51 protein-coding genes and 1 CRISPR repeat array (2 of these 52 running past the window's edge) are annotated in these 57,671 nt (G+C 37.6%); of the genes, 41 read left to right on the top strand and 10 right to left on the bottom strand.

What is annotated here, in order from left to right; translation table 11 throughout:
* The 4 genes in view from cydC to BN6559_RS08270 are tightly spaced (at most 4 nt apart) and all read right to left on the bottom strand, a layout consistent with a single transcriptional unit that may run on beyond the window.
* A protein-coding gene (gene cydC, locus BN6559_RS08285; RefSeq protein WP_110954279.1) for a thiol reductant ABC exporter subunit CydC crosses the window boundary here: on the bottom strand, nucleotides 1–771 show its beginning. Its footprint begins 957 nt before the window's first position; only the first 771 of its 1,728 coding nucleotides appear in the window; the start codon lies at nucleotides 769–771; its stop codon lies beyond the left edge, outside the window.
* The gene (gene cydD, locus BN6559_RS08280; RefSeq protein WP_110954278.1) at nucleotides 768–2,498 is read right to left on the bottom strand and encodes a thiol reductant ABC exporter subunit CydD; all 1,731 of its coding nucleotides are present in this window, start codon (nucleotides 2,496–2,498) and stop codon (nucleotides 768–770) included. Before cydD ends, cydC begins: the two co-directional genes overlap by 4 nt.
* Nucleotides 2,499–2,502: 4 nt before the next feature.
* Nucleotides 2,503–3,510, bottom strand: coding sequence for a cytochrome d ubiquinol oxidase subunit II (gene cydB / locus BN6559_RS08275; RefSeq protein WP_110954277.1), 1,008 nt, complete (start codon nucleotides 3,508–3,510; stop codon nucleotides 2,503–2,505).
* The gene (locus BN6559_RS08270) at nucleotides 3,510–4,874 is read right to left on the bottom strand and encodes a cytochrome ubiquinol oxidase subunit I (RefSeq protein ID WP_110954276.1); all 1,365 of its coding nucleotides are present in this window, start codon (nucleotides 4,872–4,874) and stop codon (nucleotides 3,510–3,512) included. The genes cydB and BN6559_RS08270 overlap by 1 nt, the downstream gene beginning before the upstream one ends.
* A gap of 259 nt (nucleotides 4,875–5,133) precedes the next feature.
* Between BN6559_RS08270 and BN6559_RS08265 the strand changes: the two genes are divergently transcribed.
* Both BN6559_RS08265 and BN6559_RS08260 read left to right on the top strand, forming a co-directional pair.
* A complete protein-coding gene (locus tag BN6559_RS08265; protein ID WP_110954275.1) occupies nucleotides 5,134–7,932 on the top strand; it encodes a bifunctional diguanylate cyclase/phosphodiesterase in 2,799 nt (932 codons plus the stop codon).
* 149 nt (nucleotides 7,933–8,081) lie between these two features.
* Complete coding sequence (locus BN6559_RS08260) at nucleotides 8,082–9,026, top strand: hypothetical protein (protein ID WP_110954274.1); 945 nt, start codon at nucleotides 8,082–8,084, stop codon at nucleotides 9,024–9,026.
* A 243-nt stretch (nucleotides 9,027–9,269) separates the two neighbouring features.
* Here BN6559_RS08260 and BN6559_RS08255 read toward each other — a convergent pair whose 3' ends face one another.
* Together BN6559_RS08255 and BN6559_RS08250 are read right to left on the bottom strand one after the other, a co-directional pair.
* On the bottom strand, nucleotides 9,270–10,508 hold the full coding sequence (locus BN6559_RS08255; RefSeq protein ID WP_110952991.1) for an IS256 family transposase: 1,239 nt from the start codon (nucleotides 10,506–10,508) through the stop codon (nucleotides 9,270–9,272).
* A gap of 607 nt (nucleotides 10,509–11,115) precedes the next feature.
* Complete coding sequence (locus tag BN6559_RS08250; protein WP_110954273.1) at nucleotides 11,116–11,904, bottom strand: glycosyltransferase family 2 protein; 789 nt, start codon at nucleotides 11,902–11,904, stop codon at nucleotides 11,116–11,118.
* Between the two features lie 156 nt (nucleotides 11,905–12,060).
* On the opposite strand from BN6559_RS08250, the gene yabG reads away from it, so the two are divergent.
* From yabG to BN6559_RS08225, 5 genes are all read left to right on the top strand, one after another.
* Nucleotides 12,061–12,933 carry a sporulation peptidase YabG gene (gene yabG, locus BN6559_RS08245; RefSeq protein ID WP_199883855.1) on the top strand — a complete coding sequence of 291 codons (873 nt, stop codon included), beginning with the start codon at nucleotides 12,061–12,063 and terminating at the stop codon, nucleotides 12,931–12,933.
* A 95-nt stretch (nucleotides 12,934–13,028) separates the two neighbouring features.
* Nucleotides 13,029–13,517 carry a CAP domain-containing protein gene (locus BN6559_RS08240; protein WP_110954271.1) on the top strand — a complete coding sequence of 163 codons (489 nt, stop codon included), beginning with the start codon at nucleotides 13,029–13,031 and terminating at the stop codon, nucleotides 13,515–13,517.
* Between the two features lie 158 nt (nucleotides 13,518–13,675).
* Nucleotides 13,676–14,500 (top strand): DUF3794 domain-containing protein, encoded by an 825-nt coding sequence (locus tag BN6559_RS08235; RefSeq protein WP_199883854.1) that lies wholly within the window; start codon nucleotides 13,676–13,678, stop codon nucleotides 14,498–14,500.
* 27 nt (nucleotides 14,501–14,527) lie between these two features.
* Nucleotides 14,528–15,475 (top strand): SH3 domain-containing protein, encoded by a 948-nt coding sequence (locus tag BN6559_RS08230; protein ID WP_110954270.1) that lies wholly within the window; start codon nucleotides 14,528–14,530, stop codon nucleotides 15,473–15,475.
* Nucleotides 15,476–15,608: 133 nt separating this feature from the next.
* Nucleotides 15,609–16,391 carry a HipA family kinase gene (locus BN6559_RS08225; RefSeq protein ID WP_110954269.1) on the top strand — a complete coding sequence of 261 codons (783 nt, stop codon included), beginning with the start codon at nucleotides 15,609–15,611 and terminating at the stop codon, nucleotides 16,389–16,391.
* On the opposite strand, the gene BN6559_RS08220 is transcribed toward BN6559_RS08225, so the two are convergent.
* Nucleotides 16,362–16,739 carry a L,D-transpeptidase gene (locus BN6559_RS08220; RefSeq protein WP_110954268.1) on the bottom strand — a complete coding sequence of 126 codons (378 nt, stop codon included), beginning with the start codon at nucleotides 16,737–16,739 and terminating at the stop codon, nucleotides 16,362–16,364. The two genes, BN6559_RS08225 and BN6559_RS08220, sit on opposite strands and share 30 nt — an antisense overlap.
* A gap of 272 nt (nucleotides 16,740–17,011) precedes the next feature.
* Between BN6559_RS08220 and BN6559_RS08215 the strand changes: the two genes are divergently transcribed.
* The 15 genes from BN6559_RS08215 to BN6559_RS08145 all read left to right on the top strand — a co-directional run bounded on the left by BN6559_RS08215 (nucleotide 17,012) and on the right by BN6559_RS08145 (nucleotide 32,918).
* Nucleotides 17,012–17,824 carry a cyanophycinase gene (locus tag BN6559_RS08215; RefSeq protein WP_110954267.1) on the top strand — a complete coding sequence of 271 codons (813 nt, stop codon included), beginning with the start codon at nucleotides 17,012–17,014 and terminating at the stop codon, nucleotides 17,822–17,824.
* Between the two features lie 8 nt (nucleotides 17,825–17,832).
* Nucleotides 17,833–20,514, top strand: coding sequence for a cyanophycin synthetase (gene cphA / locus BN6559_RS08210; RefSeq protein WP_110954266.1), 2,682 nt, complete (start codon nucleotides 17,833–17,835; stop codon nucleotides 20,512–20,514).
* An 85-nt stretch (nucleotides 20,515–20,599) separates the two neighbouring features.
* Nucleotides 20,600–21,067, top strand: coding sequence for a chemotaxis protein CheW (locus BN6559_RS08205; protein ID WP_110954265.1), 468 nt, complete (start codon nucleotides 20,600–20,602; stop codon nucleotides 21,065–21,067).
* Nucleotides 21,067–21,930, top strand: coding sequence for a 4-(cytidine 5'-diphospho)-2-C-methyl-D-erythritol kinase (gene ispE / locus BN6559_RS08200; RefSeq protein WP_110954264.1), 864 nt, complete (start codon nucleotides 21,067–21,069; stop codon nucleotides 21,928–21,930). Before BN6559_RS08205 ends, ispE begins: the two co-directional genes overlap by 1 nt.
* Before the next feature lie 9 nt (nucleotides 21,931–21,939).
* Nucleotides 21,940–22,629 (top strand): GntR family transcriptional regulator, encoded by a 690-nt coding sequence (locus BN6559_RS08195; protein ID WP_110954263.1) that lies wholly within the window; start codon nucleotides 21,940–21,942, stop codon nucleotides 22,627–22,629.
* A 28-nt stretch (nucleotides 22,630–22,657) separates the two neighbouring features.
* The gene (locus BN6559_RS08190; RefSeq protein WP_110954262.1) at nucleotides 22,658–23,407 is read left to right on the top strand and encodes an NTP transferase domain-containing protein; all 750 of its coding nucleotides are present in this window, start codon (nucleotides 22,658–22,660) and stop codon (nucleotides 23,405–23,407) included.
* Nucleotides 23,408–23,745: 338 nt separating this feature from the next.
* A complete protein-coding gene (gene glmU / locus BN6559_RS08185) occupies nucleotides 23,746–25,113 on the top strand; it encodes a bifunctional UDP-N-acetylglucosamine diphosphorylase/glucosamine-1-phosphate N-acetyltransferase GlmU (protein ID WP_110954261.1) in 1,368 nt (455 codons plus the stop codon).
* Between the two features lie 84 nt (nucleotides 25,114–25,197).
* Complete coding sequence (locus BN6559_RS08180) at nucleotides 25,198–26,151, top strand: ribose-phosphate diphosphokinase (protein ID WP_110954260.1); 954 nt, start codon at nucleotides 25,198–25,200, stop codon at nucleotides 26,149–26,151.
* 97 nt (nucleotides 26,152–26,248) lie between these two features.
* Nucleotides 26,249–26,818, top strand: coding sequence for an aminoacyl-tRNA hydrolase (gene pth / locus BN6559_RS08175; protein WP_110954259.1), 570 nt, complete (start codon nucleotides 26,249–26,251; stop codon nucleotides 26,816–26,818).
* 12 nt (nucleotides 26,819–26,830) lie between these two features.
* Nucleotides 26,831–28,063 (top strand): radical SAM protein, encoded by a 1,233-nt coding sequence (locus tag BN6559_RS08170; RefSeq protein WP_199883853.1) that lies wholly within the window; start codon nucleotides 26,831–26,833, stop codon nucleotides 28,061–28,063.
* A 365-nt stretch (nucleotides 28,064–28,428) separates the two neighbouring features.
* Nucleotides 28,429–29,124, top strand: coding sequence for a cysteate racemase (cuyB, locus tag BN6559_RS08165; protein ID WP_199883852.1), 696 nt, complete (start codon nucleotides 28,429–28,431; stop codon nucleotides 29,122–29,124).
* Nucleotides 29,125–29,254: 130 nt separating this feature from the next.
* Nucleotides 29,255–30,103, top strand: a complete 849-nt coding sequence (locus tag BN6559_RS08160; protein ID WP_110954257.1) for a MurR/RpiR family transcriptional regulator — start codon at nucleotides 29,255–29,257, stop codon at nucleotides 30,101–30,103.
* Between the two features lie 449 nt (nucleotides 30,104–30,552).
* A complete protein-coding gene (locus BN6559_RS08155; RefSeq protein ID WP_199883851.1) occupies nucleotides 30,553–30,813 on the top strand; it encodes a GlsB/YeaQ/YmgE family stress response membrane protein in 261 nt (86 codons plus the stop codon).
* A 360-nt stretch (nucleotides 30,814–31,173) separates the two neighbouring features.
* Nucleotides 31,174–31,851, top strand: coding sequence for a molybdate ABC transporter permease subunit (gene modB / locus BN6559_RS08150; RefSeq protein ID WP_110954256.1), 678 nt, complete (start codon nucleotides 31,174–31,176; stop codon nucleotides 31,849–31,851).
* A gap of 11 nt (nucleotides 31,852–31,862) precedes the next feature.
* Nucleotides 31,863–32,918, top strand: coding sequence for a sulfate/molybdate ABC transporter ATP-binding protein (locus BN6559_RS08145; protein WP_110954255.1), 1,056 nt, complete (start codon nucleotides 31,863–31,865; stop codon nucleotides 32,916–32,918).
* 673 nt (nucleotides 32,919–33,591) lie between these two features.
* Here the strand turns inward: BN6559_RS08145 and fdhD are convergent.
* Nucleotides 33,592–34,395 (bottom strand): formate dehydrogenase accessory sulfurtransferase FdhD, encoded by an 804-nt coding sequence (gene fdhD, locus BN6559_RS08140; protein ID WP_110954254.1) that lies wholly within the window; start codon nucleotides 34,393–34,395, stop codon nucleotides 33,592–33,594.
* Nucleotides 34,396–34,864: 469 nt separating this feature from the next.
* On the opposite strand from fdhD, the gene fdnG reads away from it, so the two are divergent.
* The 12 genes from fdnG to BN6559_RS08085 all read left to right on the top strand — a co-directional run bounded on the left by fdnG (nucleotide 34,865) and on the right by BN6559_RS08085 (nucleotide 49,636).
* Entirely contained in the window at nucleotides 34,865–37,867 is a 3,003-nt protein-coding gene (fdnG, locus tag BN6559_RS08135) for a formate dehydrogenase-N subunit alpha (protein WP_110954253.1), read from the top strand.
* A gap of 15 nt (nucleotides 37,868–37,882) precedes the next feature.
* A complete protein-coding gene (locus tag BN6559_RS08130; RefSeq protein ID WP_110954252.1) occupies nucleotides 37,883–38,737 on the top strand; it encodes a formate dehydrogenase accessory protein FdhE in 855 nt (284 codons plus the stop codon).
* 33 nt (nucleotides 38,738–38,770) lie between these two features.
* A complete protein-coding gene (locus tag BN6559_RS08125; RefSeq protein WP_110954251.1) occupies nucleotides 38,771–39,592 on the top strand; it encodes a 4Fe-4S dicluster domain-containing protein in 822 nt (273 codons plus the stop codon).
* A complete protein-coding gene (locus BN6559_RS08120) occupies nucleotides 39,582–40,301 on the top strand; it encodes a formate dehydrogenase subunit gamma (RefSeq protein WP_110954250.1) in 720 nt (239 codons plus the stop codon). The genes BN6559_RS08125 and BN6559_RS08120 overlap by 11 nt, the downstream gene beginning before the upstream one ends.
* Before the next feature lie 308 nt (nucleotides 40,302–40,609).
* The gene (locus BN6559_RS08115; protein WP_110956329.1) at nucleotides 40,610–41,554 is read left to right on the top strand and encodes a tripartite tricarboxylate transporter substrate binding protein; all 945 of its coding nucleotides are present in this window, start codon (nucleotides 40,610–40,612) and stop codon (nucleotides 41,552–41,554) included.
* A 218-nt stretch (nucleotides 41,555–41,772) separates the two neighbouring features.
* Nucleotides 41,773–42,717 (top strand): tripartite tricarboxylate transporter substrate binding protein, encoded by a 945-nt coding sequence (locus BN6559_RS08110; RefSeq protein ID WP_110956328.1) that lies wholly within the window; start codon nucleotides 41,773–41,775, stop codon nucleotides 42,715–42,717.
* 186 nt (nucleotides 42,718–42,903) lie between these two features.
* Nucleotides 42,904–43,920 (top strand): NADPH dehydrogenase NamA, encoded by a 1,017-nt coding sequence (namA, locus tag BN6559_RS08105; protein WP_110954249.1) that lies wholly within the window; start codon nucleotides 42,904–42,906, stop codon nucleotides 43,918–43,920.
* 306 nt (nucleotides 43,921–44,226) lie between these two features.
* Nucleotides 44,227–46,077: direct repeats of the CRISPR family, unit length 31 nt; unit sequence ACTTCGAATTGACTCATAATGAAATGTAAAT.
* Between the two features lie 830 nt (nucleotides 46,078–46,907).
* Entirely contained in the window at nucleotides 46,908–47,387 is a 480-nt protein-coding gene (locus BN6559_RS08100; RefSeq protein WP_110954248.1) for a phage tail protein, read from the top strand.
* Nucleotides 47,388–47,406: 19 nt separating this feature from the next.
* Nucleotides 47,407–48,216 (top strand): phage tail protein, encoded by an 810-nt coding sequence (locus BN6559_RS08095; RefSeq protein ID WP_110954247.1) that lies wholly within the window; start codon nucleotides 47,407–47,409, stop codon nucleotides 48,214–48,216.
* A 19-nt stretch (nucleotides 48,217–48,235) separates the two neighbouring features.
* Nucleotides 48,236–48,829, top strand: a complete 594-nt coding sequence (locus BN6559_RS08090; protein ID WP_110954246.1) for a phage tail protein — start codon at nucleotides 48,236–48,238, stop codon at nucleotides 48,827–48,829.
* Between the two features lie 319 nt (nucleotides 48,830–49,148).
* Nucleotides 49,149–49,283 (top strand): hypothetical protein, encoded by a 135-nt coding sequence (locus BN6559_RS19660; protein ID WP_267886706.1) that lies wholly within the window; start codon nucleotides 49,149–49,151, stop codon nucleotides 49,281–49,283.
* A 35-nt stretch (nucleotides 49,284–49,318) separates the two neighbouring features.
* A complete protein-coding gene (locus tag BN6559_RS08085; protein WP_324609429.1) occupies nucleotides 49,319–49,636 on the top strand; it encodes a type II toxin-antitoxin system death-on-curing family toxin in 318 nt (105 codons plus the stop codon).
* A 241-nt stretch (nucleotides 49,637–49,877) separates the two neighbouring features.
* On the opposite strand, the gene BN6559_RS08080 is transcribed toward BN6559_RS08085, so the two are convergent.
* Together BN6559_RS08080 and BN6559_RS08075 are read right to left on the bottom strand one after the other, a co-directional pair.
* Nucleotides 49,878–50,609 carry a Fic family protein gene (locus BN6559_RS08080; protein ID WP_110954245.1) on the bottom strand — a complete coding sequence of 244 codons (732 nt, stop codon included), beginning with the start codon at nucleotides 50,607–50,609 and terminating at the stop codon, nucleotides 49,878–49,880.
* 386 nt (nucleotides 50,610–50,995) lie between these two features.
* Nucleotides 50,996–51,223 (bottom strand): helix-turn-helix domain-containing protein, encoded by a 228-nt coding sequence (locus BN6559_RS08075; RefSeq protein ID WP_110954244.1) that lies wholly within the window; start codon nucleotides 51,221–51,223, stop codon nucleotides 50,996–50,998.
* A gap of 200 nt (nucleotides 51,224–51,423) precedes the next feature.
* On the opposite strand from BN6559_RS08075, the gene BN6559_RS08070 reads away from it, so the two are divergent.
* The 7 genes from BN6559_RS08070 to cas3 all read left to right on the top strand — a co-directional run.
* Nucleotides 51,424–51,816, top strand: a complete 393-nt coding sequence (locus BN6559_RS08070; protein ID WP_110954243.1) for a hypothetical protein — start codon at nucleotides 51,424–51,426, stop codon at nucleotides 51,814–51,816.
* Nucleotides 51,817–52,027: 211 nt separating this feature from the next.
* Nucleotides 52,028–53,032: a virulence RhuM family protein gene (locus tag BN6559_RS08065; protein WP_110954242.1), complete on the top strand. Its 1,005-nt coding sequence runs from the start codon at nucleotides 52,028–52,030 to the stop codon at nucleotides 53,030–53,032.
* A 110-nt stretch (nucleotides 53,033–53,142) separates the two neighbouring features.
* Complete coding sequence (gene cas6, locus BN6559_RS08060; RefSeq protein WP_234407910.1) at nucleotides 53,143–53,862, top strand: CRISPR-associated endoribonuclease Cas6; 720 nt, start codon at nucleotides 53,143–53,145, stop codon at nucleotides 53,860–53,862.
* A 12-nt stretch (nucleotides 53,863–53,874) separates the two neighbouring features.
* Entirely contained in the window at nucleotides 53,875–55,563 is a 1,689-nt protein-coding gene (gene cas8a1, locus BN6559_RS08055; RefSeq protein ID WP_110954240.1) for a type I-B CRISPR-associated protein Cas8b1/Cst1, read from the top strand.
* A gap of 2 nt (nucleotides 55,564–55,565) precedes the next feature.
* The gene (cas7i, locus tag BN6559_RS08050; protein ID WP_110954239.1) at nucleotides 55,566–56,435 is read left to right on the top strand and encodes a type I-B CRISPR-associated protein Cas7/Cst2/DevR; all 870 of its coding nucleotides are present in this window, start codon (nucleotides 55,566–55,568) and stop codon (nucleotides 56,433–56,435) included.
* Nucleotides 56,428–57,141, top strand: coding sequence for a CRISPR-associated protein Cas5 (cas5, locus tag BN6559_RS08045; protein ID WP_199883846.1), 714 nt, complete (start codon nucleotides 56,428–56,430; stop codon nucleotides 57,139–57,141). Before cas7i ends, cas5 begins: the two co-directional genes overlap by 8 nt.
* Nucleotides 57,142–57,203: 62 nt before the next feature.
* Nucleotides 57,204–57,671, top strand: the 5' portion of a protein-coding gene (gene cas3 / locus BN6559_RS08040; protein WP_199883845.1) for a CRISPR-associated helicase Cas3'. It continues 1,791 nt past the right edge of the window; 468 of the gene's 2,259 nt are visible here — the first part of the coding sequence; it begins with the start codon at nucleotides 57,204–57,206; the stop codon falls past the right edge of the window.

Genomic DNA, 57,671 nt, shown 5'->3' with positions numbered 1-57,671 from the left:
ACACCAAATCGTAAAATTTGCGATGAAATTTGCACTGGCGTCAGCACATGAATTTATGCGGAATACTTTATTTTGCTGTTGATCAACTACTTCTAAGTTGTTTGCAATTTTTCGCATTGCAATTGTTTTGTAATTAAATGCGATGAGTTCTGTAATGCCGATTAATAGATCAATGCAGTTTGATTTAAATTGCATTTGCGCTTTTAACAATATGGCAGAATGTCTCTTGTTAAAATAGTAAATGATCATCGGCACTGCAATGCCGATGGTAAGAAAAGCAATCGATAATAAGAGCGCTAAGGTTGGAATATAAAAGCAGAGTATGCCGCCGAGAGCTGCAAGAATTGTGAATGCAATAATTGGTGGTGCAAGTACCCTTAAATAAAAGTCTTTGAGTGTGTCGATATGATGAATCAGCAGACTAAAAATTTCGCCACTTTGCCATTCATTCAGCTTTGCTGGAGCAAGTGGTTCTATTTTTTGATAACACCAGACACGAAGTTTGGTCAGAATCTGAAAAGTTGCATCGTGAGACACATATCGTTCTGTATAGCGAAATATTGCGCGGGAAATACCGAAAAAACGTACGCCGACAATCGCTAAAGAGAGTTCATAAATAAATGGATGCAAGGCCGCGCTGGCGATAAGATAAGCGGCAGCAGCCATCAAAGAAATTGAACTGGCAACACTGCACCAGGCGAGGAGTAAAGCAAGCAGCATCGTTGGTAGAACAGGGCGAACAAGTTTTATGAGTTTAAAGAAAATAGTCATAGTTCACCTCGATATGCCATTAATAGAGTAAAGTATGCGCCGCGTTGCTGGAGGAGCTCATCATGGCTGCCAATTTCAAGTACCTGTCCATGTTGCATAACAATAATTTTATCTGCTGTTTCAACAGAACGTAAACGATGAGCAATGATGAGTACAGTTTTTTCTTTTGTAAGTTTATGGAGTGCAGTTGTAACATCGGCTTCTGTATTGACATCTAAGCCAGATGTTGCTTCGTCTAAAAGTATAAGTGGTGCATTTTGCAGAAAAGCTCTTGCAATTGCGATACGTCGCATTTGACCACCACTTAATTGATGACCACCCTCACCAAGCATTGTTTGATATCCTAGAGGTAACTGCTGAATGAAATCATGTGCCATTGCAGCTTTTGCTGCTGCTTCAATCTCCTGAAACGTTGCATCGGTATTTGCCATTGCAATATTTTCAGCGACTGTTTGTGCAAAGATATGTGGTGCTTGTGGAACGTAAGCGATATTTTTTAACCACGCAGTTTGTTCGATACTGGATAAATCAGTGTGATTGATTAAAATTTTTCCGCTTTGTGGCTGAATAAAATTTAACAGCAGGTGAAATAATGTCGTTTTACCAGCACCGCTGGCACCAACAATCGCAACATGCTCTCCTGGAGCAATCGCAAAATTTATCTCATTTAGAACAGGTTGATTGGCTAGATAAGAGAAGGAAACATTTTCAAATGCAATGCCAAGCTTGGATGTTTTATGAAACGAGACCTTCTGATCTTTTGCAGTAGATTTGTGCACAGGATTTTTTAGGACTTGATAGATGTGATCTGCGGCAGTGGTTCCAGCCATAGATGCATGAAATGCTGTACCGAGTTGACGCAATGGAAGATAAAATTCTGGGGCAATTAATAAAAGAAAGAAAGCAGTGGAGAACGTGATGTTATCATTTAGTAGACGTAAGCCAACTGTAACTGCGACTAAAGCTACACTCAAAGTTGCAACCAATTCTAAAATAAGTGCAGACAAAAAGGCAATACGAAGCACTTTTAAAGTAATATCACGAAATTCATTGCTCAAAGTCTCAATTTTTTTTATTTGAGCAATGCTTTGATTTAATATTTTAAGTGTAGTTAATCCTTCAATCACATCAAGAAAATAAGCACTGATGTTTGATAATGTCTGCCATTGTTTTTTATTTTCTTTGTCGGCGCGTTTACCGATGAGGATCATGAAAATTGGAATGAGTGGAGCGGTAAAGAGGAGAATCAGAGCAGTTTTATAGTCAATTGGCAAAATGATCATAAGAATTAGAAGCGGTAAAATTGCAGTGCTGATGATTTGCGGTAAAAATTTAGTAAAATAGTCATCTAAATGGTCGATACCTTCTGTCAGCAGGTTTATGAGTTCGCCGACTTGTTCTCTGGCTAAGGTGATGGGACCAAGGGCAAGCAAATGGTGCAGTAAGCGTGTACGTAAATCATGTTTTATTTGTTGGGCAATTGTATGGGCAGTATTTTCTGTGAGCCATAAAACAATTGATTTTACAGACATAACGAAAAGTAGTATCGCGAGAGGCGATACTACTTCTGATAGAAGAAGTTTTTCTAAAAAAACACCATGAATAATTTTGGTCAGTTCATAAGCTGTTAGCACGATGCAAATTGCATTGATGATACTTAAGCCAATAATTTTAAAAAAACGATGTCGATATACTTTTGCTTCAGTGAGTAAGCGTTTATCCAGCATGCAATTAATACTCCAAGTCTTTAGCCGTAACCCTCTTGCGGAATACCCAGTAAGTCCACCCTTGATAGATCAGGACTACAGGAACCAAACATAATGCTGCAACGGTCATAATTTGCAATGTATAAGTAGAAGAAGCAGCGTTATAAATTGTTAAACTCCAATTTGGATTTAAACTGGAAACCATTAAGCGAGGGAATAATCCAGCGAAGAATGCAATCGTAGTTAAAACAATTGCTAATGAACTCATTATAAAGCCAAATCCATATTTTTTCAACCAGGCAAAAATGTAGCCGGCTACAAATGTAATCGCTGCTAAGATTAAGCTGCTTGCAGCAAGGACACTGGAAAATAAAGTTGTATTTGTATAGGTTAAAATCATACAGATGACAAAAACGACAGCTGCAATCAACCCATTTTTAAGTGCGAGACCGCGGACTCTTTCAATCATACTCGTGCTTTCAATTTTCAAAGCAAGGAACATTGCACCGTGAAAAATAAAAACAAATAAGAAAGCCAATCCGCCAACAATTGTATACGGTGTTAATAAATCAAAGAAAGTTCCAATATAAATCATCTTCTCGTTGATTGCAATTCCTTGTATCAAGTTGGTTACCGCAACACCCCAAAGAAGTGCCGGGATTCCGCTGCTGATGCAAAGGGTCCAATCCCAAGTACTGCGCCATATCGGGTTTTCATCTTTGCTGCGGAATTCAAAGGTAACGCCGCGTGCGATCAATGCGAGCAGCATGAGAAATAAAGCGATATAAAAACTGCTGAACATTGTGGCATAAACGTGAGGAAATGCTGCGAATAATGCACCGCCGGCTGTAATCATCCAGACTTCATTGCCATCCCAAACCGGCCCAATCGTATTGATGATGATGCGACGCTCGGTATCGTTTTTACCTAAGAATGGTAGGAGTACACCTACACCGTAGTCGAATCCTTCTAAGAAGAAAAAACCGATGAAAAGAACGGTAATTAGAATAAACCAAAGTATATTTAAATCCATTATGCCCGACCACCTTTCATCGATTGTAATGGGGTCTCAGGACCTTTTTTGATGAATTTAACGGATACATAAATCGCAACGTAAGCAAGGATTGTATAAATCAGAGTAAAGCCAATTAATGAAATCCACACTTCCGTTGTTGTAATATTTGGTGATATAGCGGTACTTACTTTTTGCAGACCTACGACGATCCAAGGCTGTCTGCCGCCTTCCGTAACATACCAGCCGGTAGAGTTTGCTATGTATGGCAATGGCAGTGCAAATAACAATGCTTTTAATGCGAGTGCATACCCACTAGATTTATTTGTAAAAATGTAGAAAGCATTGATGATTGCAATCCCAATCATGATTACTCCGGCGAGAACCATGATACGGAAGCTCCAGAATAAACCGGGTACATCAGGGATGTAATCACCAGGGCCAAATTGTTGTTCATTTGTTTTTTGTAGATCGGTTAATCCTTTAATTTCTCCATCGAATTGGTTGTAAACCATAAAAGAGAGCATGCCGGGAACCGCGATCTGTGAAGAATTTTTTTGTTTTTCTTGATCAATTTGTGTATAAAGTGTAAACGGAGCGGGATTTTCAGTTTTCCACAAAGCCTCAATAGAAGCTAATTTCATTGGTTGTGTATGGATGAGTGATTGGGCTTGAAGATGACCGCTGCCCATGACAGCGAATAAGCCGATAATTGTCCATACTAAACCGATTTTCATTGTACTCGTAAATGATTCCACGTGCGTTTTCCGGAGTAAATGATAGGCACTGATCGAAACTACGAAAAAACCAGCAGTTACGATGCCGGATAAAACAGTATGAGAAAATTGGCCAGCTACGTATGGATTGGTGAGAAGTGCAGTAAAATCAAGCATTTCTGCGCGTCCATTACGGATTGTATAGCCAACGGGATGTTGCATAAATGAATTTGCAACTAGAATCCAAAAGGCAGAAAGGTTGCTGGCAAAAGCAACAAGCCAGATACAAGCCAAATGAATTTTTTTAGAAAGCCGATCCCAGCCGAAAATCCATAGTCCTAAAAAAGTAGATTCGATAAAAAATGCAGTTAAAGCTTCTAAAGCAAGAGGGGCGCCAAAAATATCACCCATGAATCTAGAATATTCCGACCAGTTCATACCAAAGTGAAATTCTTGGACAATGCCTGTAACGACACCCATTGCAAAGTTGACTAAAAAAAGCTTGCCCCAAAATTTTGTCATCTGTTTATACTGTTCTTTTCCTGTTTTCACATATAAGGTTTCTAGTATAGCTATAAATAATGACAGTCCCAAAGTCAAGGGAATAAATAAAAAGTGATAAATTGTTGTGATTGCAAATTGCCATCTGGATAATAAAATAGCATCCATCTTTAATTCTCCTCTCTGAATATAAATACACTCAATCTATATAAAGTATAAAACTTCCAATGGATTCATGTCAACAATAATTTATATTAAAGGAGAAATATTATTTAAAATAAAATAAATATAAACAGAAATAAAAAATGAAGATATTTAAAATATAAAATTTAAAAAATTTTTCTCCTATAGTATAATAAAAAATAATGAAAATTTATTGTAGTATATGTTTAAATAACTCATATGATGGTGAAAGTTGGAGCGTTTTATGGAACATGAATGGTTTTTAACAATCGCAGAAGAGCTTCCTTGCGGAGTTGCTAAGTTTCGTTATAATAATAAATTTCAGTTATTGACGGCAAATCGAATTTTTTTTGAAATGATGGGATATACGCAGGCCGAATACCATAATTTGTTTGAAATGTATTTTGGTATCAGTGTGAATCAAGAAGAAGTTAAGCCCATACAAACTTTAATGAAAGAACAACTTTCGAAGGGTGATAAGATAAAATTTAAATATCGTCATATCATGCCGGATCAAAGTATAAAGTGGATCGTGCTTCATGCAAAAAAAATATGTCAAACAAAGGATGGAATCATCTTTCAAGGAATTTTTACGGATCTTAACGATGATAAAAAAGTACAAACGATTGCAGAGTTTGGAACAAAACAGTTAAATCGACATGCTAAGATAGATTCTTTTACAGGCTTTTATAATAAATCAGCAATGCAAGAAATTATTCAAGAGTATCTGGAAACGACTGGGAAAAACTTAAGGCATGCTTGTATGTTGATTGATATTGATAATTTTAAGCAGATCAATGATGAGGTAGGTCATTTATTTGGTGATGCAGTACTGCTCGATTTATCAACAGAGTTAAAAAAAGAATTTATCGATACAGAAATCATTGGACGGGTTGGCGGGGATGATTTTCTTATTTTTTTTAAAGACATTCAGTCGATGCAACAGATAGAAGAAAAAGCGAAGATGGTGGGCAATATTTTTCGGCACGTGTATTCAGGAGAGAATCAGTTGCAGCGTATTTTTTGTAATATTGGTATCGCGTTTTTCCCGGAGCATGGAACCGATTATCAAAAACTCTTTGCAAATGCCAATAAAGCTTTAAATGAAGCAAAGTCTTTAAAACAAAATGCCTTTAAATTTTACGACGAGAAAATAGAACATTCAGTTTATTCCAATCAATATAACTCGGTGGATTCGCTTTCTGATACTGCAGCTTACAGTAACAAATTGGTGGATTATAATAAGAAAAGTTATATGTTGGGACTCATTAATATTTTTGAAATATTATTTGAAACTAAGGATCTTCGCAGCGGCATTAATATGGTATTGAGTATGATTGGCAAACATTTCAATGTAAGCAGAGTTTATATTTTTGAAAATGATCCGTGGGATGCCAGCATGAATCTCACTTATGAATGGTGTAATAAAAGTGTAGAATCACGGATTAAAAAGCATGATAAAATTCGCTTTTACGGTATTGCAAAAGAGCGATTGTTTTATATTGAAGACTTGCGTGTTATAGAGGAAAGATACAGTTTATCAGATGTCCAGAGGTTAAAAACATATTGGAAAGCTTGCGGGATCAAAGCACTTTTACAGTATGGGTTTTCAGAAAATGATGATTTCAAAGGATTTATTGGGTTTGATGAATGCCGAAGAGTGAGAAAATGGACACAGGAAGAAATAGATTCTCTGATGATCGTAGCAAAATTTATTGCATCTTATTTGGTAAAGATGCGTGCGCAAGAAGAAATAGAAAAACTTGCTTATACTGATGCATTGACAGGTATGTGGAATTTAAATAAATTTAAGTTAAATGCTGCGAAAATTATTGATAAAATAAATCATGATAAGGCAGATTCCTATGTAATGATTTGTTTTGATATAAAAAAATTCCGGTATATCAATGATATGTTTGGATTTGAAGTCGGTGATGAAATTTTAAAGTATATTGCCAATCAATTAAAAGAAATGGCTACGCCGGATCGGATGTTTACTAGGGCCGAGGCAGATAAATTTTTAATTTTGACGCGATATATTAATAAAGAAACTTTGATTCAATGGCTAAAATCTTTACACCGCAAAATACAATATTATACGAGTACGAAAACAGGTTGCTATAAGTTGGTGTTTAGCTGTGGCGTTTATCTTTTAAAAGCAGATGGCAGCTCGATTCATACAGTTATAGATCGGGCGGATCTAGCGAGAAGAAAAACGAGAGAGGGGCATGAAACGAGTTTAGTTTTTTACAATGATCGGTTTTTGCAGACTTTACTACGAGAAAAAGCACTCGAAGATATGGCAGAGGAGGCATTGACGAAGCGAGAATTTATTGTGTATTATCAGCCTAAAATTGAATTGGCAACGGGAAAAATAAGAGGTGCGGAGGCTCTAGTTCGTTGGATCAGTCCGACAAAAGGATTTATGTCGCCGGGAGAGTTTATTCCGGTGTTTGAGAAAAATGGTTTTATTGCAAAATTAGATTTTTATGTATTTGAAACAGTCTACGCAAGTTTAAGGAAATGGCTGGATCAAAGGCGTGAAATCGTGCCAATTTCAGTGAATTTATCCAGGGTGTATTTGACTGATCCGACCTTTATAACGGTATTGGTTCAATTAGCTAAGCGATATCATGTTCCGACAAGATACATAGAATTAGAACTTACAGAAAGCGTGTTTACAGAAAAGATTTCTGATATTATAAATTTGATGAAAAAGCTTAGAAATTTTGGTTTTTCTATATCCATTGATGATTTCGGCAGCGGGTATTCTTCCTTAAAGTTATTGAGAGATTTGCCCGTAGATTATTTGAAGTTGGACAAGGAATTTTTGGATAATGGAGCAGAAAATATACGAGAAAAAATTATTATTCAACATGTAATTCAAATGGCGAAAATGTTAGGAATGAAAGTGGTTTCAGAAGGTGTAGAAACGGCAAAACAAGCAGCCTTTCTTAAAGCATGCTCCTGTGATCTCGCCCAAGGATACCTTTACGCCAAGCCTATGCCGATCGACGCGTTTGAAAAACTAATGTGGAAATAAAATGGTGATCATATATGTCTATAAAATAATAAATTATGAAGAGGTAATCGTGTATAAGATTACCTCTTTTGTAATTTATTGTTGAAAAATAAAATTTACAGGGATATACTAAAAATAGATACCTATTTCCAGTTCAAGGAGGAAAAGAAATGCAAAGAATTGTGAGACAGAATACGGATGTAAATGTGAACAAAATATTGTTTGTAAATTCGATAAACAGCCAGAAAGTGGGACAAAATCAGGTACAAAATAATAATTTAGGCAGTGATTTGGAGGAAAATCCCGCTTATATGTTGCAATTAATGAATGAAAAAGAAAATATGTTGATGAAACGATTTGTTGGAGATAGCGAGAACATTGATGAATCGATTGATCAGAATGAATTTGTTGCCTATAAGGCCGATAAAGATCCATCAATCCGTAAAGTATTAGATGACATTGCAGCCCAAGAATTTTTTGGCGGAAATATAGAAAGCTCGATTCATGTTATGCTGGAACCCTTTAATGGGCATCAGGATGCTTGGCGTAATTTTGGCGGAGCAGCACAAGAACTTAATATATGTTTAAATAACTATTCGAAAATTTTTGGCACAGATAATAATTATTATAAAGAGTTATTGGAAAAGTTAGATAAGATGGATTCCGAAGGTACAAATAGTATTGTTAATTATATCAAAAATGTGGTTACTCAATCCGCTCATGGGGAATATCTTGATACTGATCCATCTACTGAACAAATGAAAAATGCTACTAAAGCTTTTGATGAGTATTTTGGAGATTTGACTTTAAGCGATGCGAAAAAAAAATCCAGACAAATGGGCGAAAGTTTCATTACAGCGCTAGGAGAATTGTCGAGAGATAAAATTTTGAGAATTCAATTAGAGAGTAAGTCCCTAGAAGAACTTATTAATAAATTTATGGAAGAATTTCATTCAGAAGGTGAAACTGTGAAGACTTCATTCATGGATGTCACTGAGCTAGTAAATGAAAATATGATGCAGGATGATAAAATGAAAAGTTGTGCGCAAAAAGAAGAGATAAAAAACATTCAAGACACAATGGTAGGTAGAAGTATCGTCAATGTGGTGATATAGAATAGACTTAGATCATAATATATTGGTATTCGAAATTAATAACTACTTAAATAAAGCGTATGCATATTTGGATTTTCAACGTAAACTTGATGATTTGGGTGTAAAGGAGAATAAGAGCACTTCGACAAGTTATGGTGGATTTCGCGGGACTGTTTGGGAAGTTTTGATTCCGCCGAGTCTGGATCCTAAGAAGAGCCGAGATCCCTTGAGTTTTGGGAGTGTCAAGAATTTTGTGTAACAAGATTAAAAGTGTTGTTCATATTTTTGAAAAATCGGCTGAATCCTAGTATCAATTGAAAGTTGGTTTCGAACCATAGACCAATTGAGAACTGGGCGATCATGCCATTTTTTATAAAGTTCTGTAACTCGTAAATACAATACTTTCAGTATGGCGTTTTCATTTGGAAACGCTCCTTTTTTTGTCACTTTTCGGAAACTTGAATTCACGCTTTCTATGGCATTTGTTGTGTACATAATCTTTCGCACTGCACTACCGTAATTAAAAAGCTGCTCTATATGTGAGAAATTCCGTTCCCATACGCTAACGGCTCCAGGATAGTTTGCCCACGCCACTTTAAATCGCTCAAATTCCGCAATTGCCGCTTTTAAACTTGAAGCTCCATATACTTTCTTTAACTGGGCTGTAAATCCCTTATAGTCCTTACTTGGAACATATTTTATAGAATTTCTTATTAAATGCACGATACATCTCTGTACATTTACGTCTTTAAATATTGCTTTAGCTCCATCTTCTAATCCGCTCAATCCATCCATACAGATGAATCCGATATCTTGTATTCCTCTAGCCTTGAGCTCATCGAAGATTTGCATCCAGGTATGCTTACTTTCATTTTCATTGATCCATAATCCTAAGATATCTTTATGACCATCCATGTTGTACCCAAGAATCGTATAAACTGCGCAACTCTTAACTTCATAATCTTTTCGAATTGTCACGTACATGCAGTCGACAAAAACAAATGGATAGAATGGATTTAAGGGACGTTTTTGCCATTGATCGAGCTCTTCTAATATTTTATCTGTGATGATTGAAATTTGTTCATGAGATATTTCAAAACCATAGATATCTTCAATCGTTGCGGCTATATCTCGTTGACTGAGTCCACGCGCATACATCGCTAAAACTTTTTGCTCAATGTCAGATACATTGGTTTTATGTTTGGGTATAATTTGTGGCTTAAAAGTCGCTTGACGATCACGCGGAACATCAATTGGAATAGAACCCAAAGAACTTTTAAGAGTTTTTTGTGAATACCCATTACGACGATTTGAGGATTCTTTTTCACCACGATCATTACTTGAATAACCAAGATGGTGATCTAATTCACCTTTTAGCATTGCTTGGAACATCGGTCCGAAAATATCTTTTAAGGCATTTTGCATATCTTCGACAGATTTTGGTTGATATTTTGCAATAATTTCTTGGGCAAGCTGTTCTTGTTCAGAGTTTTTTCTAGCCATTTTTTCGTCCTTTTCGTGTTTAATATTTTTTATTATCCAATATTAAAATAATCTGTGCAAGTTTTATACTTACACAGATTATTTTACACTCCCTGAGTTTTCTTCAATAGTCATTTATGCACATCACAGTTTTAGAAAATCATTATGAATGTGGTGGTAGGAGGAAGACTTTTGCATCACTTGCTGTATTTCAGAAGTGTTAACCTATAAAACAGTGTGAGGCTTTATAGGTTGCTAGGTATTTGTATAATAAAAAGATCAATCTCAAAAAATAGATTGATCTTTTTATTATTTAAATTACAAAGGTACTGTTGAACTAGAATGATATAGTTTTTGTTTTCGTACTCGGCCTTTTCCGGAAAAATACGTTCCGAAGGATGAAAATAATTGGCTTACGTTAAGAAATTCGTTTGTCTGAGCGAAGCGAGTTAAGAATTTTAGTAAGTCGATTATTTTTCAAGTATTTTGGAGGCTTAAGGCCTAGCTTTTTCGTTCTTTTGGGCAATGCCAAAAGGACCTCTGTGTAAGTGGTGTGCATTCATATTTTTGTGAATGTAGTCTTAGCGTGACAGCCATCATTTTACATGATTACAATGATAGTGAAAGTTTATATTTCTGTCAAAATTTCATCTAATATATCAAAGCGTCTTTCATTGTGGTAACCGATATAGGTTTTGTTTAACCATTGGCGGGTGCGGGGTTCATTTTTGTAGAGGGAAATTGCTTCGAGGCAGTCGCCGACGATGGTGTCAATGATTTTCGTACTATGTACGTTACCTTTGACGGAGGAACCAAGGAGATAATGTGGGATGGTCGTACCGATCTCTATTTTAAGTTTATGCTTTTTGGCAAGTGCCAATGAAACTGGGGGAATCGCAAGTTCGTTGAGCGGTAACGCTTTGAGTAATTTTTTTGAAAGTACATGCGGACCATGTACAGGGCTGGCAATGTTGAGCTTTTTATCTAAAGCTAGTTCTTGGTTTAATTTTAGACGCCATTTGAATGTTGGGTTGCATTTTTCAATATGGCGAGGTGCGGTAGGATAGCAATTGGTTAAGGCCATATCAATTTTTTTTGAGAGCGTCGTTTCGAGGAGTTCAGTTAATTTATCATTAAAGGTACCAACCATGTCACCGTCTATAAAAAGGACGATATCACTGCCGAGTGTTAAGGCAACTTTGGCGCCGATTGCACGTGGAACATCAATGCCAAGGCACTCGTGAAAATAAAGTAATTGTAGTTTGGGAAGTTTTAAATTGAGCGATTCATAAAGTGTCGTATCACGACAACCATTGACGATTAAAATAATGTGATCAATTGGCAGCAAAGCTAAATTTCTTAGTACAGTTACAGCGCGCCCAGCTTCATTCTTTGCTGGGACAATAGCAGATATCATACGATTTCACCTCGCGAATTGTAGACTAAAGATGATACAGTATATTGATTGTAGATTCACTTTGTTACATTGATAGATTTACAGAGTTTTGCTTACAGCGTAGCAAAATTTCATTTTACTACATAATATGAACTAACGAGGAGGGGAGGGATCAGTGTGGTTGCTATTGGCGATTTGGTAGTTAGAAAATCTCACGGTAAAGATATTATTTTCAAAGTCATTAATATAGAAAAAAACGAAAAAAATGCAGGCAGCTGTGTGCTGAAAGGCATGCATTTACGATTGGTTGCAGATGCACCAATCAATGATTTAGAAGCGATTACGGCAGAATGTCTACGCAATGAAGTTGTAAATCTAGAACGGATACAGCGCAGTGGGTTGGATCGCGCTTTTGATAGACGTAAAGGTGAACGTAGACAGAAAGACTTACTTAGGGGTGAGTCATCGAAAAAATTTTCTTTTTTTGATTTGCCAGGGCGAGTGTTGCATATTGATGGTGACGAGGAATATTTAAAGATGTGTCTAAAAACATATAGCCAATTAAACATAGATGCTGTTGGCAGATGCATTGATGAAGTAAAACAGCCGATATTCGTCACTGGCTTGGTAGAACAGTATCATCCCGACATTCTGGTATTAACTGGTCATGATGCTTTGCTTGGGAGTAAAAAAGATTTTAATGATATAAACAATTATCGTCATTCAAAATATTTCGTTGAATCGGTAAAGAAAGTTCGTGAATTTGAACCTAGCAGAGATGACTTAGTCATTTTTGCCGGTGCTTGCCAATCTCATTTTGAGGCAATTTTAGCGGCTGGTGCAAACTTCGCGTCTGCACCAACCAGGATTTTTATTCATGCATATGATCCTGTTTTTATTGCTGAAAAAGTAGCGTTTACGCCGATTAATCGTACGGTTGACGTCAGTGATGCAATTGCAGCTTCTGTTACTGGAATTGAAGGAGTTGGCGGAGTGGAAACAAGAGGAAAATTCCGTTTAGGGTTACCGAAAACGCCATATAGTTGTTAGAGAAAATATTACCTAAAGGATTTTTTTTTTTTTGCTAGAAAATAAAATAATGTTCAAGATGCGTAGGCTTTGGATTTGCAGAAAGGTATGTTGTAATGAAATTAAAACACTGGTTGTTTGCTGCTGTTTTTTTCGCTGTGTTAATGACAACGATAAGTGGGGTTTTTGTAAACTCTGCTTATGCTGCAAAATCGGAATCTGCGACAACGGAGGAAATGCAAGCTTTGACTTTGCTTAATCGTGATCGCAGTGCCCATGGCTTGGAGCCGCTTGTATATAATCAGGAGCTGCATAATCTGGCTGAGAATTATGCGGACGATATGATAAAACGAGGATTCTTTGCACATAACAATCCAGAGGGATTAACGCCCTTTAATCGTATGGATCGTGCAGGAATTGAATACAAATATGCAGGCGAAAATTTAGCGTTAAATGATACGATAGAAGCAGCAGAAATTGCTTTTATGAACAGTCCAACACATCGTGAAAATATCTTAAATGAACATTATACTGAAGTAGGCATTGGCGTAAAACATGCACCGAATGGTAAAGTTTATGTCGTACAGGAATTTATCAACAGGTAGTTAAAAAGGAAAGTCCGCATTTTGCAGACTTTCCTTTTTTTTATCAATCTTATGTAAAAGAGATTGCAGATAAAAAATAAATGTTTCTATATTTTTTTTCACATAAAATTTATTCCAGACATATATATAAATAGAAAACACAAAAGGGGTGAATTTGAGTGAAAGATGGAAAGAGACGTTTTAATCAATATATGATGCCAGATTATTGCACACTGGGCGCAGCAACGGGGCCGCAAACAATTGTTGTTCGGCAGGTGTTGGGGGAAAGAGAAGAGCAAAAGATTTTAGATATACATGTGTGCGTGCCGAAAAAGAAACCTTCCATTGAGCAGATTGTCGACGTTTTTGTAAAAAATGTTGAGGTAAACAGTGTTGATTGTATTACCGACCATGTCATGGTGCGTGGGGAATTTGAAGTAAAAGTAATCTATGTAGCTTGTCTGCCGGATCAACCGGTGCATGCGGTGGAACTCAAACATATAAAATGGTTGCAAGATATTAGTATGATAGGGGCAAGACGCGGTATGGATGCAGATGCAACTGCAACGGTTGAGTTCGTTGATTACGATGTACCAGAGATGTCGCGTGCATATAAGTATAAATACCATGGCGATATGGACGACGATGATCATGATCATATGTACGGGCATGACGATCCTTGCGGAGATCCATGTGATGATCCGTGCGATGATGATGACTATCCACATCATCATCACCATCCAAAACCACCTTGTCCACCAGATAAACCAATTTGTCCGCCTAAATGTCCGCCAATGAAACCAGATCCACATTGTAAACCATGTTGCGAAGAGGTTTGTTTCCGCGAATTCGATGTCTCCGTAATGCTTAGAATTAATGCAAAAGTATTGGCAGATCGCGAAGTGCAAATTAATCCGCCACAAAATATGACAAGTGGAGCGGCAACGCAACCTGCAGCGCAGGCACCGGCAGCACCTGAATTACCAAGTAAACCGAAAGGATAAGTTCACTGAGAAAGGGGGGAAGAAGAAATGGACGAAAATACACGCCAAGCTTCTGAATCAACAACGAGTGCATCAGCCACAGGAATATCTGGAAGGCCGATCGATCCATCTCAAACTATGTTTTGTGGATGCCCTCAGCCAATGCAGGAAGTGATCGAGGTTGAACAGGTACTCGCAGCAGAAATGCGGCAAAAAATACTAGAATTTGATATGTGTGTGCCAAAAAGAAAACCAGATATAAGGCAAGTCGTGGATGTCTACGTAAAAGATGTAGATATTTACGGCGTAGAGGTAATTCCAAACAGAGTAGTTGTTCGTGGTGATTTAGAGGTTAAGGTAATGTATGTGGCAGATCTGCCGAATGAACCCGTACATGCATTTGAAAAAAGTCATATTAAATTTCTTCGCGATATAGAAGTCGAAGGTGCGCATCCTGATATGACGGCGACTGCAGATTGCAGCGTTGAATATGTAGATTATGACTTTGATGAATGTCAGCCTCGTAAAGTACACATTACGATCGTGTTGAAGTTCTGGACTCGTGTAACGACGATGGCAGAGATGGAAGTTACGACGATGTCGCCTATTGAACCGGGAACGATGTATGGCACATCCGGCTTTGCTGATAATAAAACCTCAGCTTCTGAGTTTAGTGATGAGCAGATTTCCTTTATGCAGTCGACCTATGGTGTACCGCCAATACCGGAACCAATCATTCCGGAAGAGGTGATCGTTACGGAAACAGTAGAACCTACTGCCGGAACGAATATGTCAGTCAACGGCAGAACCGGAACTTTGACAGGAAACAGCGTAAATGTACGTACCGGACCGGGAACGGATTATCCATCGATTACAAAAGTAAACAAAGGCACTGTTGTCACGGTTAGAGAGCAAGCCTTTGGCTGGTATAAAGTTGTATTATCAGATGGCACGACGGGATGGCTTGCTAGTTGGTTTGTCAGTTTGAATGATTAAAAAAATGCACGCTAGAATCTAGCGTGCATTTTTTGCATATGTAAGAAAATTTATCATATAATGTATCAGTTTAGTATCTTGACAGGGTAAAAGGCTGGTCAAGACGCTGCATGCGCTTTATGGAGGGATGAACATGCTTTTTGCAAAGGAATATATAGGTGCAATTGGTGTCGGGGTAACAGTGCCACGTTTGATCAGAGCGGATGATGATGAAACTTATGTTGTTAAGTTAAAGAATAATCGATTGGGAACTAAGGTTTTAGTAAATGAATATATAGCCAGCCGCATAGGTCAATTAACAGATCTTTGTTTTCCACGCAGTGATATGATGACCTTAACAGAGGAGTTCATTAAAAGCTCTAAACGATTGGTGCGGGCAAGAGTCATCGCCGGATTACATTTTGCAACGTATTATTTACGGGACTGTAAATATGTGCATCATTATCATTTGCAGGCGGTAACCAATAAGCAGCAATTTGCTGGGGTGATGTTATTTGATCACTTGTTTCATAATGGGGATCGAACCTTAAATGGAAAAAACATGTTAATTCGTCGTGAAATCGATGGCTACCGCATGTATGCAATTGATAACTCTCACTTATTTGGCAGCGGCAGATGGGAAAAAGAAAATTTAGCAATTATGCTGAACGGTGTTAAGTTAAATAAGCGGCGTGCTTATGGAACCTTATTGCGGCATTATTTACAAGAAGGTGATTTTGTTTCTTATGTCGAGAAGTTTCAAACAATTACAAAAGAACAAATCGAACAAATTGTGGATGATATTCCAGAAGAATGGCTCAGCGATATAGAGACTAGAGCAGAATTGAAAACATTTCTTCTTACGCGATGTAAGATGGCAGAAGAAGTCGCGGCCATGCTAACGGCATCAATTCCGAATGTAAACGGGGGTTCCTAAAGCCACAAGAGAGTAGAGTGTTTCAACATTTTGATTATGCATACGAATGCAGCCGTTGGAAACCATCTGACCGATCAGCCAAGGTCTATTGGTTCCGTGGATTCCATAGGCATCATAATTTAATCCCATCCAGCGTGAGCCTAAAATGCCGCCGGGGTTATTGATTTTTGTTGCGATTACATAGTTGCCTTCTGGTGTAGGTGTGCTTGGCTTGCCTATGGCAATAGGATATTGATAAATGAGAGTATCACCGTCTAAGATGGTAAGCAAACGTGAAGATTTTACAATACGAATGATCCTATTTTGGGGTATTGTAGTCTCACGTTTTTTTTCTAATATATTGTCCATGAGAAGCCTCCTGTTCTTATGATTTATTTATTATTTTATGATTTTTCACCTCGAATGGTGTTTTTTAAAAATAATATGTATATAATTTCCGAATTGTTGGCAAATAATATAGAGAGTTCTATTTCGTATAAGATGATTTTATCTAATGACAAAACCGCATAGCGCCTTACTTTTGGGTGAGCGTAGAAACGGTTTTTGGACAATTTGGCAAGGATTAGATGAAGGCGAAACTTCACCTAAACGAAGTCTACATTTATGATTTGGAGGCTAATATGCAAAGCAAGGTTGAAGGGGTATTGTTGATTATTGGTGGGAATGAGGATAAATCCGGTGAATGTCAAATACTTCGTACATTTATCGAGCGTGCAGGGGGCAGAGATGCAAAGATTGCGGTTATGACAACAGCCACAGAGCTGCCTGAGGAAGTCGGTGTTGAATATAAATTAGTATTTGAATGGCTCGGTGCGAAAGAAGTGGACATTATCCATATTGCAGATCGTATACAGGCATTTGATCAACATTTAGCAGAGAATTTTTCGACTTATACAGGAATCTTTTTTACCGGCGGAGACCAGCTGCGTTTGACGAGTATTTTGGGTGGTTCAGTGATAGATAAGGCAATCAAAGAAACTTTTGCGAAGGGAGCGGTGCTTGCCGGAACCAGTGCAGGTGCTTCTGTGATGAGTCATACGATGATTATCGGTGGAGATTCCAGTGAGACGCCGAAAAAGGCGACCATTAGCATGGCAGAAGGAATGGGCTTCATTGACAAGGTTGTGATTGATCAACATTTTGCCCAAAGAGGCAGAATCAATCGTCTGCTGGCTGTGGTGGCGCAAAATCCAAATGTGATCGGAATTGGAATAGATGAAGATACAGCAATTTTGGTAGAGGCAAACGGCAAATGTTGTGTTGTTGGATCACAAACGGTAACCATTGTAGATGGCAGGCAAATCGTACATTCGAATATCTCAGAATCGAGTCTGTTTGATCCCTTGGCAATTACAAATGTAATTTTGCATATTTTACCGAATGGCTTTGGATATGATTTACGAAATCGTAAACCATATGTTTCGCACAAATAGGAGGCTGAATGATGAAAATATTGAAGCTTAATGTACTCAGAGGTGCGAATATTTTTAGTTATCGCTCTGTTCTTTGGATCAAATTGTCTTTGGGACAATATGTAGATACACCGAGTTCAAAGATCGATGGCTTTGTCGATCGCTTGTTAGAGCAAGTTCCGAGCTTAGAAGAACATTACTGTTCTGTAGGGCATCGTGGCGGATTTGTAGAACGGCTAAGAGAGGGTACCTATTTAGCGCATATCTTTGAGCATTTACTGCTGGAATTGCAAAATCTTTGTGGTGACAAAGTAGGTTATGGTAAAGCACGCGTAAGTGATGAACAGGAAATCTATGATGTAATTGTAGGTTATAAAACAGAAACGATTGCAAAAAAATGTGCGTATTTAATAGAAAGTTTTTTAAATGCACTGATTATGAATGAACCATTTGATCTTGCTACACCGCTTGGAAAGTTAAAAACCTTGCGTGAAAGTTTACAATTGGGACCTAGTGCAGCGGCTATTTATCAGGCTGCTAAAAAACGTGATATACCAATCCATCGATTTGCAGACGAAGATTTGCTGATTTTGGGACAAGGCAAGCATGTAAAAAAGATATGGTCAACTGTTACAAATCAAACGAGTTTACTTGCGACGGATTTAGTCGCTAATAAATATTTGACAACACAATTTTTGTCAGAGCATGGAATTAGTGTTCCACAAAATTTTATTGTTACCAATGAAACAGAGGCTGTAGAGGCTTGGCGTACACTGAATTGCAGCGTAGTTGTAAAACCACTCGCTGGGAGTCATGGACGCGGTGTTACGGTAAATATTCATAGTGAGCAGGAGATTCGGCAAGCCTTTCAAGTTGCACGGGCCTATGATCATGAAGTTTTAGTGGAAAACTATGTTGTTGGGCGGCAGTATCGCTTGTGTATGGTCAACAATCAATTGGTGGCGGCAGCAGAGCGTATTCCGGCTTATATTATTGGAGATGGAACGCATACGGTGGAGGAATTGGTTTGCCTTGCAAATCAAAATCCACTGCGCGGAGAAGGTCACGATAAGCCATTGACCAACATTTCTTTAGATGCGATTTCTTTGCTTGTTTTAGAAAAACAGCAACTTACGCCAAGTCTTGTACCTGAGGCAAAACGGATTGTAAAAATCAAAGAAACTGCAAATATCAGTACAGGTGGAACTGCAGTAGATGTGACTGCTAGTGTGCATCCGGAAAATGTGCGATTGGCACAGCGGATTGCGCAAATGATTGGCTTAGATATTATGGGAATGGATATTATCGCAAAAGATATAGGAAAACCAATCGATGATAAAAATGGTGCAATTATTGAAATCAATGCTGCACCGGGCATCCGTATGCATCATTATCCAAGCGCCGGACAAGCGCGTGATGTGGGCGGCGAAATTGTTGAATATTTATTTCCTTATGGCAGCGATGGACGTATTCCTGTCATTGCGATTACAGGGACAAATGGGAAGACAACCGTTACAAGAATGCTCAGTGCGATTTATCAAAAAGCTGGTTTTCATGTGGGGATGACAACGACAGAGGGCGTGTTTTTCGATGATCAGTGTCAAATGGCTGGTGACTGCAGCGGGCCGATGAGTGCAAAGATGGTTTTACATGATGACCGAGTAGAGGTTGCAGTTTTAGAAACCGCACGAGGTGGAATCGTCCGAGCGGGATTGGGTTTTGATCGTTGTGATGTTGGAATTGTAACCAATATCAGTGAAGATCATTTAGGTCAAGATGGCATTGAAACGTTAGATGATTTGGCGCATATCAAATCATTGGTACTTGAGCTGGCTGCAGTAAATGGGACGGCTGTGATCAATGCAGATGATGTTTTTGCACCAAAGCTTACTTCGCGTGTGCAGGCACAAGTCGTGTATTTTAGCATGACAGGTAATAATATTTTAGTACGGCGACATTTGGGAGCCGGTGGTAAAGCCGTGTTCATAAAACATGATAAAATTTATATTGCTTGCGGAAATCAAGACGAAGTGATTTTAAATGTAAAAGATATTCCAGTGTCTTTAGGAGGTGCGGCAAAACATAATATACAAAATGCGTTAGCAGCCATTGCCGCAAGTTTTGGTTATGGTGTTGATATTGAATGTATCAAACGAGGGTTGATGGAATTTGTCGAGAATGTTGGACGTCTAAATTTATTTCATATGAAAGATATTGATGTTTGCTTAGATTATGGTCATAATTTTGCTGGCTATGAGGCTGTTATACAGACGATACGGCGACTCGGGGCAAAACGATTGGTTGGGGTCATTGGTGTTCCCGGCGACCGTCGTGATGATGTAATCTATAATATTGGAAAAACCGCAGGTAAAGGCTTTGATCAGCTTTATATCAAAGAAGATTGCGATTTAAGAGGCCGAAAGGTTGGTGAAACCGCAGGCATATTGGCTGAAGGTGTAAAGACGACTGGCTTTTTAACAGAGCGGGTAAACATCATCTTATCCGAAAACGAAGCGATTCAAACCGCTTTAAAGAATGCGACTCCAGGAGATTTTATTGTCATTTTCTATGAACACTATAACGAAGCCATGCAGGCAATTCAACAATTTGTATTGGAGTCGGATGAAATACAGGAAGATCATAAACCTTTAGAAGAGTTGATCATTCCTTATGAACCAGCTAGTCCATTGCTAAAAAATTCTTTTATTTAAAATTTTACAACTGAATTTGCAGGCAAAAACCACCATCATGTAGAAACAATGTTAAGTTAAATACATGAAGAATGGAGTGCTCGCAATGGACAATCGTGAAGATTTACAAATCCTCGCATTTCGTTTAGCCACAGAAGAATATGCATTGCCCATTACAAAAGTCAAGGATATCAACCGTATTATGCCATTTACTAAAGTACCAAATGCTCCGGAGTTCATGGAGGGAATTATCAATTTACGCGGTGAGATTGTTCCTGTCGTGGATATAAGAAAACGCTTTGGACTGAAGGCAGATGCGCCGACAGACGAAAGCAGAATCGTGGTAGTTGAGGTCGACGGTAGATGCATGGGAATTATTGTCGATGCAGTTACTGAAGTGAGGCATGTTCCAAACGCTGATATTGATCTTCCGCCAGCAGCAGCAAAACTTGATATGAAGCAGGTTCCAGGAGTTGGCAAGGTAAACGATCGTTTACTGATTTTATTAGACATTGAAGAAATTTTTTCAGCAAAAGAAGTACAAGATATCAAGGCGATGAATGGGAGTTTGTAATGTTAACAGTAGATGCACGTGCGAAAATAAATTTAACTTTAGATATATTAGGGAAAAGACCAGATCAGTATCATGAAGTTTCAATGGTGATGCAGCAAATCGAATTGGCGGATCAATTAAAAGTTCGACTTAGTTCTAAAGCTGAAGGCATACAGCTAATCAGTGATGTTCCGGGTGTGATTCGTGTAGAGCATAATTTAGCTTATAAAGCAGCAAAGCTTATGGTGGATCGGTTTAAGCTTACGCAAGGGATTCATATGGAATTGACGAAGCGGATTCCAGTTGCAGCTGGTCTGGCTGGCGGAAGTGCAGATGCCGCAGCTGTTATTTTGGCGCTAAATCAGCTATTTTCTTTAGGGTTAGATGACGATGAACTTTGTGAATTAGGTGCGCAGGTAGGTTCTGATGTTCCTTTTTGTATGCGAGGTGGAACGATGCTGGCGACAGGGCGAGGCGAAATTTTAGAACGTTTGGCGGATATGCCTGTGTGTTATGTTATTTTAGCAAAACCACAAATTTCCATATCGACTGCTTGGGCATATCAAAATTATAATGCGCTTAGCGTCAATGCACATCCAAAAACTACAGATATTATTGAGTGTTTAACACAAGGGGATTTACAAAATATCAGTAAATTATTGTGTAATGTACTAGAAAGTGTTACTATGGAAGAGCATGCTGAAATTGAGAGACTCAAGCGGCTTATGCTGCAGCATGGTGCTCTGGCGAGTTTGATGTCTGGAAGTGGTCCAACCGTCTTTGGAATTACGCCGGATCAAGAAAGAGCTGCTTATATCGCAGAAAAATTAAAAGGCTTGGATAAAACACAGATATTTTTAACAAAAACAGTTTGTGGGAGTTGAGGAGAAATTATGCAACGAAGATTAGCACCAATAAAATTGGATAGTTATCAACCATTACGCGAAGTTGTTTGCGAAACATTACGTGAAGCAATTCGCGGAGGGGTGCTAAAACCCGGTGAACGTTTAATGGAAATACAATTGGCAGAAGAATTGGGCGTGAGCCGCACACCGGTGCGTGAGGCAATTCGTAAATTAGAATTGGAAGGGTATGTTATTATGATGCCAAGGCGTGGTACATATGTAGCTAACCTTTCGATTCGCGATGTCAATGAGGTTTTTGAGATTCGTACATCTTTAGATTCTTTGGCAAGCGGTCTTGCTGCGGAACGGATTACGGATGAAGAACTAGAACGTTTGGAGCGTTTACTTGTACTAATTGGTGAATACATAGAACAAAATGATATGGAAAAAATCGTTGAAACAGATACAGAATTTCATGATATCTTATATCAGGCAAGCCGCAATACAAGATTAGTTGGTATTATTTATAATTTACGTGAACAATTGACGCGGTTTCGTTCTACTTCTATGTCTTATCCAGGTCGTTTAAAAGAAACTTTAGAAGAACACAGACAAATGGTTGAAGCAATTGCACAAGGCAATGTGGAACTTGCGCAAAAAGCGGCAGAACATCATATGGAAAAATCAGAACAGACGCTTTTAATCAGCATGGAAAATATGGAGAAAAAACAAAAATAATATTGTTCGATTGGCATAGGAGGCTACAATGTATAATGCGATTGTGTTAGCAGGTGGTATAAGCAAGAAACTGAGTGCAGATCATGCGCAAATGTATGAAGCTTTCATCGACATTGGTGGTAAGCCTATGCTTTCCTTTATATTAGAAGCGTTGCAGCAAAGTAAGCATATCGCAAAAATTATTGTAGCTGGACCGAGCAATCTGTCCGACCGGATGCCTTTAAAGCAGTATGATATAACCTTTGCGCAAAGTGGTAAAACTATTTTGGATACGGTTACATCAGGGCTTAAAGCGTCACAATCATCTTGTAAAACCTTAATTGTGACAGTCGATGTACCGTTTATTACGACTGAGGCCATCGATGATTTTATAAGACAATGTGAGGAAAAAGACGGAGATTTTTATTATCCGATCATTGAAAAGCAAATAAGTGAAGTGAAATTTCCCCAAGCAAAACGCACGTATGTAAAATTAAGTGATGGTATATTTACTGGGGGAAATATTTTTTTGGTAAATCCCAATATTGTTCCGCAGTGTATGCTTGTGGCAGAGAAGATGATCAAGAATCGGAAGAAACCTTGGAAACTTGCATCGTTACTTGGTTGGGGAACCTTAATAAGATTTATTCTGGGGAATTTATCGGTAGATGCGGCAAGAAATCGTGTTTCAGAAATTTTGGGTGTACGCGGTGTCGTCATCTTATCTAATTATCCGGAATTGGGAATGGATATGGATAAGATAAGTGATATTGAATTGGCAAGGCAATATTTTATTTAAATAACAGTTATTGGTTAAAAGCACTGTAAAAAGCAGTGCTTTTTTGTTTTTGTGAAAAAAATATCGATATTTCTGCAATAAAGGGTTGCAAATCACAAAAATAATTTTTACAATAGAAAGATGTTATGTTTTATTGATGTTGTTTATCGTAATACCTATTTTGTGATTTTTTGTTTATTTATCAGAAGGATATTATGATACGATGTCGAAGAAGTCGAAAAAGTAGTGTTGTTTTATTAAAAAATGACTCTCGTTGTTTGGGATATTACCTTGCATTGGAGTCATTCTTATTTTAAAGCCGATTACTGAGTAGGGGATTTTAGATTTGGAGGGATACTATGACAGCAGGGCTGTTAACTGTTATTTTAGCCGCAGGTAAAGGCACTCGCATGAAATCGGTATTGCCGAAAGTTTTACATCGTGTAGGTGGAAGATCCATGTTGCAGCATGTATTAGACGCTGCAAATCAAGCAGGTTCAGAGAAGAATATTGTAGTTGTCGGTTTTGGCGGGCAGACCGTAAAAGAAGCAATCGGTGCACAGGCAGAATTTGTTGTTCAAGAAGAACAATTAGGAACCGGGCACGCAGTGATGCAAGCAGGTGAGCTGCTGAAAGATTTTGATGGGACAGTTATGGTACTTTGTGGTGATACACCGTTACTTGAAGGTGAATTATTGGCAAAGTTATATCGTGAACATAAACAGGCAGGCGCAAAAGCGACTGTATTAACGGCCAAGATGCCAAATGCTGCAGGGTATGGTCGTATTATTAGAACGCAAAGCGGCGCAGTAAGTAAAATTGTAGAACAAAAAGACGCAACTCCGGAGGAACTTCTTGTCGATGAAGTAAACTCTGGAATTTATTGTTTTGAACGTGCTGCTTTGTTTGAATCCTTGGCGAAATTAAATTGCAAGAATGCGCAGGGTGAGTATTATTTAACGGATGTTTTGGAAATTTTAAATAAAGAAAATCAAAAAGTTTGGGCGGTTGTGGCCGAAGATTATGAACAAACTTTGGGCATTAATTCGCGGGGACAGCTTGCTGGCGCAGAAGCGATTTTACGCAGACGTAAGAACGCTTTGCTGATGGAGCAGGGCGTTACAATTATGGATCCGGCAAGTACGTTTATTGATTGTCAGGTTACGATTGGAAAAGATACGATTATTTACCCGTTTACCTGGATTGAAGGGAATACATCTATTGGAGAAAATTGTGAAATTGGTCCAAACAGTAGATTTACCGATACCAAAATCGGTAATAATGTTACTGCGCATTTTTCTTATGCCCATGAATGTGAAATTGGCGATGATGTAATTATGGGACCATATGTACATCTGCGTCCATCCACAAAAATTGCAAAGGGTGTAAAAATCGGCAATTTCGTTGAAGTTAAAAACTCTGTTGTCGGTGAAGGCTCTAAATTGCCGCATTTAAGCTATATCGGTGATTCTGATATCGGCGTTGGGGTTAACATGGGATGTGGTACGATTACGGTAAATTATGATGGAAAAAATAAATTCCGTAGTACGATTGAAGATCATGCCTTTGTGGGCTGTAATTCAAATTTAGTATCACCGGTTACCATTGGCAAAGGCGCTTATGTTGGTGCCGGTTCAACCATTACAAAGGATGTACCGCCAGCAGCACTTGGCATAGGCAGAGCGAGACAAACGAATATAGAAGGCTGGCACGACAAACGTAAATAAAACTTTGATTCCATTTAAACTTTGGATATCAATTCATTTTATAATAAAAATAAATCGTAGGATGTTGGAGGTCTATTAATTAAAATGACAGCGATTGACACTAAAAATTTATGTATTTTCACAGGTAATGCGAACCCGAAATTAGCGAAAGAAATCGTAGATTACATTGGAGTTGAACTAGGCAATGCTTATGTTGGGCACTTCAATAACGGTGAAACGCAAGTAATGATAGATGAGAGTGTACGCGGCAAAGATGTATTTCTCATTCAGCCTACTTGTCAACCAGTAAATGATAGTTTGATGGAACTTTTAATTATGGTTGATGCCTGTAAACGTGCATCTGCTAGAAATATCACAGCGGTAATTCCTTATTATGCATATGCACGTCAAGATCGTAAAACACGCGGTCGTGAACCTATTTCAGCAAAATTGGTTGCTGACTTATTAACAACCGCAGGTGTAACGCGGGTTATGACGATGGATTTACATGCTGGACAGATTCAAGGGTTCTTTGATATTCCTTTAGATCATTTGGTTGGTGTACCTATCTTGTCCGAATTTATTACAAATAAGAATTTAGAGAACATCGTAGTTGTCTCTCCAGATTTAGGCGGGGTTACACGAGCTAGACAATTAGCAGATAGATTGCAAGCACCAATCGCGATTATAGAAAAACGCCGTCCAATGCCAGGTGTCGCCGAAGTTATGAACCTAATCGGTTGTGTAGAGGGCAAAACAGCTGTTATTATTGATGATATCGTGGATACAGCAGGATCTTTAGTAGAAGGTGCAAAAGCATTAGAAAGAATGGGAGCAAAAGAAGTGTATGCTTGCTGTACACATGCAATTCTTAGTGATCCGGCAGTCGACCGCATTAATAAATCCAACATCAAAGAGTTGATTATTACCAATAGCATTCCTTTAACAAAGGAAAAAGAAAGTGAAAAAATAAAAGCCTTGTCTGTTGCTAAGGCTTTCGGGGAAGCAATCATCAGGGTTTATACAAACACTTCTGTAAGCGGATTATTTGACAAATAAATGTAAGGTCTGAATGGGCAAACCGCAATGGGGCTGCTGCAATTTTTTTCGATTGCGACAGCCCCATTGTTTAGTATTTCACAGGAGGAAAATCCAAATGAAAATAATTGTTGGTCTTGGAAATCCAGGGCAAGAATATAGCAAAACGCGACATAATGTAGGATTTATGGTAATCGACGCAATTGCAGCGCATCTGGGTGTAAGCAATTGGAAAAATAAATTTGAAGCACAGATTGCCGAATGTAAAATTGGCAGTGAGGCAGTATTGCTTGTCAAACCCCAAACGTACATGAATCTCAGTGGTAATGCAGTGGGCGCAATTATGCGTTGGTATAAATTAAATGTCGAAGACGTCATTGCTGTATATGATGATATGGATATTGCAGTCGGACATGTAAAATTAAAAAAACGCGGCAGTTCTGGCGGACATCGTGGCGTGGAATCCATGCTGCTCAATTTAGGAAAAGAAGAATTTACGCGTGTTCGTATTGGGATAGGCAGGCCTTTACCAAATTGGACAGTGGTAGATCATGTGCTGGCAAAATTTCCTGACGAAGATCAAGCTGCGATTGATCAGTTAGCCGAGGAATTAATACCGGTTATCGAATGTATTGTAAAGCAGGGAATTGATAAAGCGATGAATGGCTATAACAAGAAGAAAGTATAAGAGGTGAAAACAATGATTACAGCATTATATGCAGATGAAAATGGGGAAATCTTTGACGATCCTGCGTATCGGGGCGTTGGACGTGTCGGAGATGAATTCATTCCTTTAAAGGAAGAGGATTTAATTCCTTTACCTGAAGGTGCGGATTTAATGTTTTTACCGGGGCGACTTGCTGTCGGTTTGCAAGATAATGCATTCGAGCCTCTGACCGGCAGAGCGGTAGCAGCGATTTTACCGGCCGGTTATACTAGAACTCACATGCCGGCGTTCATGAAAGTGGAAGATGAAGCGATGCTGCCACTTTATGGCTATACGGCAGTCGTATTATATAAAGATGAACTCTATGTAACAGCAATTTATACAGATGAAAATGCAAAATGGCAACCATTGCATTACAATACGCGTGATTTGAAAAAATTCGTAAAACGTACACGAAAAGAATTGCCGCAAAATCGTATTGTAGAGCAAGTGGCAAATTGTTCTTTACAATGGCATTGTTGTACCGCGCAAAATTTATTTTATCGTCGTTGGGAAGCGGGAATCCCGACTTCACCGGCTTGCAATGCAAATTGTTTTGGCTGTATTTCTTTGCAGCCTTCAGAATGTTGTCCATCACCCCAAAACCGTATTGATTTTACTCCAACCCCAGCTGAAATTGCTGCAGTTGGCATTTATCATTTGGAAAATGCACCGGAGGCAATCATCAGCTTTGGACAGGGATGTGAGGGGGAACCGTCTCTTGCTGCTGTAAATATTGCTGAAGGAATGAAACAGATTCGTGCGGTGACAAAGCGGGGACAAATTAATATCAATACAAACGCCGGTTACACAGAAGGCATTAAAAAAATTGTCGATGCAGGCCTTGATACGATGCGTGTGAGTATTATCAGTGCTAGAAAAGATAGTTATCAAGCTTATTATCGCAGCAATTATACACTTGCAGCAGTCATAGAATCGATTGCATATGCCAAAGCCAATGGAATATATGTATCTTTAAATATGTTGTTTTTTCCAGGATTCAATGATCGGGAAGAAGAACTTGAAGCTTGGAAAATATTTTTGGCAGAAACAAAGGTGGATATGATCCAAATTAGAAATCTTAATATTGACCCAGATGCATTTTTAGCAATTATGCCGAGAAAGCAAGGGAAAGTATGTGGTGTTAAAACATTTATAAAAGAAATTCAAGCAGCCTTTCCAAAGCTTATCATCGGTAGTTTCAGCCATTATATTGAGTCGCTATGAGAGCTTGGCGCAGTGGATCTAAAGTGACTGCGCCTTAACTATCGTAAGGTCGGAAGGAAAGGGGATGTAATATGCCGTCAGCAGAGGTTCTCTTAGATATCGCGCCACTTGTAGTGGGCGTATTTTTAGTTTTTGGTATCATCATTGCACGTTTTTTAGAACGTTATCTTAAAAGATTTAAATGATACATAGATGTTGTTAAGTTAAAACTATATTGTAAACGATGAAGTTTCTGGATTGTAGAGAGACTTTTTAAAAGAGTGTTTACAATCGCCTTTTGCCGTGCTAAAATAGACGCATATTAATATTCGAATTAAAATTAATGACGAATATTAATAATCAAAAATGGTATGGGAGATGGCATTATGAAGAAGATTGGTATTATTGGCGGTATGGGCCCGATGGCTACGGTTGATTTATTTAGTAAAATTACTAGGCTGACGAAAGCGAAATCTGATCAAGAGCATATTCACATATTGGTTGATAGCAATACTTCTATCCCTGACAGAACAAAAGCAATTTTAGAAAATGGTGAAGATCCGGTACCCGAGATGGTGCGGTCAGCACTTAACTTAGAGGCGATGGGTGCAGATGTTTTATTGATGTCCTGCAACACAGCGCATTACTTTTATGATCGTATTAAAAAGTTTACGCATGTCACGATGCTAAATATGATACAAGAAACCGCACAAGAAGTTAAAAGGCGTAATATTCGTTGTGTTGGCTTATTAGCAACAGAAGGTACCTGTCGTACAGGCATTTATGACCAGGCATTTAGTGCACAGGGCATTCAAGTAGTGAAACCGGAAGGGATCTTTGAACAGCATATTATGGATCTGATTTACGATGGTGTAAAAGCGGGGCGGGCTGATTATCCGTTAGATGGTGTGAATAAAGTGTTAACTGAATTAAAAAAACGAGGAGCGGAAGTATTTATTTTAGGTTGTACAGAGTTGCCATTGGCTTTCGAAATGTATAAAATTAAGGAAAATGTGATAGATCCTACAGAGGTTCTTGCACGCAAGGTAGTTGCACTTGCGCAGCAGGAAACTGTTGCTTAATTTTGATTTGACTGGTTTTGCAAATCGCTGTTTTTGTTGACGCAAAATTGCATTCTTTATATAATGAGTACCAGCAGAGTTTGTTACAGCGTGCTTGTTAGTTATATATGGATGGGGCGGTAAAAAAGAGATGACATTAGAAGAGCGTGGATATGAAGCCAGTTTATCGAAGAATGAGAGTTTGATTTTTGAGTTTATCATGCGAGAAAAAGAACGTGCTTGTTTCTTGACTTCAACAGATATTGCTACTGAACTTGAAGTGAGTGATTCTTCGGTCATTCGCCTGTCGAGAAAATTGGGGTTTAGAAGCTTCGCAGAATTAAAAAAGGCTTTACAAGAGGAAGTTTCGGAAAAGGTTGCACCTGTAGTGAAAACTCATATTCCTTACGAAAAGCTGCAAAGGATTGATAAACTTTCGGAAGAAGAACTTATCGTAGCAATCCATCAAAATTCACTTGCTAAGATTGAGCAGGATGCAATTTTAAATAATGCACAAAAATATCGTGAAGTAGCTGAAATTTTGACAAATTCGAAAAAGATTTATGTGGCTGGATTTAGAACCTGTTCAGGAATTGCGAGCTATTTTACTAAGATGCTGTCTTTTATCTTCCCGCAAGTAAAAAGTATTACGAGTGTAAGTAGTATGGTGGATGATTTGATGGATTTAACTGAGAAAGATACCATGATAATCATCAGTTATCCACGGTATGCTAAGGGCGCCTTTTTTGCACTAGAAATGGCAAAAGAAGCGAATTGCAGAGTAATTGCGTTGACGGATAAATTGACATCGCCGATTGGCAAAGGTGCAGTAAAAGTCATTGCCAATAATATAGATTCTCTGACCTTTACCAACTCCTTTGTGGGGTTGATGTTATCGATTGAAATTATCATCAGCCTAGTAGCCAAGAAAAATGAAGCGCAAAGCAGCGAACGGCTGAAGCGGATTGATAAATATTTAAATCGGACGGGGCAATATTAGGTGCTGTAAAACTATGGACAGATAGGCCGCGGGTCGGTGATAAGCACTCATCTGCGTCGTTACAGCAAGGTGCTGTTTCATTAATATATTACATATAAAATTCTTAGCTAACCATGAAACGCGTAGGTGTCCTTTTGTCATCGACACAAAAGAACCAAAAAGTCTAGGCCTCAAACCTCCAAAAAACTTGAAAAAATACCGACTTGCTAAAATCTGTAAACTCACTTCGTTCAAACAAACAGATTTCTTAACGCAAGTCGGTATTTTTTCATCCTTCGGAACGTATTTTTCCGGAAGGGCCAGAGATACGAAATGAAAGGAAATGTCGCATTTTTATGCGACATTTCCTTTATATTGGTAAGTAATAAATTGCAAAAAACATAATAAAACGTAAAAAAGTACTAATATAAAAAAAATTGGAGAAACTAGTAGTGAAAGGAGGGATAAAATTGGGTAGTTTAATTTGGTCCATCATTATTGGAGCGATTGCCGGTTGGTTAGCAGGACAAATGATGAAAGGTCATGGATTTGGTATTTGGGCGAATATTATTGTAGGGATAATCGGTGCATTTATTGGTAACTTTACACTTAGTCTAGTTGGAATCGCGGCATATGGACTCCTTGGACAGTTAATTGCAAGCTTGCTTGGATCCATGATCCTTGTTTGGCTGATTAGTCTGTTTAGTGGCAGAGAAAGCAGTGCACATTAAAGTCCTTTTGTAGTTTTAATCTTGCGCAGTTTCCCTAAAAATATAAGCTTCAAAATAGTATTGACCTTTAAATCGGCAAAAATGTATTTGAGAAAAAATTAACGTACAAATACGCAGATAACCTTCAATTGTAGTTAAAACTATGATTGAAGGTTATTTTGTGTGATTAAGAACAGAATGAGATGATTTCATATATAAAATTTGCAATTCATACTTCTAAATTGTATGATAAATGAAGAAGGATTGTCAGATTAAATAAAATGCTGCAATTTATTTAAAAATTATTGATCTTCAATATAGTTGAATTCGCATGAAAATATTGTTCTTAAAAAGCAATTAGATGTTTTAAGGAGGTTCTTTATGGATTTATCGCCATTATTTATATCAATAAAAACAGCAGTACTGGCGACTGTGATTACATTTTTCTTAGGGCTTTATGCAGCTAGATATGTAATAAATTTAGAACGTTATCAAGGGATTATTGATGGAGTCTTTACTCTGCCATTGGTTTTGCCGCCAACAGTTGTTGGTTTTTTTCTTTTGATTCTTCTAGGTAAAAACAGTTGGATCGGCAGTTTTCTGGCACAGTTTGATCTGAGTGTTGTTTTTTCATGGGAAGCGACTGTGATTGCTTCTACCGTTGTAGCATTCCCCTTGATGTACCGGACTGCACGCGGTGCTTTTGAGCAGATCGACCATAACTTAATTTCAGCGGCGCGGACACTCGGCATGTCGGAAGAAAAAATTTTCTGGCGTGTGATTCTGCCGTTATCTTGGTCGGGCATTGCTGCAGGCACTGTACTGGCATTTGCCAGAGCTTTAGGAGAATTTGGTGCGACCATCATGCTGGCGGGAAATATTCCGGGAAGAACGCAAACGATGGCAACTGCAATTTATTCAGCTGTACAAGCCGGCGACCGTGATACTGCGTATGTTTGGGCTGTTGTTATCATTATCATTTCATTTGTTATTATGATTTTAATGAATTATTGGTCGAATATCCAGAAAAGGGTACAAGCTGCCGGTAAAATGAAATAGGAGGATTGTGCATGTCCATTTACATAGATATAAAAAAGAAATTAAGCAGCTTTTCGCTTGATGTGCAGATCGAGGCAAAAAATGAAATTCTCGGATTGCTAGGTGCATCAGGCTGTGGAAAGAGCATGACGCTAAAATGTATTGCAGGTATTGTGAAACCAGACTGCGGGAAAATTATTGTCAATGACAGAGTTTTGTTTGATTCAGAAAAGAAAATTAACTTGACACCGCAAGAACGTAAAACGGGCTATTTATTTCAAAATTATGCACTTTTTCCGCATATGACAGTGGAAGAAAATATTGCCGCTGGGATTCGTTGTCCTAAACATGAGCGAGCAGAGATTGTACGTGAAAAAATTACATCCTTTTATCTGACAGGTTTAGAAAAACGGTATCCGGGTCAGATTTCAGGCGGACAACAGCAACGGGTTGCGTTAGCCAGAATTTTTGCTGCTTCACCGGAAATTATTATGCTTGATGAACCCTTTTCAGCCTTAGATAACCATTTAAAATGGCAGATGGAATTGGAAACGATGAAGGTGCTTGAAAATTATCACGGTACAATTTTATTTGTTTCACATAGCCGTGATGAAGTATATCGCCTTTGCGATCGAACTGCTGTTATCGCCGATGGAAAACTGGAGATTGTCTGTGATAAAAAAGAAATGTTCAGCAGTCCTAAAACATTAGCTGCTTCCAGATTAACAGGTTGTAAAAATCATTCCAGAGCTGAAAAAATAGACGATTTTAAGGTAAGGGCGATGGACTGGAATTGTATTTTAACGACGTCAAGTAAAGTGCCAAATGATATCAAACATGTTGGAATACGTGCACATTATTTGGAATTATGTACGAAAGAAGACGAAACGAATCAAATGATCTGCAAAATTGAACGCGTCGTGGAGGATGCATTTAGTATGATGGTTATCTTAAAAAATCAAGGCGAAATCGGATTGGGAAGCGAGATTGTCTGGCAGATTGAGAAAGATAAATGGCAGGCAATGAAAGCAGAACATCAAGAATTGTTTTTACGTATACCGGAAGATAAAATTTTATTTTTAAATTAAGAGGGAACGTCGATGTTGCACGAAACATTTATAAAAATCTTAGTGTATGCCTAAATACGTAGATGTCCTTTTGTCATTGCCACAAAAGGACCAAAAAGTTGAGTACCTTGACTAGGTTAAACCTTTGGTTATCTTACGGATATTTTTCCGACTTGCGTTGTTGTCGTCATCTTACATATATCCGATATGTGCGACTCCTCCGCCTAGCAAGGCAAAAAAATCTCCGCAACCTAACCTTAAATTTCAACCTAGCCAAGGTACTAGCCTCAAACCTCCAAAAAACTTGAAAAATGACCGACTTACTAAAATTCGCAAACTCACTTCGTTCAGACAAGCGAATTTCTTAACGTAAGCCGGTCATTTTTCATCCTTCGGAACGTATTTTTCCGGAAAAGGCCGGGAACGAAAAGAAAAACTGCCGCATTAAAATGCGGCAGTCAGACTGTAGACAAAGTGGCGTGTATTCACTCATGTGAATACACGCCACTGAAATTTGCTCCACTTATAAACTAGTACGAAGATAGGCTGCCGGTTGGGGAGAAGTACTCAGATGCTAGGCGCAGCAAGGGGGTGCGAAGGAGTCGTACTTGTGTACGTCGACGAGTAACCGCCTTGCTGCAACGACGCAGATGAGTGCTTATCGCCGACCCGCAGCCTATCTGTCCATAGTTTTTTAGGTAACGATTCGTTCGGGATGTGTATAAATGAGGAAAGAGTCGCGGCGGATACTTCCTACGATTGTGATGCCTAGATCTTTTGCCATACCGAGTGCCAATGTAGTCGGTACAGATTTTGCCAGAACACACGGAATTCCCATTTTACTTACTTTTATTAAAATTTCAGAAGAAATCCTGCCGCTGAATACAATCATCTTGTCATCCATGGACATCTTCTGTTCTAAACATTTGCCGTATAATTTATCAAAGATATTATGGCGTCCGATATCTTCTGAATATAAAATTAAATTCCCTTTTTCTACGATGGCCCCGCTGTGCACACCGTTTGTTTTGCTATGCGTAGCAGAAGCTTCATGGAGTAAAGTTGCCGTACTTTTTAAAATATCGGCGGCATGAAAGTGGGCGTTGCTATCGATTATTTTTGTTGTTTGGTGATCGTTGGCGAAATAGAAGCCGGCACGTCCCCTCCCACAACAAGTCGTTAAACAGCGGCGTAGATAGTTGGTTGTCGTTGCTTTCTCTATAATGTCAGCCTCGATATATGCTAGACCATCATTTTCATTAATGTTGATTTCTTTTATTGCTTCGAGGTTTTGCACCATTCCCTCAGAGATTAAAAACCCGATAACCAGATATTTTTGATCTACTGGGGAGCAAAGCATCGTTGTAGTTTCTTTACCATTTAAATAGATCGTAAGCGGCATTTCTTCAGAGATCCATTGACTCGATTTGTGAAATTCAGCATTACGAAACTCAATAGTGTCATAAGTCTCTATCGCTTCAATCTTTTCTTTTTCCATATGATTTCTCCTGTCCTTTTCTATAGCCTATAGAAGTTAAGTATATATGATTCAATCTTATCGTTGCATATATTTATTTTGAAATTCGTGTGTAATACTTTTAAAAAATAACACTTGAAATGTATTATACCATATAAATTAAAATCAAATAAATAATTTATTGCATTTGTCTTATTTATGATTAGGCGTATTGTCCCATGAAATCCGTAGCTCTACATCCGACTTTACAAACAATTGGCAATTTTAATTTGTGTTTTTTGCGTACAAGTTGGTTGACAGATGTCTAATGGACACGTATATTATAATTGATGTTGATTAAACAGAATACAACTATTAATATAGATTATTATTATATAAATACAAGTGATGCATTTACAAATTTGGAGCTTATTTCTTTTTTCAATCATGGCTTATGAATTGATCAGAAGAAATCTACTCATATAGACTTTTATTCGGGGGAGGCAAACAAATGAACTTAAACAGAAGGGATTTTCTTAAAACTACTGGTTTAGCGAGCATTGGGTTAGTTTTAGCAGATTTCGGCTTTCAGATTCCTAAAGTAAAAGCTGCAGCGAAACAATTCAAGCTAACTGGAGCAAAAGAATTTACCTCCGTATGTCATTTCTGTGCATGTGGATGTAGTGTCATCGGTCATGTGAGAGATGGGAAACTGATCAATTTAGAAGGGGCAACTGACAGCCCAATTAATAGAGGAAGTCTTTGTAGTAAAGGCTTAGGTTATGGTCATATTCCAAATTCCGACCAACGTCCCAAGACGCCGCTTTATCGCGCGCCTGGCAGTACGACTTGGCAGGAAATTAGCTGGGATGAGGCAATTGAGCGCTCTGCAAAAGCAATGAAAAAAGTGCGTGATGAAAATTGGATTGAAAAAGAAACGATTGATGGTAAAGAATATCAAGTAAACAGAACCGATGCGATCAGCTTTATCGGTGGTTCTCAAGTAAATAATGAAGAATGCTATACTTTGATTAAAATGACGCGTGCTATGGGTGCCGTATTTACCGACAATCAGACGCGTGTTTGTCATGCAACTACGCCGCCGGCATTAAATGCTGCATTTGGTCGCGGTGCGATGACCAATCCTTGGCCAGACATACAAAATGCAAAATTGATCTGGGTAGAGGGCAGTAATGTTGCTGAATGTCATCCTATGGGGATGAAGGCAATTATGAGAGCAAAAGATCGTGGTGCGAAAATTGTACACATTGATACAAGATTTACGCGTACTTCAAAAATTGCGGATCATCATATTCAATTGCGTCCAGGTACAGATATTGCATTTTTAGGGTCTATCATCAGCTATATTTTAGAAAATAAACGCTATGATGAAGAATACGTAAAATTAAATACGAATGCATACTGTTTGGTATCAAAAGACTTTGAATTTAAAGACGGTCTGTTTTCTGGTTACGATGCAGAGAAACGCAGTTATGACCCACATAGCTGGAGTTATCAAGTTGATGCGGCTGGAAAACCAATTAAAACGGACGATATTAATCATCCTGACAGTGTATATACAAAATTGCGTGAACACTATAAACGGTATACGTTTGAAATGGCTTCGCAAATTACTGGGACACCGGCAGAAAAAATTCAAGAGGCTGCAGAACTTCTTATTACAACCAAGCCTTGTGTGATGCTTTATGCACTTGGCATGACGCAGCATACAGTTGGTGTACAAAACATTCGTTGCTTTACGATTCTTCAGCTTTTGCTTGGTAACATTGGTAAACCGGGCAGTGGTATCGGTGCAATGCGTGGACAACCGAATGTACAAGGTTCTACGGATTTTGGTATCATGTTCCAATATTTCCCTGGCTATCTTTCCTATCCAACACAAGAGACATCTACTTTAGAAAAATGGTCAGATGCTTACGGATCTTTCCGTGCAAAATTCTTGATTAATTTAATGAAAGCTTGGTACGGCGAAAAAGCAACGCAGGAAAACGATTATGGATTTGGTTATCTGCCAATCCGCAACAGCCATCATAATGATTCTCTTTATATTTCTTTTGAAAAAATGATCGAAGGTCAAATAAAATGCACCTACGTTGCCGGACAAAATCCAATGATGTCTCAAGCCAATTTGAATTTAACACATAAAGGGCTATCCAATCTGGAAACTCTGATTGTACAGGATGTCTTTATTAATGAAACAGCCGCTTTTTGGGAACGGCCAGGGGCTGATGCTTCTAAAATTAATACGGAAGTTATTTTCATGCCGGCGTGTTCTTATCTTGAACGCGAAGGTACGATGATCAATTCCATGCGTATGATTCAATGGCGTATGGCTGGTCCGGATAAAGTAGGCGATTCTAAAGCAGATCTTTGGATTTTTAATCGCATGTTTAAGAAGATTTGTGAACTTTATAAAGACTCGACGGCACAAAAAGATCGGGCGATTATGGATTTAGTCTGGGATTATCCAGAAGAAGATACAGCAGAAGCTGTTCTTAGAGAAATCAATGGTTACGACTTAAAAACCGGTAATCTTTTAAACGGAATTGGTGAGACTAAAGCCGATGGAACAACGAGCAGCGGACTTTGGATCTACGCCGGGGTGTTTGCAGGCAATAAAAATCAAGCAAAACGTCGCGGACAAGCGGATCGAGGAGATCTTGGGATCTTCCCAGAGTATGCTTGGTGCTGGCCAGACAATATTCGCCTTCTTTATAATCGTGCATCTTGCGATAAAGATGGCAAACCGTTTGATGAAAAGAACAAGATTGTTTGGTGGGATGAAGCGAAAGGACAATGGGATGGCTATGATCGTCCGGATGTTTCTAACTTAAAAGAAGGCCCGCATACTGCTGGAGGACAGAAACCGTTCCGTATGAATGGAGAAGGATTCGGTAGATTATTTGCGGCAGAATATAAAGATCTCGATGAAAATATGAAGTCAAGAGATCATTCGTATACACCGGTAGACGGTCCGGTGCCAGAGTTTTACGAACCGGTTGAAAGTCCTACGAAGAATAGATTGCATAAAGAAATACAGTTTAACCCTTGTGTAATTTATCCGCGGTTGCCAAATGAACAACGCATCGGTACCAAAGATGAATTCCCATATGTACTTTGTACGTCTGGAATTGCAGAACACTGGTGTTCCGGGACGATTACGCGTAACATTCCTTGGTTGAATGAGCTTGTAAAAGAGCCGTTTGCTGAAATGTCTATGGAATTATCTCAGAAACTTGGTGTTAAACAAGGCGACTATGTGAATGTTCGTTCCACACGCGGCGAAGTTAAGGTGAAAGCCATGGTTTCTAATCGTGCAAAACCATTGATGGTCAATGGGGAAGAAACACATATGGTCTGGATGCCTTATAGCTGGGGCTTTAAGGGATTGGCGAAAGGGCCGAGCACGAACGTTCTTACGATTGATGCACTTGATCCAAATGTGCAAGAACAAGAATTTAAGGCTTGTCTGATCGATATCAAGAAAGCCTAGTAAGGTGGATTAAGAATGAATAGCAATAACAGGGAAAAAACATTGCTCTTGGAATATCTTGAAAAGCATCCTTTTTTAAAGGAAATTGGACAACTGCATATGGAAGCGGCGGGGATTTCAAGTCAAATCGCTGTAGAAAAATTTTCATTACCTTCCTTTGCTGACTATACGGAGGATTTCAATAAAGGAATTCCTTTGTTGCAGCATGCAGAAATACAGGCAGCCTTAGGTAAACCAGTAGAGCATATGATGCATAAATTACTGGAAGGCTTGTTAAAAGCAGATATTCCAAAAGCTTTAAAAGACTCCTGTCACTCGCTAGATAAATATTTGTCGAACAATGCCGCTACAGAAATGATTGGTTATGTTCTTTGTCAGGAAGAGGAAAGTATCCAGAGTTTCTGTGAAAACAAAGAATTGAATGCAAGTACTTTGCGGTATGTTGTTTGGCTGGCTGTTTCCAATGTAATGAAATCCATCGAAGATGAACGGAAAGAATGGCAGAAAGATCTTGAGTGGGAGCGCAATTATTGTCCGGTTTGTGGTTCCTTACCGGCATTGGCTCAGCTTAAAAAGAAAAATCAGGGACGTGAACGTCATCTTGTATGCAGTCATTGTCATGAGACTTGGCATTATAAGCGTATCGGCTGTATTTACTGCGACAATGACGATTTAAATAAACTGCGTCTTCTTGAAGCAAAAGCAGAGCCGGAAATGCGCATTGATGTATGTAAAGAATGTCATTCTTATAGCAAAACTTATTTAAACGAAGGCAAGGAACCAATTTATCTAAACGATTGGGCTACGGTTCATTTAGATATGCTGGCAGAAGAAAAAGGATTAAAAAGAAAAGGTCTTTTCTTAATATAATAGTATAGTTTCGAAGATAAAGGAGTGGTATACATGGCAGAACAAATGGCCATGCTGCATGATGTCTCAAAATGTACTGCTTGTCGTGCCTGTATGGTAGCTTGTAAACAATGGAAGAATCTCCCCGCTGAAATTACACCATTTGATGGTGCATATCAGTCTCATAAAGACTTCAGTTCAAAAACTTATAACTTGGTGAGAATGAATGAACGCGTTGAGAATGGGAAGTTCCATTGGGATTTTATCAAAGTGCAGTGTATGCATTGTGAAAATCCTGCCTGCCTGAAGGGCTGTCCGGAAGATGCAATCAGCAAAACCGCTACAGGTGCTGTAGTGATTGATAAAGATAAATGTGTTGGATGCGGGTATTGTGTAATCAATTGTCCATTTGATGTACCAAAAATAGATGAAGCAACACATAAATCAACGAAATGTAACATGTGTGCAGATCGTATCGAAAACGGCATGGTACCTTCTTGCGCGCAAACTTGTCCGCCTACTGCGATTCAGTTTGGTCCAAGGGATAAAATGGTTGCTTTAGCAAATACACGGTTAACGGAACTGAAAAAAGATTTTCCAAATGCGCAGCTTTATGGCGTTGATGCAAATGGAGTCGGCGGGACGAATATGATGTATATTCTCACCGATAAACCAGCTGTTTATGGACTGCCTGCCGATCCGAAAACCTCAACTGCAATGAATGTTTGGAAAGACATTATTCGTCCGATTGGACAAGTCGCAGGTGTTGCCGCTATTGTCGGTTGTGCAGGTGCGTACACGTTAAGTAAATTTGTTGCAAAGAGACATAAAGACAACAATGAAAATGGGAAAGGTGGCGATGGACATGTTGGTTGATAAAAAGTATGTGCCACGACATGAAAAAGGTTTTATTATCTGTCATTGGCTGAATGCATTCTCCTTTCTCATGTTATTTCTAACCGCTTTGCCGCTCTATATGGATACATTCCATTTCTTGTATGATATATTTGGTGCGCATACATTGCAGATTATGCATCGTGTATTTGCAGTCATATTCATTGCAACACCTTTAGTAGGGATGTTTATTGCACGGAAAGGTTTTGTCACTTTAGCGAAAGAAGTATTCAGTTTTGATAAAGATGACATGACTTTCATGCAAAAATTTCCACCTGAGCTTATTGGCGTTCACCCATCTGGAATGCCAAAACAAACCTTCTATAATGGTGGGGAAAAAATGAATATAAGCCTGCAAGCAGTCATATGGCTTCTTTTGGTTGCTACTGGTTTAGCGATTTGGATTGGCAATGATTATTTAAGCAAAGAAGTTATGGTTTGGATGGTTCCATTGCATAGCATTGCTGCCGGACTCGGATTTGCGGCAGCGATTGGACATATCTATCTTGCAGCTTCTGTAAATCCTGATTCCATGCGTGGTATGCAAAAAGGAAATATTCACGCAAAATATGCAAATGCACATCATGGAAAATGGATCGATGAATTGATTGCCAAAGGCGAAGTTACTCGTGAAGAAATAAATCAAGCCGTTGGCTTAAATGAAACAAAATCATCGCAGAAAATAAGCTGATTTTGTAAATATAATTTAATCATTTTTAAAGTAGGAACTAACCGATTTGGTTAGTTCCTTTTTTGTGTTTAGAAAAACTATCTTAAGATTTTTAAAATGATGGAATTTTCAATAGCATGTAAAATAATAAAATTTTTGGAAGGAAATTGATATTTATTAGCGAAGTTATATGTAAAAATAGTATTATTTTTACATTATTAGATGAAAGATGTAAAAATTTATAGGGAGATGGTGTAGTGCAGAAACGGATTACTGCGTTAGCAACGGGGTTATTCCTTATTTCAATTTTAATGGGAGGTTGTACCGATATGCAAAGTAAAACGATAAGTACCACACAAAAGTATCCTACGAAACCTATTACAGTGATTGTACCTTTTAGTGCTGGGGGAGGATTAGATCTTTTAGCCAGAACCTTGGAAAAAATGGCACCTAAATATTTGGGACAGCCTTTAATCGTTGTTAATAAAACTGGTGGGGCTGGAACTATTGGCTGGAATGAATTGGTTGTTGCTAATTCAGATGGATATACGTTGGGAGCCAGCTCAACAGATGTATTGATACAACCATTATATGGTACAACCAAATATCATTACCCTACTGCTTTAGAGCCTATTGCACAAGTCATAAATCTACCTTTTATTATGGTGGTTCCAGCAGAACAACCATGGAAAAGTTTAGAAGAAATTGTTCAATATGCAAAACAGCATCCCGGTCAATTGAAATGTGGACACGCAGGAATTGGATCGTCATCACATATTGCTGGTGAAATGTTTGCTAAATTTGCTGATATCACCCTTGAACAAGTTCCATTTCGTGGAGTTAATGATGCAATCGTTGCTTTATTAGGAAATCATACGCAAATCGCTTTTGTAAACCCATCAACAGTTAAGGAACAAATTAAAAATGGTACTTTGAGAGCATTGGCTATGACTGGCGAACAAAGGTTAGTTGACTCCGAGTTAGCACAGATACCAACTTTTAAAGAGCTGGGCTTTGATATGGAATTAAATATTTGGTATGGTGTAGCAGCGCCTAAAGGTTTATCGCCAGAGGTTAAATCTAGACTAGAGACTGGATTTAGAGAGATGATTGAAGATCCGGAATTTAAAATTAACATTGAAAAATTAGGATTACAGATAGAATATTTAAATTCCGAAGATTCATTAGAAAAATGGTCCAAAGATGGTGAAAAATTGTCTAAGACAATAAAAGAAACAGGTATTTTGGAACAAATTAAAGCACAGAAAAAATAAGTATGCTGAAAATTTTGAGTTGCAAAAATGTAGGTAAGAAGGATAGTAGGTTTTAGAAGGTTTAATAAAAGATTGTAGAGTATGTTGATACATTGAGAAGAAAAAATATATAAGAAGTTATGAACATGTAAATAGGAGATGGTGTAGTGAAAAGACGTATTATTGCGCTAATCGCGGGGGGAGTACTTATTTCAATATTGCTGGGAGGATGTACGGATATGCAAAGTCAAACAACAACTGCAATAAAAAATTATCCAGATAGACCTATTACCATTATTGTACCTTTTAGTGCTGGTGGCGGATTGGATCTTATGGCTCGATCATTGGAAAAGATGGCACCTAAATATTTAGGACAGCCTTTAGTTGTTGTTAACAAGCCGGGGGGCGCTGGAACAATTGGCTGGAATGAACTAGTGAACGCTAGTCCAGACGGTTATACGATTGGTATTAGCGCAATTGATGTCATTATCCAGCCATTATATGGATCAACAAAATACCATTACCCAACTGCTTTAGAGCCAATTGCTCAAATTGCCTCTCTGCCGCAGATCATGGTAACTTCAGCAAAACAGCCCTATCAAAACATTAATGCCCTAATTAGTTATGTAAAACAACATCCAGAAGAAGTAAAATGTGGAATTCCAGGAATCGGCTCACCATCGCATGTTCTTGGTGAAGCCTTTGCTAAATCTGCCGGAATTTCGTTAAAACAAGTTTCTTTTCGTGGAAATAGTGAGGTGACTGCTGCTTTATTAGGTGGTCATGTTCAGATTGGTTTTGTTAGTCCAGCAATAGTTAAAGAACAAATTAAAAGTGGTGCACTAATAGCACTAGCTACAACGGGTGAAAAGAGGTTGGTTGACTCAGACTTAGCACAAATACCAACTTTTAAAGAAGTAGGAATTGATAATATATTTAATAATTGGTGTGGCGTAGTAGCACCAAAAGAATTACCGCCGGCAATTAAAGCCAGACTCGAAAAAGGCTTGAAGGAAATGGTTGCTGATCCAGAATTTCAGATTAATGCAGAAAATTTAGGCTTGCAAGTAAACTATTTAAATTCAGAAGAATCAAAAGAAAAATGGAGCTTAGATGGTGAAACCTTGTCTAAGACAATTACAGAAACCGGAATTTTAGAGCAAATTAAAGCACAGAAAAATTAAGTATATTTTTGAATTGTTAAATTATATAGCATATCAAATCCAAAATAAACACAGGCATAAATTTTTTTGTCTGTGTTTATTTTAATAATCTATGATATTTTATTTAATACGATAGAGGAATCAATTGTTTTATAGTCGAAACTACATAATAGTAAATATCCTCAATGCTGAAGGGAGTAATGAAAGATGCTATTTTCACCATTTAAAATTAAAAACTTGGAGCTTAAAAATCGTATTGTTATGCCGCCGATGTGTATGTATTCTGCACAAGATGGTATGGTTAATGATTGGCATATTGTTCATTATGCTACAAGGGCAGCAGGTCAAACCGGACTGATTATTGTGGAGGCAACGGGTGTAGAAAAACGTGGGCGTATTTCTGATAGGGATTTAGGAATATGGGACGACCAGCAAGTTGACGGACTGGGTAAAATTGTGGGAGCGATACATAGCTATGGAGTAAAAGCGGCAATACAGCTCAATCATGCTGGACGAAAAAGTGAAGTAACTGCTTTAGAGCCAGTGGCTCCTTCGGCAATCGCTTTCAGTGAAGAACATCGTATGCCACATGCATTATCAAAAGAAGAAATTAAACAAACTGTACTATTATTTAAAAATGCCGCAAAACGGGCTTTAGCTGCCGGTTTTGATGCAATTGAAATTCATGCTGCACATGGATATCTGATAAATCAGTTTTTATCCCCATTAGCCAATACAAGAACGGATGAATATGGTGGCAGTCTGGAAAATAGGGCTCGTTTCTTAGATGAAGTTTTAGAAGCTGTACGTGAGGTCGTTCCCGCTGATTATCCTATATTTGTTCGTGTTTCTGCAGAAGAATATGATCCGGCAGGTAACAGACCGGAAGATATAGCGGTTATGATTAATTTGGTAAAATCAAAGGGAATCGACATTGTTCATGTAAGTTCCGGTGCAGTCATTTCAGCACCTGTCAGAGCATATCCCGGCTATCAGATTGCTTTTGCCGCAACGATTAAACAACATACCGGATTGCCTGTAATTGGTGGTGGATTAATTACAGAACCACATCAAGCGGAACAAATAATAAAATCAGGCATTGATTTCGTTTTTTTAGGGCGGCATTTACTCCGAGATCCTTACTGGCCATTGCGTGCCGCTCATGAATTACACGCAGATATCCAGTGGCAAGAACAATATCTTCGTGGAAAATTTGAAAGATGAAAATGAAGACACAGCTTTTATGCTGTGTCTTTCATTTTAGAATTTAAGTTTTTTATGAAACGTATATGAATTATCGGAAAACCGATAAAAGCAATAGATCTTAAAATGTTATTTGATCTGTCGACCTATAAAAATGCAATTTTATATGGGGTACGACAGATCTGAGCAAATGCAGATATTTATTGGGATAACGAGTGATTGAAATAAAATTATTTTGAAGATTTCTATATAAAAATGATATATAATAGTAGATAGACAGAAAATGATGAAATTAATATTGAAAAATAAGGCGTTGTGTAGGTACGGACTTCGAATTGACTCATAATGAAATGTAAATGCACCAGTTGCAACGCATTGAATTTTTATTGATTTTACTTCGAATTGACTCATAATGAAATGTAAATCTGAAAAATTAGTTATTATTGTTGAAGCTGACCATACTTCGAATTGACTCATAATGAAATGTAAATGCATTTGAGAAGTATGGGAGGAAACATAGAAAAGCAGACTTCGAATTGACTCATAATGAAATGTAAATTACGTTGTCCAAATGCCAACTCTGTTGAAACTCACAACTTCGAATTGACTCATAATGAAATGTAAATGCTTCTTCGATAGTATTCAATTTGAATTCTCCGAACACTTCGAATTGACTCATAATGAAATGTAAATAATAGATCCATCACAGTGTTTGACGGGCGGATTTGGAACTTCGAATTGACTCATAATGAAATGTAAATCTATTCCACACGTTCCAATTGATGTCTTTGTGGCTTACTTCGAATTGACTCATAATGAAATGTAAATTTACGATTACTTAAGCATTCAGTATGTAAGCATGTTAACTTCGAATTGACTCATAATGAAATGTAAATTTCAAACGGACTTGCTAAGTAAACAAGGAATCAATGCACTTCGAATTGACTCATAATGAAATGTAAATAGGCTTATTACTGTCGATCCCTAAAGGTTTTGTGCCGACTTCGAATTGACTCATAATGAAATGTAAATGTGTTAGGAATACAAATGGATACTCTTTTAATGCATCACTTCGAATTGACTCATAATGAAATGTAAATTCTGTTGTGAACGGTGAAGGTGGCATTATTGGGGTGAACTTCGAATTGACTCATAATGAAATGTAAATTACGAAAGATTCGATTTATAATGCCAGCCAAATTAAACTTCGAATTGACTCATAATGAAATGTAAATTCACGCACTGCATTTGATACGATAGATTCGATATTTTACTTCGAATTGACTCATAATGAAATGTAAATTTTCACCTCCCCTCTTTGCATATGGGCATAAAAATAACTTCGAATTGACTCATAATGAAATGTAAATGAATCCGGGTCCGGGTTTGTTGTACCTCTTAAATATACTTCGAATTGACTCATAATGAAATGTAAATGCTATGATTAAGAGTGTTGACGATGCAAAAAAAGTTCACTTCGAATTGACTCATAATGAAATGTAAATGTCTCTGCATCTGTGACTTGATATACTTCGCATTGGCACTTCGAATTGACTCATAATGAAATGTAAATTCTTTTTGCTTTGAATTAATTCTTTTTTGTACTTAAACTTCGAATTGACTCATAATGAAATGTAAATTCACATCACTCGACTAAATATATAATTATTCTTCGCGACTTCGAATTGACTCATAATGAAATGTAAATGTACAAAATTTTGTACAATAATATCGAAAGCTTAGAAACTTCGAATTGACTCATAATGAAATGTAAATCATAAAAATAAGGCTTATTCAGCCTTTTCTTTTGTTACTTCGAATTGACTCATAATGAAATGTAAATAATGGTAATAAAGGTGGTCAGCAGCTTTTAGATGAGACTTCGAATTGACTCATAATGAAATGTAAATTTTTATGCCCCTTCCCTCAAATACATATCATGATAAGACTTCGAATTGACTCATAATGAAATGTAAATCTATGTTCACATGCATTTTCGATTAAGTTATCTAAACTTCGAATTGACTCATAATGAAATGTAAATTTTTTTCACATAAAGATACTATTTTACTCCAAAACACTTCGAATTGACTCATAATGAAATGTAAATGCGCGCATGTTCAAGTTCTAGCAACACATCATTGTAAACTTCGAATTGACTCATAATGAAATGTAAATGTCGGCGAGAAATCTTTTGAAAATATGAAACTGAAAACTTCGAATTTATATATGCTGATTGATGCTAATAGAAGTAATAAATGAAAAAGACCGGATAAATAAAAATAAGACCGCTACAATGAGCGGTCTTATGTAAGAGAAGGAATGAGATTTTATGAAAAACATTTATCGGTCATTTATAGTATTGACAGTTTTGTTGATTTTATACATACATGCACAGTTGAACTATCCGGCAATTCCGGATAGTTGCCAAAAACGAATTTGGAGTAGTTTCTGACAATAAACTTACCAGCGTTAAATATTCTATGTTTAATTAATAGTGCAAATTGTGGTTTTGTTGCTGTTATATCATCTTCAGGTCTTTGATACTTATTTGATAAATACACGGCATGGATAAAAAATGAATTAATCAAAACAGAAATTTAAATTAATAACAGACTAATCATACGCCCTTCGGGGCGTTTTTTTATGCCTAAATGGAATGTCGCAATGTGCGTAGACTGTAATAAAAACTGCAGAAATAATGACGACCAAACATGCACTGTTGATAAGGTTTTCTGACAGACGTTTTGTCACGTTTCGAAAACCACCCGGACATACAAACATCGTGATATGATGCAAACGTTGTTAAAAGCTAACTTTATGTATAATCCTTTGGCTGGTGATGGTTAGAAATTATCGATAAATAAAAATAAATTTAAATTATGTGTTTAAAAACAGATCTTAAAGGAATGTATGTAGGTGAGGCCCGATATACGAAACAAAATAGATTAGAAAGAAGAGGATTTAGTATATATTGGGCCTTAATGAAAAATTAGGAGGAATTTTTTATGTGTTGTTGTAACGAAAAAAATCCAGTAGGAACAGTTAACTATTTTGCAAGGCAGTTCCCACCAGAAGGTTGGTTATTGTGCGATGGTCGCGAAGTATCGAGAGATGTGTTTGCTGATTTGTATAATATGGTGGGTACTTCTTTTGGGACAGGTGATGATAAAACTACGTTTAATTTACCTGATCTGCGTGGTGAATTTATTCGTGGACTTGATGAAGGGCGCGGAATAGATAATGATCGGGTATTTGGCTCTTCTCAATTTGATGCTATTCAAAAACATTCTCATAAATTAAGAACAGAAACGGGGATCGCAGGGAATGACATTGTTTTTAAAGACCTAGGTCTTTGGGGGAAAACATATTCGAATGAATATGGTGTCACGCCTGATGGTGAAGCTTTACCTGTGACTACATTTGAATATGGTGATAAAGAAACCCGCCCGCGTAACGTAGCATTATTAGCTTGTATTAAATATTAATTTTAGGAGGAATTTTATTATGTCTTACAATTCAGATTTACCAGAGGATATTGATATTAAAGTATCAAGGGAAGATATCAGAGAAAATCTTAGAGCCTTAAAAGAGGACAAGATTGTAGACGCTGCGACTGCTGTTGTTGCAGAAACTGCAGACAAATTGACAACCGCAAGAAAAATCTCTTTAGAAGGAGATGCAACGGGGAGTACAAGCTTTGACGGATCGAAAGATGTAGCTATTCAAGTAGATGTACTTAGTGCGGATAATGCAAATACTATCGAAGGAAAAACTGTCAATGATATTATTTCAGCTTGTTCTATTTATGCGGTTCCCACAGGGGCGGTTGAGTATTTTGCACGTAAAATAGCTCCAGAAGGTTGGTTAAAAGCCGACGGCTCAGCAGTTTCTAGAACTGTCTATGCTAATTTATTTACTGCAGTAGGTACTATTTTTGGTGCTGGTGATGGTAGTACTACTTTTAATTTACCAGATTTACGCGGTGAGTTTGTTCGTGGATTTGATGATGGACGCGAGGTTGATACAGGACGTTTATTTGGTAGTGCGCAGAAGGGATCATTATCTGTAAATGATCCAAGCCTTTCCCAATTAACCATTACTAGCTTTATAAGCGCAGACGATACTACTAATGTAATAATGAACCAACGTGTTGGTCTAGATAATCCTGTATCGATTTCCGAATATGATGGTTTAAATAATGCGCTTTATAATCCAGCTACTTCTTATCAATCGGTAATAGAGAATCCTTTTAAATACAACTTCGGTATTACTCGCCCGCGTAATGTAGCATTATTAGCTTGTATTAAATATTAATTTTAGGAGGAATTTTATTATGGCAAGAACAGTAAACGTAAATGAAGAAATTATTGTAGTATCTCATGGTGAAGAGGATACGGGAAAATTAGCGATGCTGGGGTGTAACGGAAAGTTTCATAAGAGTGTAATCCCGGAAATGCCGTGTAATTTGCCAGCAGGCGCTGTGCAATATTTTGCGATGGCAAGTGCACCGAAAGGTTGGTTGAGGGCTGATGGTTCAGCAATTTCCAGAGCAGATTATGCAGATTTATTTAGTGCGATAGGCATAATTTTTGGTGAAGGCGACGGTAACTCTACGTTTAATTTACCTGATTTGCGTGGCGAATTCGTTCGTGGATTTGATGATCGACGTGGGGTAGACGTTAGTAGAGAGTTTGGAAGTAATCAAATTTCAACACAAGTACTTGTTGATGATGATCAGCAACATGTTTTGGGATCAATAGACTGGAAAAACAATGATTTAGCAAAATTCGGTTATGAAGCTGCTGAAAATAAATCAGCTGTATTAGGGCAGTGGAATAATTCAACTGCAGTTGATAATCTTTCAAGTGATTATCTTCGCTCTATCCGCCCTCGTAACGTAGCATTATTAGCTTGTATTAAGTATTAATTATCCTTATGAGTGGAGAGTAACCTTCACTCTTTTTTATTGTAGAAAAAGAAAAATTAGTTATAATTGGTGTAGGTGTTACAATAGAAAGTTTTTATCTTCGCAAATTTTTTCTTTATGATCTTTTTCACTTAGTTGATAATTTGACAAGTAATTCCGTGTCTGAATATGGTTTTTATGTAGGCGTGTAGAGAAGTTGTTGATTGATGGTGCGGAAATAAAAATATAAGTGTTTTTTTATTGGACGTATGAATTTTAGTGCTATATGTTCATTGGTTGATTTTTAGGATATAATACAAGTAATGCTGGAGGGGTAAAAATGGTATTAGTAGAAAATTTATTACAGGACTTTCAATCGTTACCCGAGGATAAAAAACAGCGTAAAGAAATAGAACAAATGATGGATAATGTTATAGAAGAAAATAAAGAAGCATTTTTGGAGTTAGCACAATAATGAAAATATTAATGTTGATCATTGCATGAACATTAATTGTCAAAATTGGCGGAAACCTCGGCATTCGGGATAAAGGATTGATTGAAAGTGCTAGGCTTGGGGCAATGGCAACTTTTGACGGGATTGATTTATATAAGACAGATGAAGAAAAAATTGCGATTATGGCACATTCACTGATTAACAATCATGGATTCATTGATGGAAATAAACGAATTGGTATTGCTGTAATGTTGATGTTAGCTAAGCTGAATCAAATGGTACTGGTGTATAGCCAGGATGAATTAATTTCATTAGGATTGAGTATTGCGGATAGCAGCTTTGATGAAGTTATGATCGTAGATTGGATCAATTAGCATAAAAAGGATGGACAATGAAATTTTAGTATCTATAAGATAAAAAAGAAAAACTTCCTATTAGGTGAGCAGTTAAATGGCTCCTACCTAATAGGAAGTTTTATTTTGAAAGTAACTTGACATAGTTGTCGCAGAAAAATTCAGCTAAATTGTACAAGTACGCATTCCGACAGTAAAAATATAACGAAAAAGCGTACACAAATTTTAAGTGTATGTATACCGCTTAATCTGACAACTCATTTCAAATTAAAATGTTTAGATATTTTTCTATTTCTTCAATTTCATAATGTATAATCAATTCTATCAATGTTTTTGCTGATTTTGATGCTCCATAATAACAATCAAAGCATTCGTAATATTTGCGGCGATCAGCAAACTTTATATTGATTGGCAACAGGCCAGCTTTAATAAGTTCCAAATTCAATATTAAGCGTCCTGTTCTTCCGTTCCCATCAATGAAAGGGTGTATGCCTTCAAAACGCAAATGAAATTCGGCGAGGGTTTCAATAATATGTTTACCTTGGCTGGAAGTGTAGTCAGCAAGCAACTGTTCCATTTGCACAGGAATCAGATCGGGTTGGGGTGGGGTATGCATTGCCCCCATGATTGTCACGGGAAGACGGCGATAAATACCGCGACTTGAGGCATCGCTAATCAGGACAAGTGAGTGAATAACTTGGATAACTTTTTCTGTAAGCAATGTTTGGCTGTCTGCAAGCGTGAGAATATATTCAAATGCATCCTTATGTCCAATCACTTCCAAATGTTCCTTGACTGGTTTTTCTGCGATTGTGATACCTTCCTGTAAAATCAGTGCTGTTTCGCGTAAGGTTAAGGTGTTGCCTTCTATAGCATTTGAATTGTAAGTGTTCTCAATGATAAAATCGTTGCGAAGGCGACTCAGCTCTGCTGGATTTAGCGGACGCATTGCTTTAAGTTTGGACTGCAAATCGTCTATTTTTGTGAAATCCATAAATTTTTCTCCCTTCTATTGTGAGATAAAGTCGATTCTATTTTTGTGCTATTGACGGAGTAAGTTCTTTGATGGCTTTAAGAGATTATCCTAAGTTTTTTGCGGAAGAAAATGTACATGCTGTATATTTTGTGTATGTGCTTAATGTCTAAACTTGTATAGCACATTTTATTTTTTCACGTGTATCAGTTTCTTTCTATAAGAAATGATGATGTTATCAGTTTGTTTTCCTAATCAAATAAATAAAAAATTAACTTAGCGAAGTTCACTAATTCAAATTTTATTGTTAGTATTGATAGAAAAAGAAAAACTTCCTAACTAGGTGAGCATTTAAATGGTTATTACCTAAATAGGAAGTTTTATTTTATTGATTTTTAAAAATATAATCATTGATCAATTGTATTTGTTTTATCATCCGGTATATATTCCATCAAGTCTGATGGTTGACAATTCAAAGCAGTACATAGTTTATCGATTTGATGAATTTCTAAGCGTTTTATATTTCCGCTCCAAAGTGCGGAAATAGTATTAGGTCGTATGCCGGTCATTTCAGACAAGGCTTTTCTGGTTAATTTGTGTTTTCCCATTAGTTCTGCAACTTTTATATTAATCATAATAGCCTCCTGGATAACTTCTATAGATAATATATTAGCATTAACGATATAAAAAAACAAATTTTTTATAAAAATAACGATAGAAGATATTGAAATATAACTACAAAAGATATATAATAACTGTAAAAGTTGAATATTATCTTGTGGAGTTATTGAAGAGTATTGGGTAATTGGAAAAAGAATAATAAGGGGGATTCGTCATGTTAGATACAAGCAATATCGATAAGCGTGAAATCGAGAGAATTCAAGAATTATTACTCAGGGTTCCGTTACTAAGAGAAACTAATGCAGAATTTAAGATGGTTGAAAGTGTAGGAAAATTTTTAAATGAAAAAGGTGATAAGACAGGGGGTATATGCTTTAACTTATGCATGTATAATTTAGGAAAGTTTATGCAAATGTTATCGATTGCGAACCAACTTAATGGATATGTTACAAATGATGCAGCCGGTGAAATCTTTCAGGAAATCCATGTGGCATTGAAAGATAGGAAAGATTTGATAGAAAAACTTGAAGATTATGATTATTTAACAAATGATTCCGCCTATAGATATGGGTTTTATGCTGGACTTGAAGCGAGATTTATGGATTGAGGATATATATGGATAGGTGTAGTTTCTGCTAATTTATGTATTACTTTGGCAGGAACTTTATTTTTTATAGGGAAATGTGGAGTTAATAGGAAGTTGTTTGGAAGTTTAAGTGTTAGAAGCAAGATGTATAACAATGAATGGAGATAGATTTACTACAATTCAGTGAGATGAAAACTATTACGTTGTTTTTTAGTGAGCAGGAGGTATGTTTATGCAGGATGTATTGGGCAAAATTCTTATTTATCAGAATGAAAAAGGTGATACGAAACTCGATGTTTATTTTGAAGGTGATACGATCTGGTTGTCGCAGAAAAGTTTGGCTGAATTGTATCAAACATCTTCACAGAATATAACGTTACATATAAAAAATATTTATGCGGATGGCGAATTATTTGAGGATGCAACTTGTAAGGAATACTTACAAGTTCAAAATGAGGGAAATAGACAGATCAAACGTAATATCAAACATTATAATTTTCAAATGGTTTTAGCGATTGGTTATCGAGTTCGTTCTAACGTTGGAATGCATTTTCGCAATTGGGCATCAAGTATATTGACAGAGTACAGCAAAAAAGGTTTTGCGATGAATGATGAACGGCTAAAAAATCCGCAGGTATTTGGAATTGATTATTTTGATGAGTTGCTTGAACGAATTAAAGATATTCGTGCGTCAGAACAGCGGTTTTATCAAAAAATTGCAGAAATCTATAAAACCTCCATTGACTATGATGCAAAGCTGGAAAGTACAAAGCGATTTTTTCAAACGGTGCAGAATAAAATGCATTATAGCGTACATGGACATACTGCGGCTGAACTGATTGCAGAACGTGCTGATGCGACAAAACCCAATATGGGACTTACCTCTTTTAAAGGAGCAAAAGTTCGTAAAGGTGATATCGATATAGCGAAAAATTATCTAACACAAGAAGAAATTGAAGCGTTAAATCGTATTGTGGTAATGTACCTGGATTATGCGGATGATCAGGCAAAGCAGCATATTCCCATGCATATGGCAGATTGGGAAGCCAAGTTAAATGCGTTTTTACAATTTACCAATAGGCAGGTGCTGGAAAATGCGGGAAAAGTATCAGCGGAGATAGCAAAAGAATTGGCAGTTAAGCAATACGAGCTGTTTGATGCGAATAGGAATTTGCAGAGTGATGGGGATATTGGTTTGCTCATAGAAGATGTAAAAGTGATAGGAAAAATGAAATAGCATTAATGTAAGAATTTTCTTATCTCTGTGTTTATTTTTATCAAAATATGATATTATTTGAAATGTAAGATAATATTGTATTTTAAATTTAGGAGGTGATGTATTTGCGAATGGTTGTGAGTTTGGAATTGGCGAAGCCGGAATTGGCGAAGGATTTTCGTCCGGTGTTTGTATCGTTTATTAAAAACAATCTAAGTGATTGTGGAGAAGAATTTTTTCAGGAGTTTTACAAAGATCGCGACAGTATAGCGAAAAAATTTACATTTGGCGTGAGGATGAATCATCCGAAGTTTGTGGGAGACACGATTCAGCTTGGTGGCAATTTGATTAGTCTTACTTTAAGCAGTGCAGATGCAAAGGAAATGATGCTGCTTTACAATGCAATGATAAAGAATAAAAAGAAAACGTTTCCACTAAAGAATCAAAATCATATGCAAATGAAGAGTATAAGGTTACTTCCGGAACAAAAGGTACATAAAAATGAATTTGTGATAAAAATGCTCAGTCCAATGGTACTGCGTGAGCATAATCGTGAGACGAATATTGATCGATACGTGGATTGTACTTGTGATGATTTCGCCGAAACAGCGAAAAAAATTGTACAAGCACAGCTTAGTATTTTTGCTATGGATGAGAATTTGGTGCATGGTTTTACGATTGTCCCTGTTATACCGAAAAAAACAGTCGTTACGGCGTTTGATTACCATATTGATGTGAGTTTAGGTGTATATAAATTGACGGGACAGCCGGAGCTGCTCAATTTCCTTTATCATGCAGGTATTGGTTCAAGAAGAAGTCAAGGCTTTGGAATGTTTGAGATCCTGGCTTAAGGAGGTGGGAGAATGGACGAAGCGTTTGTCAAATTAGAGGTCAATGCATTTTTATTTAATGCAGGGATTGTTGGTTTTCGTTATTTACTGGAGCACATGGATGCGAGGGCGGACGAAGATTATAAAATTGACGGAAATTCGCTAAGTGTCGCGCGTGATTTTTTATTGTCGCATGATCTTGCTCAGGCTTATATCGAGGCGCATATTAAAAAGTTTCGTGAGGATGCCAATTTCACGCGGATTTGTGCAGAGATGGATAGTGTGAAGTCGCTTACAGATAAGTATCTTGCAGAGGAAAGCAAAGAAATCAAGAAACTGTTAGATGCTAAATATAAATATGTATTAAATAATACCGGTTTGGTACGTAATAGTTATTTTAGCGCCTGCACGATTTTGGCGGAACAAGGCTATAACATTGAGTTGGCTGCGTTGTGTAAAGAGATTAAGGAGCTAAAAGACTATCGGGAAAAGTGTGAACAACTTTGTAAGTTAAAAGAACTTTTATCAGAGGATAAAGTGCAAGAAACTTTTTTAATGAAGGATATTATTTATGCAAGGATTAATTCGATTTGGTCAAATAAAGCGTTTTTGAATACGAGCAATTCAAAAAAGAATATGCATGATGTGTATGACAAGGATTTTGTTGCACCATTAAAGGAGTATTTGAGAGACTGCAAACCTGTGAAAAATAAAAAAGCGAAGTCGTGTATCGAATGTGATGTTTTGCTGCCCAAAACGATGGATATTTCTTTTTTGAATGACAGTGTAGATGATATGAGCCGGAAGAAGTCACCGTTTTGGGATTATAAGCCGGACGCATACATTTGTCCGTTATGTGCGTTTGTCTATTCGTTGGCGCCGCTTGGATTCCAAGCCTTGGGGAGAAATCTTGTTTTCGTGAATACAAATACGAGTGTAGAGCAGTTGGTAGATACGAACAGTAGTCTTGAGAGTAAGCATAAAATAAAAAATTCCAATCAGGAAAATGAAACGTATCAACTGATTTTAAATCGTATTGTGCAGGAAATCCTTGAAGAAAAGACCAAAGAGCAAAATAATATTCAGGTGATTGTGCGGGATAAAACTACGGATCGTTATAAATTTAATATTATCGCTAAAGACATACTTGAAATTTTAAAACAGTGCCAAAGAAATTTAACCAAGATCCAGGGGATTTCTATCGAGATAAGTCCTAAAGTATGGCTGAATCTTTACCAAGCTGTCATACAAAATATTTTTGATCGGACCAATCAATATGAGTTGCTCAATCGTGTATTAAAAAGCTCTTTAAAGGAAAATACGCAGACGATATATTTAAAGCATGTGCTTGATATTCAAATCGAGATGTCAGGGGGGACGAAAATGGGAAAAGAAAGTGCGAATAATGCATTTTATCGTGGACGAGATTTAAGAAATTTGATTTGTGGCGAAAAAACAAGAGCGCAGGATGCAGATAATAAACTACGAGGTTTTGTATATCAGCTGTTAAATGCTTTGCAAGTGAATGATCGCGAACAGTTTTGGAATTTAGTGTTTAGAATGTATTCAAGTGTAAGTGTACCAATTCCACAAGTCTTTTTGAAAACATTTTCGTCAGAGGATGAACTGCAGTATTTGGGCTATGCATTTATCCTTGGATTGAAAAATGAAAAGTACATAAATGAAGACAAAGTTAGCGAAGAAAAAGTTGAGGAGGCGTAAAAATGGCTAGAAACGGATTAACATTGAGCATTCTTTTTGAAGCAGAAAGTGCAAATTATGGTGAGGGTTTTGGCAATATTACGGTGCTGAAAAAATTAGGACGCGATGATCGAAAACAATATACGTATATCTCCAGACAGGCACTTCGCTATAATATGATGCAGCAGCTCGGCTGGGACAATACACCGGTAACAGCGCAAAACAAGGTTGTGCAATTTGCTCCGGAAGCTACCATTGCAGAATATCCGGAAGTTGATTTGTTTGGATATTTAAAAACCTCAGCCAAAACAGAAAATGAAAAAGGCGGCTCAAATAAACGGTCGGCAGTTGTACGCCTGAGTAATGCGATTGCGTTAGAAGCGTACCGCGGTGATTTGGATTATCTAACGAATATGGGATTGGCCTCACGTGATAAATTAGAAAATGCAATTGCGCAGAGTGAAATTCATAAGTCCATTTACGCATATACGATTACGGTAGATTTGGATCGGGTCGGCATTGACGGTTCAATTGATTTGGAAAAAGGCGAAAAAGCCAAACGCATAAAGGATTTCCTGGATACGGTTCAATTTTTGTATCGGGATATTAAAGGGCGCCGCGAAAATTTAAATCCAATTTTTGTCATCGGTGGTGTGTATCAACGTAAAAATCCTTATTTTGAAAATCGTTTAAAATTGCAAGAGATGAGACTCAACGTAGGCGCGATAAAACAGCTCAGGGATGGTAATGATGATACGAAAGCACATACGCTGATCGGGTACATGGAAGGTATGCTTGCCAATGATCAGGAGATTCATGAAACGCTAAATCCGGGGTCTGTGACAGAAGTATTTACTGCATTAAAACATGAAGTGGATGCTTATTATGAATAGGGTGATTCGTCTGGTCTGCTCACAGCAGCTGGTAAATTATCGCAAACCCACGAGTTTTCAGATCAAGGAATCTTATCCCCTGCCGCCGTATTCCACGGTGATTGGGATGATCCATACGGTGTGCGGATTTACGGAATATCATCGGATGGATGTCAGTATACAGGGCTGTTATCATAGTGCTGTGAGTGAGATGTATACAAAGTATGCATTCGGTATCACCTATGATAAAACGCGTCATCAGGCTGCAGTAAAAAATGGCGATAAGTTGGATGGGATCAATATCGGCCCGGGCAATATTGAGTTGCTCACCGATATGAAGCTGTTATTGCATATTCGTCCGAAGGATGAAGCCGATTTAGAGATGATACTGCAAGGTTTGCTCCATCCTGTTGTTTATCCTGCGCTGGGCAGGCATGAGGATTTGTTATGCATTGATGAGGTAGAGATCGTTGCAATTAAAGAATGCAGCAGAATTGAGCTTCGATATGATGCTTATGTACCGATGGATGGGATACACAAAAAAATGATTGGTAAATTGGGGTCTAAGTATAAATTAAATAAAGTCTTTTGTATAAATCCCAATACGGGATTGCGGCAATGGGATAAAAAAATTGAAGTAAGTCATGTAGCCAAAGGTCATGTTTTAGCCAAAGGTGCATGGTATGCAGAGGATACGCAGGCCGCAGACGGCGTGTTTTTCGCATAGAGTAAGGACAAGTTCTGAATTTCATAAGAACTTGTCCTTCTTTCAATATGGAGGGGAAAACGATGGAGTATCTAGCAAAATCGAAGCCGATACAAACCGTGAAAGAGCACACGGACGACTTGCTGAGTTTATGGAAAAAATTTTTACGTCTATATGGTGCGCAGTTTAGTAAAGAAGAAAAAGCGTTTATTGAGTTGGCGGCGTTTTATCACGATTTGGGCAAGCTGAACGCGTTGTTTCAATATAAAATACATAAGGCAGCTGGGCGGGTGTATGAGGAATATGTTCCTTCGGGAGATGAAGAAATCCCGCATGGTTTTCTAAGTGCGGCATATATGAATCCGGAGGAATTAGAAGAACAACATGGGGAAGATATCGATGTTGTAGTTACAGCGATTTATAATCATCACACCAGAGCGGATTTTTATACAGAAAGTGATTTTGGCAGATATATTGACCGATATTTACCGGAATCCTATTCATATGATAAAGCGCGTGTTTTCTATAAAAATACGGATTATTTGGATTTA

Source organism: Massilibacillus massiliensis (assembly GCF_900086705.1).
Taxonomy (GTDB): domain Bacteria; phylum Bacillota; class Negativicutes; order FLKF01; family FLKF01; genus Massilibacillus; species Massilibacillus massiliensis.
The sequence above is the reverse complement of the archived record's forward strand: the minus strand, read 5'-3'. Positions and strand labels throughout refer to the sequence as shown.

Excerpts from the sequence above, each read along its gene's own strand:
- cydD (WP_110954278.1), bottom strand. The coding sequence starts at position 2,498 with ATGCTGGATAAACGCTTACTCACTGAAGCAAAAGTATATCGACATCGT.
- cydB (WP_110954277.1), bottom strand. The coding sequence starts at position 3,510 with ATGGATTTAAATATACTTTGGTTTATTCTAATTACCGTTCTTTTCATC.
- BN6559_RS08270 (WP_110954276.1), bottom strand. The coding sequence starts at position 4,874 with ATGGATGCTATTTTATTATCCAGATGGCAATTTGCAATCACAACAATT.
- BN6559_RS08265 (WP_110954275.1), top strand. The coding sequence starts at position 5,134 with ATGGAACATGAATGGTTTTTAACAATCGCAGAAGAGCTTCCTTGCGGA.
- BN6559_RS08260 (WP_110954274.1), top strand. The coding sequence starts at position 8,082 with ATGCAAAGAATTGTGAGACAGAATACGGATGTAAATGTGAACAAAATA.
- BN6559_RS08255 (WP_110952991.1), bottom strand. The coding sequence starts at position 10,508 with ATGGCTAGAAAAAACTCTGAACAAGAACAGCTTGCCCAAGAAATTATT.
- BN6559_RS08250 (WP_110954273.1), bottom strand. The coding sequence starts at position 11,904 with ATGATATCTGCTATTGTCCCAGCAAAGAATGAAGCTGGGCGCGCTGTA.
- BN6559_RS08240 (WP_110954271.1), top strand. The coding sequence starts at position 13,029 with ATGAAATTAAAACACTGGTTGTTTGCTGCTGTTTTTTTCGCTGTGTTA.
- BN6559_RS08230 (WP_110954270.1), top strand. The coding sequence starts at position 14,528 with ATGGACGAAAATACACGCCAAGCTTCTGAATCAACAACGAGTGCATCA.
- BN6559_RS08225 (WP_110954269.1), top strand. The coding sequence starts at position 15,609 with ATGCTTTTTGCAAAGGAATATATAGGTGCAATTGGTGTCGGGGTAACA.
- BN6559_RS08220 (WP_110954268.1), bottom strand. The coding sequence starts at position 16,739 with ATGGACAATATATTAGAAAAAAAACGTGAGACTACAATACCCCAAAAT.
- BN6559_RS08215 (WP_110954267.1), top strand. The coding sequence starts at position 17,012 with ATGCAAAGCAAGGTTGAAGGGGTATTGTTGATTATTGGTGGGAATGAG.
- cphA (WP_110954266.1), top strand. The coding sequence starts at position 17,833 with ATGATGAAAATATTGAAGCTTAATGTACTCAGAGGTGCGAATATTTTT.
- BN6559_RS08205 (WP_110954265.1), top strand. The coding sequence starts at position 20,600 with ATGGACAATCGTGAAGATTTACAAATCCTCGCATTTCGTTTAGCCACA.
- ispE (WP_110954264.1), top strand. The coding sequence starts at position 21,067 with ATGTTAACAGTAGATGCACGTGCGAAAATAAATTTAACTTTAGATATA.
- BN6559_RS08195 (WP_110954263.1), top strand. The coding sequence starts at position 21,940 with ATGCAACGAAGATTAGCACCAATAAAATTGGATAGTTATCAACCATTA.
- BN6559_RS08190 (WP_110954262.1), top strand. The coding sequence starts at position 22,658 with ATGTATAATGCGATTGTGTTAGCAGGTGGTATAAGCAAGAAACTGAGT.
- glmU (WP_110954261.1), top strand. The coding sequence starts at position 23,746 with ATGACAGCAGGGCTGTTAACTGTTATTTTAGCCGCAGGTAAAGGCACT.
- BN6559_RS08180 (WP_110954260.1), top strand. The coding sequence starts at position 25,198 with ATGACAGCGATTGACACTAAAAATTTATGTATTTTCACAGGTAATGCG.
- pth (WP_110954259.1), top strand. The coding sequence starts at position 26,249 with ATGAAAATAATTGTTGGTCTTGGAAATCCAGGGCAAGAATATAGCAAA.
- BN6559_RS08170 (WP_199883853.1), top strand. The coding sequence starts at position 26,831 with ATGATTACAGCATTATATGCAGATGAAAATGGGGAAATCTTTGACGAT.
- cuyB (WP_199883852.1), top strand. The coding sequence starts at position 28,429 with ATGAAGAAGATTGGTATTATTGGCGGTATGGGCCCGATGGCTACGGTT.
- BN6559_RS08160 (WP_110954257.1), top strand. The coding sequence starts at position 29,255 with ATGACATTAGAAGAGCGTGGATATGAAGCCAGTTTATCGAAGAATGAG.
- modB (WP_110954256.1), top strand. The coding sequence starts at position 31,174 with ATGGATTTATCGCCATTATTTATATCAATAAAAACAGCAGTACTGGCG.
- BN6559_RS08145 (WP_110954255.1), top strand. The coding sequence starts at position 31,863 with ATGTCCATTTACATAGATATAAAAAAGAAATTAAGCAGCTTTTCGCTT.
- fdhD (WP_110954254.1), bottom strand. The coding sequence starts at position 34,395 with ATGGAAAAAGAAAAGATTGAAGCGATAGAGACTTATGACACTATTGAG.
- fdnG (WP_110954253.1), top strand. The coding sequence starts at position 34,865 with ATGAACTTAAACAGAAGGGATTTTCTTAAAACTACTGGTTTAGCGAGC.
- BN6559_RS08130 (WP_110954252.1), top strand. The coding sequence starts at position 37,883 with ATGAATAGCAATAACAGGGAAAAAACATTGCTCTTGGAATATCTTGAA.
- BN6559_RS08125 (WP_110954251.1), top strand. The coding sequence starts at position 38,771 with ATGGCAGAACAAATGGCCATGCTGCATGATGTCTCAAAATGTACTGCT.
- BN6559_RS08120 (WP_110954250.1), top strand. The coding sequence starts at position 39,582 with ATGTTGGTTGATAAAAAGTATGTGCCACGACATGAAAAAGGTTTTATT.
- BN6559_RS08115 (WP_110956329.1), top strand. The coding sequence starts at position 40,610 with ATGCAAAGTAAAACGATAAGTACCACACAAAAGTATCCTACGAAACCT.
- BN6559_RS08110 (WP_110956328.1), top strand. The coding sequence starts at position 41,773 with ATGCAAAGTCAAACAACAACTGCAATAAAAAATTATCCAGATAGACCT.
- namA (WP_110954249.1), top strand. The coding sequence starts at position 42,904 with ATGCTATTTTCACCATTTAAAATTAAAAACTTGGAGCTTAAAAATCGT.
- BN6559_RS08100 (WP_110954248.1), top strand. The coding sequence starts at position 46,908 with ATGTGTTGTTGTAACGAAAAAAATCCAGTAGGAACAGTTAACTATTTT.
- BN6559_RS08095 (WP_110954247.1), top strand. The coding sequence starts at position 47,407 with ATGTCTTACAATTCAGATTTACCAGAGGATATTGATATTAAAGTATCA.
- BN6559_RS08090 (WP_110954246.1), top strand. The coding sequence starts at position 48,236 with ATGGCAAGAACAGTAAACGTAAATGAAGAAATTATTGTAGTATCTCAT.
- BN6559_RS19660 (WP_267886706.1), top strand. The coding sequence starts at position 49,149 with ATGGTATTAGTAGAAAATTTATTACAGGACTTTCAATCGTTACCCGAG.
- BN6559_RS08080 (WP_110954245.1), bottom strand. The coding sequence starts at position 50,609 with ATGGATTTCACAAAAATAGACGATTTGCAGTCCAAACTTAAAGCAATG.
- BN6559_RS08075 (WP_110954244.1), bottom strand. The coding sequence starts at position 51,223 with ATGATTAATATAAAAGTTGCAGAACTAATGGGAAAACACAAATTAACC.
- BN6559_RS08070 (WP_110954243.1), top strand. The coding sequence starts at position 51,424 with ATGTTAGATACAAGCAATATCGATAAGCGTGAAATCGAGAGAATTCAA.
- BN6559_RS08065 (WP_110954242.1), top strand. The coding sequence starts at position 52,028 with ATGCAGGATGTATTGGGCAAAATTCTTATTTATCAGAATGAAAAAGGT.
- cas6 (WP_234407910.1), top strand. The coding sequence starts at position 53,143 with ATGGTTGTGAGTTTGGAATTGGCGAAGCCGGAATTGGCGAAGGATTTT.
- cas8a1 (WP_110954240.1), top strand. The coding sequence starts at position 53,875 with ATGGACGAAGCGTTTGTCAAATTAGAGGTCAATGCATTTTTATTTAAT.
- cas7i (WP_110954239.1), top strand. The coding sequence starts at position 55,566 with ATGGCTAGAAACGGATTAACATTGAGCATTCTTTTTGAAGCAGAAAGT.
- cas5 (WP_199883846.1), top strand. The coding sequence starts at position 56,428 with ATGAATAGGGTGATTCGTCTGGTCTGCTCACAGCAGCTGGTAAATTAT.